This window comes from Marinomonas sp. 15G6-16 (assembly GCF_055809555.1).
The window spans coordinates 1,671,348-1,729,018 of the sequence record NZ_CM147916.1; the positions used below are offsets into that span (position 1 = coordinate 1,671,348).

General features: G+C 42.6%; 54 protein-coding genes and 2 pseudogenes (2 of these 56 cut by a window edge). 39 read left to right on the forward strand and 17 right to left on the reverse strand.

The window, feature by feature from the left end; all coding sequences use genetic code 11:
* Positions 1-953, reverse strand: the 5' portion of a protein-coding gene (gene norR, locus AC0L46_RS08130) for a nitric oxide reductase transcriptional regulator NorR (protein ID WP_473502820.1). Its footprint begins 628 nt before the window's first position; the window shows 953 of its 1,581 coding nt (coding positions 1-953); its start codon is at positions 951-953; its stop codon lies off the left edge, out of view.
* Between the two features lie 233 nt (positions 954-1,186).
* Here norR and hmpA point away from each other — a divergent pair, with 233 nt between their 5' ends.
* Positions 1,187-2,377, forward strand: a complete 1,191-nt coding sequence (gene hmpA, locus AC0L46_RS08135; protein ID WP_473502822.1) for an NO-inducible flavohemoprotein — start codon at positions 1,187-1,189, stop codon at positions 2,375-2,377.
* Here hmpA and AC0L46_RS08140 read toward each other — a convergent pair.
* The 5 genes from AC0L46_RS08140 to AC0L46_RS08160 form a co-directional block, all read right to left on the reverse strand.
* Positions 2,374-3,534: a GNAT family N-acetyltransferase gene (locus AC0L46_RS08140; protein ID WP_473502824.1), complete on the reverse strand. Its 1,161-nt coding sequence runs from the start codon at positions 3,532-3,534 to the stop codon at positions 2,374-2,376. The genes hmpA and AC0L46_RS08140 overlap by 4 nt on opposite strands.
* Before the next feature lie 14 nt (positions 3,535-3,548).
* Positions 3,549-4,361 carry a shikimate dehydrogenase gene (aroE, locus tag AC0L46_RS08145; protein WP_473502826.1) on the reverse strand — a complete coding sequence of 271 codons (813 nt, stop codon included), beginning with the start codon at positions 4,359-4,361 and terminating at the stop codon, positions 3,549-3,551.
* A 51-nt stretch (positions 4,362-4,412) separates the two neighbouring features.
* Positions 4,413-5,342, reverse strand: a complete 930-nt coding sequence (gene hemF / locus AC0L46_RS08150; protein WP_473502828.1) for an oxygen-dependent coproporphyrinogen oxidase — start codon at positions 5,340-5,342, stop codon at positions 4,413-4,415.
* A gap of 31 nt (positions 5,343-5,373) precedes the next feature.
* Entirely contained in the window at positions 5,374-6,333 is a 960-nt protein-coding gene (lpxM, locus tag AC0L46_RS08155) for a lauroyl-Kdo(2)-lipid IV(A) myristoyltransferase (RefSeq protein WP_473502830.1), read from the reverse strand.
* Positions 6,334-6,456: 123 nt separating this feature from the next.
* Entirely contained in the window at positions 6,457-7,020 is a 564-nt protein-coding gene (locus AC0L46_RS08160) for a TetR/AcrR family transcriptional regulator (RefSeq protein WP_473502832.1), read from the reverse strand.
* Between the two features lie 136 nt (positions 7,021-7,156).
* Here AC0L46_RS08160 and lpdA point away from each other — a divergent pair, with 136 nt between their 5' ends.
* Entirely contained in the window at positions 7,157-8,563 is a 1,407-nt protein-coding gene (lpdA, locus tag AC0L46_RS08165; protein ID WP_473502834.1) for a dihydrolipoyl dehydrogenase, read from the forward strand.
* 178 nt (positions 8,564-8,741) lie between these two features.
* Here lpdA and AC0L46_RS08170 read toward each other — a convergent pair whose 3' ends face one another.
* Positions 8,742-8,939 carry a hypothetical protein gene (locus AC0L46_RS08170; protein ID WP_317005594.1) on the reverse strand — a complete coding sequence of 66 codons (198 nt, stop codon included), beginning with the start codon at positions 8,937-8,939 and terminating at the stop codon, positions 8,742-8,744.
* Positions 8,940-9,057: 118 nt separating this feature from the next.
* Here AC0L46_RS08170 and AC0L46_RS08175 point away from each other — a divergent pair, with 118 nt between their 5' ends.
* Positions 9,058-9,963, forward strand: a complete 906-nt coding sequence (locus AC0L46_RS08175; RefSeq protein WP_473502836.1) for a LysR substrate-binding domain-containing protein — start codon at positions 9,058-9,060, stop codon at positions 9,961-9,963.
* Between the two features lie 42 nt (positions 9,964-10,005).
* On the opposite strand, the gene fabF is transcribed toward AC0L46_RS08175, so the two are convergent.
* Entirely contained in the window at positions 10,006-11,277 is a 1,272-nt protein-coding gene (gene fabF / locus AC0L46_RS08180) for a beta-ketoacyl-ACP synthase II (RefSeq protein ID WP_473502838.1), read from the reverse strand.
* Between the two features lie 91 nt (positions 11,278-11,368).
* On the opposite strand from fabF, the gene AC0L46_RS08185 reads away from it, so the two are divergent.
* On the forward strand, positions 11,369-11,959 hold the full coding sequence (locus tag AC0L46_RS08185) for a TetR/AcrR family transcriptional regulator (RefSeq protein ID WP_414681551.1): 591 nt from the start codon (positions 11,369-11,371) through the stop codon (positions 11,957-11,959).
* Between the two features lie 133 nt (positions 11,960-12,092).
* On the opposite strand, the gene cysQ is transcribed toward AC0L46_RS08185, so the two are convergent.
* Entirely contained in the window at positions 12,093-12,938 is an 846-nt protein-coding gene (cysQ, locus tag AC0L46_RS08190) for a 3'(2'),5'-bisphosphate nucleotidase CysQ (protein WP_473502840.1), read from the reverse strand.
* A gap of 55 nt (positions 12,939-12,993) precedes the next feature.
* On the opposite strand from cysQ, the gene AC0L46_RS08195 reads away from it, so the two are divergent.
* The gene (locus AC0L46_RS08195; protein ID WP_414681553.1) at positions 12,994-13,413 is read left to right on the forward strand and encodes an RNA-binding S4 domain-containing protein; all 420 of its coding nucleotides are present in this window, start codon (positions 12,994-12,996) and stop codon (positions 13,411-13,413) included.
* Between the two features lie 63 nt (positions 13,414-13,476).
* On the opposite strand, the gene dprA is transcribed toward AC0L46_RS08195, so the two are convergent.
* Complete coding sequence (dprA, locus tag AC0L46_RS08200; protein WP_473502842.1) at positions 13,477-14,748, reverse strand: DNA-processing protein DprA; 1,272 nt, start codon at positions 14,746-14,748, stop codon at positions 13,477-13,479.
* Between the two features lie 223 nt (positions 14,749-14,971).
* Between dprA and def the strand changes: the two genes are divergently transcribed.
* The 18 genes and pseudogenes from def (at position 14,972) to drt4 (ending at position 33,134) form a co-directional block, all read left to right on the forward strand.
* Positions 14,972-15,490, forward strand: a complete 519-nt coding sequence (gene def, locus AC0L46_RS08205; RefSeq protein ID WP_473502844.1) for a peptide deformylase — start codon at positions 14,972-14,974, stop codon at positions 15,488-15,490.
* Between the two features lie 71 nt (positions 15,491-15,561).
* Entirely contained in the window at positions 15,562-16,557 is a 996-nt protein-coding gene (gene fmt, locus AC0L46_RS08210; RefSeq protein ID WP_473502846.1) for a methionyl-tRNA formyltransferase, read from the forward strand.
* Positions 16,557-17,906 carry a 16S rRNA (cytosine(967)-C(5))-methyltransferase RsmB gene (rsmB, locus tag AC0L46_RS08215; RefSeq protein ID WP_473502848.1) on the forward strand — a complete coding sequence of 450 codons (1,350 nt, stop codon included), beginning with the start codon at positions 16,557-16,559 and terminating at the stop codon, positions 17,904-17,906. The genes fmt and rsmB overlap by 1 nt, the downstream gene beginning before the upstream one ends.
* A 387-nt stretch (positions 17,907-18,293) precedes the next feature.
* Positions 18,294-19,667, forward strand: a complete 1,374-nt coding sequence (trkA, locus tag AC0L46_RS08220; protein ID WP_317005584.1) for a Trk system potassium transporter TrkA — start codon at positions 18,294-18,296, stop codon at positions 19,665-19,667.
* A gap of 112 nt (positions 19,668-19,779) precedes the next feature.
* Positions 19,780-21,227 (forward strand): annotated as a pseudogene (locus AC0L46_RS08225) (TrkH family potassium uptake protein).
* 39 nt (positions 21,228-21,266) lie between these two features.
* Complete coding sequence (gene ybaK / locus AC0L46_RS08230) at positions 21,267-21,737, forward strand: Cys-tRNA(Pro) deacylase (protein ID WP_414681559.1); 471 nt, start codon at positions 21,267-21,269, stop codon at positions 21,735-21,737.
* Between the two features lie 54 nt (positions 21,738-21,791).
* The gene (gene gmhB, locus AC0L46_RS08235) at positions 21,792-22,349 is read left to right on the forward strand and encodes a D-glycero-beta-D-manno-heptose 1,7-bisphosphate 7-phosphatase (protein ID WP_473502850.1); all 558 of its coding nucleotides are present in this window, start codon (positions 21,792-21,794) and stop codon (positions 22,347-22,349) included.
* A gap of 227 nt (positions 22,350-22,576) precedes the next feature.
* A complete protein-coding gene (locus tag AC0L46_RS08240) occupies positions 22,577-22,762 on the forward strand; it encodes a hypothetical protein (protein WP_473502852.1) in 186 nt (61 codons plus the stop codon).
* Positions 22,741-22,857: pseudogene (locus tag AC0L46_RS08245) on the forward strand (helix-turn-helix transcriptional regulator); the annotation flags it as partial. The gene AC0L46_RS08240 and the pseudogene AC0L46_RS08245, both read left to right, overlap by 22 nt.
* Before the next feature lie 9 nt (positions 22,858-22,866).
* Positions 22,867-23,478: a GyrI-like domain-containing protein gene (locus AC0L46_RS08250; protein ID WP_473507123.1), complete on the forward strand. Its 612-nt coding sequence runs from the start codon at positions 22,867-22,869 to the stop codon at positions 23,476-23,478.
* Between the two features lie 91 nt (positions 23,479-23,569).
* Entirely contained in the window at positions 23,570-25,675 is a 2,106-nt protein-coding gene (locus tag AC0L46_RS08255) for a TonB-dependent siderophore receptor (RefSeq protein WP_473502854.1), read from the forward strand.
* A 17-nt stretch (positions 25,676-25,692) separates the two neighbouring features.
* Positions 25,693-26,421 (forward strand): siderophore ferric iron reductase, encoded by a 729-nt coding sequence (locus tag AC0L46_RS08260; protein ID WP_473502856.1) that lies wholly within the window; start codon positions 25,693-25,695, stop codon positions 26,419-26,421.
* Positions 26,409-27,176 carry an ABC transporter ATP-binding protein gene (locus AC0L46_RS08265; RefSeq protein ID WP_473502858.1) on the forward strand — a complete coding sequence of 256 codons (768 nt, stop codon included), beginning with the start codon at positions 26,409-26,411 and terminating at the stop codon, positions 27,174-27,176. The genes AC0L46_RS08260 and AC0L46_RS08265 overlap by 13 nt, the downstream gene beginning before the upstream one ends.
* Positions 27,170-28,117 carry an iron-siderophore ABC transporter substrate-binding protein gene (locus AC0L46_RS08270; protein WP_473502860.1) on the forward strand — a complete coding sequence of 316 codons (948 nt, stop codon included), beginning with the start codon at positions 27,170-27,172 and terminating at the stop codon, positions 28,115-28,117. Before AC0L46_RS08265 ends, AC0L46_RS08270 begins: the two co-directional genes overlap by 7 nt.
* Before the next feature lie 8 nt (positions 28,118-28,125).
* Positions 28,126-30,099, forward strand: coding sequence for a Fe(3+)-hydroxamate ABC transporter permease FhuB (fhuB, locus tag AC0L46_RS08275; RefSeq protein ID WP_473502862.1), 1,974 nt, complete (start codon positions 28,126-28,128; stop codon positions 30,097-30,099).
* A gap of 120 nt (positions 30,100-30,219) precedes the next feature.
* A complete protein-coding gene (locus AC0L46_RS08280; RefSeq protein WP_473502864.1) occupies positions 30,220-30,801 on the forward strand; it encodes a histidine phosphatase family protein in 582 nt (193 codons plus the stop codon).
* Between the two features lie 331 nt (positions 30,802-31,132).
* Positions 31,133-31,372: a hypothetical protein gene (locus AC0L46_RS08285; RefSeq protein WP_473502866.1), complete on the forward strand. Its 240-nt coding sequence runs from the start codon at positions 31,133-31,135 to the stop codon at positions 31,370-31,372.
* Positions 31,373-31,436: 64 nt separating this feature from the next.
* The gene (drt4, locus tag AC0L46_RS08290) at positions 31,437-33,134 is read left to right on the forward strand and encodes an antiviral reverse transcriptase Drt4 (RefSeq protein WP_473502868.1); all 1,698 of its coding nucleotides are present in this window, start codon (positions 31,437-31,439) and stop codon (positions 33,132-33,134) included.
* Between the two features lie 129 nt (positions 33,135-33,263).
* On the opposite strand, the gene gyrB is transcribed toward drt4, so the two are convergent.
* From gyrB to dnaA, 4 genes are all read right to left on the reverse strand, one after another.
* Complete coding sequence (gene gyrB / locus AC0L46_RS08295) at positions 33,264-35,687, reverse strand: DNA topoisomerase (ATP-hydrolyzing) subunit B (protein WP_473502870.1); 2,424 nt, start codon at positions 35,685-35,687, stop codon at positions 33,264-33,266.
* The gene (recF, locus tag AC0L46_RS08300) at positions 35,688-36,794 is read right to left on the reverse strand and encodes a DNA replication/repair protein RecF (protein WP_473502872.1); all 1,107 of its coding nucleotides are present in this window, start codon (positions 36,792-36,794) and stop codon (positions 35,688-35,690) included.
* 87 nt (positions 36,795-36,881) lie between these two features.
* Complete coding sequence (gene dnaN, locus AC0L46_RS08305) at positions 36,882-37,979, reverse strand: DNA polymerase III subunit beta (protein ID WP_347983668.1); 1,098 nt, start codon at positions 37,977-37,979, stop codon at positions 36,882-36,884.
* 32 nt (positions 37,980-38,011) lie between these two features.
* Positions 38,012-39,568, reverse strand: a complete 1,557-nt coding sequence (gene dnaA / locus AC0L46_RS08310) for a chromosomal replication initiator protein DnaA (protein ID WP_414681578.1) — start codon at positions 39,566-39,568, stop codon at positions 38,012-38,014.
* Between the two features lie 510 nt (positions 39,569-40,078).
* Here dnaA and rpmH point away from each other — a divergent pair.
* The 4 genes from rpmH (at position 40,079) to mnmE (ending at position 43,881) form a co-directional block, all read left to right on the forward strand.
* Positions 40,079-40,213: a 50S ribosomal protein L34 gene (gene rpmH / locus AC0L46_RS08315; RefSeq protein ID WP_084035504.1), complete on the forward strand. Its 135-nt coding sequence runs from the start codon at positions 40,079-40,081 to the stop codon at positions 40,211-40,213.
* An 8-nt stretch (positions 40,214-40,221) separates the two neighbouring features.
* On the forward strand, positions 40,222-40,623 hold the full coding sequence (gene rnpA / locus AC0L46_RS08320) for a ribonuclease P protein component (RefSeq protein WP_317005567.1): 402 nt from the start codon (positions 40,222-40,224) through the stop codon (positions 40,621-40,623).
* Between the two features lie 94 nt (positions 40,624-40,717).
* Positions 40,718-42,367 (forward strand): membrane protein insertase YidC, encoded by a 1,650-nt coding sequence (yidC, locus tag AC0L46_RS08325; RefSeq protein ID WP_473502874.1) that lies wholly within the window; start codon positions 40,718-40,720, stop codon positions 42,365-42,367.
* A gap of 134 nt (positions 42,368-42,501) precedes the next feature.
* Positions 42,502-43,881, forward strand: a complete 1,380-nt coding sequence (mnmE, locus tag AC0L46_RS08330) for a tRNA uridine-5-carboxymethylaminomethyl(34) synthesis GTPase MnmE (RefSeq protein WP_473502876.1) — start codon at positions 42,502-42,504, stop codon at positions 43,879-43,881.
* 25 nt (positions 43,882-43,906) lie between these two features.
* Here the strand turns inward: mnmE and AC0L46_RS08335 are convergent, their stop codons facing one another.
* The 3 genes from AC0L46_RS08335 to acuR form a co-directional block, all read right to left on the reverse strand.
* On the reverse strand, positions 43,907-45,064 hold the full coding sequence (locus AC0L46_RS08335) for a glycerate kinase (RefSeq protein WP_473502878.1): 1,158 nt from the start codon (positions 45,062-45,064) through the stop codon (positions 43,907-43,909).
* 43 nt (positions 45,065-45,107) lie between these two features.
* Positions 45,108-46,094, reverse strand: coding sequence for an acrylyl-CoA reductase (NADPH) (gene acuI, locus AC0L46_RS08340; protein WP_473502880.1), 987 nt, complete (start codon positions 46,092-46,094; stop codon positions 45,108-45,110).
* 77 nt (positions 46,095-46,171) lie between these two features.
* On the reverse strand, positions 46,172-46,840 hold the full coding sequence (gene acuR / locus AC0L46_RS08345) for an acrylate utilization transcriptional regulator AcuR (RefSeq protein ID WP_473502882.1): 669 nt from the start codon (positions 46,838-46,840) through the stop codon (positions 46,172-46,174).
* 789 nt (positions 46,841-47,629) lie between these two features.
* Here acuR and mnmG point away from each other — a divergent pair.
* The 12 genes from mnmG to atpD all read left to right on the forward strand — a co-directional run.
* Complete coding sequence (gene mnmG, locus AC0L46_RS08350; RefSeq protein ID WP_473502884.1) at positions 47,630-49,519, forward strand: tRNA uridine-5-carboxymethylaminomethyl(34) synthesis enzyme MnmG; 1,890 nt, start codon at positions 47,630-47,632, stop codon at positions 49,517-49,519.
* Between the two features lie 39 nt (positions 49,520-49,558).
* Positions 49,559-50,185, forward strand: a complete 627-nt coding sequence (gene rsmG / locus AC0L46_RS08355; RefSeq protein ID WP_414681585.1) for a 16S rRNA (guanine(527)-N(7))-methyltransferase RsmG — start codon at positions 49,559-49,561, stop codon at positions 50,183-50,185.
* Between the two features lie 3 nt (positions 50,186-50,188).
* Positions 50,189-50,956 carry a ParA family protein gene (locus AC0L46_RS08360; protein ID WP_473502886.1) on the forward strand — a complete coding sequence of 256 codons (768 nt, stop codon included), beginning with the start codon at positions 50,189-50,191 and terminating at the stop codon, positions 50,954-50,956.
* A gap of 119 nt (positions 50,957-51,075) precedes the next feature.
* Complete coding sequence (locus AC0L46_RS08365; protein ID WP_473502888.1) at positions 51,076-51,882, forward strand: ParB/RepB/Spo0J family partition protein; 807 nt, start codon at positions 51,076-51,078, stop codon at positions 51,880-51,882.
* Positions 51,883-52,045: 163 nt separating this feature from the next.
* Entirely contained in the window at positions 52,046-52,447 is a 402-nt protein-coding gene (locus AC0L46_RS08370) for an ATP synthase subunit I (RefSeq protein WP_473502890.1), read from the forward strand.
* A gap of 54 nt (positions 52,448-52,501) precedes the next feature.
* Entirely contained in the window at positions 52,502-53,329 is an 828-nt protein-coding gene (gene atpB / locus AC0L46_RS08375) for a F0F1 ATP synthase subunit A (RefSeq protein WP_414681589.1), read from the forward strand.
* Between the two features lie 63 nt (positions 53,330-53,392).
* Positions 53,393-53,650 carry a F0F1 ATP synthase subunit C gene (atpE, locus tag AC0L46_RS08380; protein ID WP_036157682.1) on the forward strand — a complete coding sequence of 86 codons (258 nt, stop codon included), beginning with the start codon at positions 53,393-53,395 and terminating at the stop codon, positions 53,648-53,650.
* Positions 53,651-53,703: 53 nt separating this feature from the next.
* The gene (locus AC0L46_RS08385; RefSeq protein WP_317005559.1) at positions 53,704-54,174 is read left to right on the forward strand and encodes a F0F1 ATP synthase subunit B; all 471 of its coding nucleotides are present in this window, start codon (positions 53,704-53,706) and stop codon (positions 54,172-54,174) included.
* 11 nt (positions 54,175-54,185) lie between these two features.
* On the forward strand, positions 54,186-54,722 hold the full coding sequence (locus AC0L46_RS08390; RefSeq protein ID WP_473502892.1) for a F0F1 ATP synthase subunit delta: 537 nt from the start codon (positions 54,186-54,188) through the stop codon (positions 54,720-54,722).
* A gap of 38 nt (positions 54,723-54,760) precedes the next feature.
* Positions 54,761-56,305, forward strand: coding sequence for a F0F1 ATP synthase subunit alpha (atpA, locus tag AC0L46_RS08395; protein ID WP_414681591.1), 1,545 nt, complete (start codon positions 54,761-54,763; stop codon positions 56,303-56,305).
* 87 nt (positions 56,306-56,392) lie between these two features.
* Entirely contained in the window at positions 56,393-57,253 is an 861-nt protein-coding gene (atpG, locus tag AC0L46_RS08400; RefSeq protein WP_414681592.1) for a F0F1 ATP synthase subunit gamma, read from the forward strand.
* A gap of 29 nt (positions 57,254-57,282) precedes the next feature.
* Positions 57,283-57,671: the 5' end (the start) of a F0F1 ATP synthase subunit beta gene (atpD, locus tag AC0L46_RS08405; RefSeq protein WP_414681593.1), read on the forward strand. The gene runs 988 nt beyond the window's last position; the window shows 389 of its 1,377 coding nt (coding positions 1-389); the start codon lies at positions 57,283-57,285; the stop codon falls past the right edge of the window.

The following is a 57,671-nucleotide window of genomic DNA, read 5'->3' on the forward strand; positions in this document are numbered from 1 at the left end:
ACCGCTTGGATCTCTTGGTTTTGAATGGCTCTTAGTAAGGTGCCTTGTACCTCTAATGGTAATTCACCAATTTCATCAAGGAACAAAGTCCCTCCATCCGCAAGCAAGAACTTACCTTGGCGATCACGATCAGCACCGGTAAACGCCCCTTTCACATGCCCAAACAATTCACTCTCGATCAAATGATGAGGAATGGCCGCACAATTCACATACACCATAGGAGAGGCAGAACGTAACGAGGTTTGATGAAGCATACGCGCTACAAGCTCCTTACCAACGCCTGTTTCCCCTTCAATCAAGATCGCAAAGTCAGAAGGTGCCACCAGCTTAATGGCTTGCTCTAGCGCTTTCATCAGATCACTCTGGCCGATCATCTCACCGCCATCTTTCACTTGGGCCTGTTCATTGATGGCTTGCAGTTCCTGTTGAGCTTGCCATGTTTTGTCTTCCAATTGCTCCATCAACATAGCTGTATTCAAGGTCATAGCAGACATGGCGCCAATGATCTCTAACGCTCTTGCATTAATGTCATCAAATACACCTGGAGTAATGCTGTCTAAGGTTACCGCGCCAATCAGCTTGCCTTCTAAATACAAGGGCACGCCCATGCAGGAATGCACTCTTAGATGGTCATCATGGCCAATAACCATGCCATCGTATGGGTCTGGTAATGTGGAATCCGCAGGGAAACGGACAGGGTAATTGCTCTCGCAAATCACTTTCAGTCTAGGGTGCTCTTCAATACTAAAGCGTCTTCCCATCAGATCATCAGATAAGCCCCGCTGAGCAATCGGTGTCAGCACGTCATTATGATTCACCAGTAATACAACTGCATCGCAATCAATGATGGAGCGTATTGCATACACCAATTCTTCAAAACGACTGGGATGAGTAACAGAGCCCGCAAGATCAAGTGCAAAGCTAAGTAGGGCGTTACTTGAAACCTTATTCATAGAAGAGATCCATCACGTTTATTTATTCTAGAGTCATAATGACACAAAAATACCATATCGACTTCATCTAGATAGGTCTTATTGACTCTAAGAATAAAATTAAAATCATAAATATATGTTTTTATTGGTTATTTTTATTTGGCACAAACTTAGCAATAACAAGGGTAGCAAACTCATTAACAGTTTTTTATTAACGGCTTATTCATTAAGGGCTTATTTATTAAGGGGAAAGCATGCTATCTCAACAACATATAGACACGGTAAAAGCGACCATTCCATTATTGGCATCCGCAGGCACAGCGATTACAGAACATTTCTACAATCGTTTGTTTACTCATCATCCTGAATTACAAGATGTGTTCAACATGACACACCAAAACACAGGACGCCAGCCAGCCGCTTTGTTTAATGCCATTGCAGCCTACGCAACGCATATTGATAACTTAGAAGTACTCACCAGTGCGGCTATGCGCATTGCTCACAAGCACACCAGCTTTAACATCAATCCAGCTCAATACGATGTGGTCGGTCACCATTTGATCGAAACACTTCGAGAACTCGCACCAGACGCTTTTACACCAGAAGTAGAAGAAGCTTGGGGAGCGGCTTATAAGCAACTGGCTGATATTTTCATTAAGGTAGAAAGCAATCTTTACGAAGAACGAGCTGCACAAGCAGGTGGCTGGAAAGACTTCCGTCGCTTCAAAGTCATTTCTAAAACACCAGAGTCAGAGTTGGTCACTAGCTTTGTTTTTGCCCCTGTCGATGGCGGCAATGTCATTGACTATCTTCCAGGCCAATATCTAGGTGTTAAAGTTCACCCTAAAGGCAATGAATACGATGAAATCCGCCAATATTCTTTGTCTACCGCACCAAATGGTAAAACCTATCGCATCAGTGTGAAACGTGATGGCGAGGGTGACCTTGCCGGTGTTATGTCCCACTATCTACACGACCACCTTAACGTAGATGATGAAGTGGAATTAATGCCACCAGCGGGCGACTTCACCTTCCAAGACAAACAAAAACCAGTGACTCTTATTTCTGGTGGTGTTGGCTTAACGCCAATGCAGTCGATGTTGGACACCTTAAACCAGCAGGGTTACTCACAGCCGATTAGCTATTTGCATGCTTGTGCCGGTTCACACCAACATTCCTTTAAAGACCATGTGAATAGCCTGAAAGGGGCTTTACCCTTGAATGTACATACTTGGTATGAAAAGGTAGATGAAGCTGAAGAAGGCATTTATGAAGGCAAAATGGCATTAGAGTCAATCAAAGACAGCCTACCTATTACGGATGGTGACTTCTACTTATGTGGGCCGGTAAATTTTATGATGTTTGCAAAACAACAACTGGTCACTCTAGGTGTGTCGTCTGACCGCATTCATTATGAATTATTTGGCCCGCACCAGGACATTTAATCGTCTTTTTTAAACGGCAAAAGTGCGTGGGTGTCTTGATGATATTCGCGCACGGCTTGCGCTTCTTCCTGACAGAAGTTACCAATCGCTTCGCGAAAGCCTTCATGTTCGATGTGATGGATACTGTGACTAAACACGGGCTCAAACCCTCGGGCGATTTTATGTTCCCCTTGAGTACCAGGATCAAAATGCTGTAAGCCTTTTTCTAAGCAAAATTCGATTCCTTGGTAATAGCAGGCTTCAAAGTGCAGGCTGTCAATTTCTTCCATACATCCCCAATAACGACCATAAAGTGAATGATCGTCGAAGAAACACCACGACGCCGCAATCGGTTCGCCATCTTTATAAGCTTGTACTAAAAGAATTTGCTCGCCCATGGTTTCTGCTAATAAACCAAAAAACTCTCTTGTTAAATAACCTTGCTGACCACGTTTTGCGTAAGTGGATTGATAACATAAATAGAAAAAATCGATCTCTTCTGCGCTTAATTCATTGCCGAGTTTTCGAGTTAAAGTCACGCCTTGTTTAGCCACTTTCTCTCGCTCTTTTCTGGCGACTTTACGCTTGCGGCTGGAAAAGTAGGAAAGGTAATCATCCATGCTTTTATAGCCACGATTGAACCAATGAAACTGACAAGAAATACGATGCAATAAGTCTTTGTTCTGAAGAAAAAGCTCACCATGCTCGGCTTTGGTAAATAACAAATGCCAACTGGAAAAGTGCCGCTCTTGGTTTGCTTGTGCCATGAGTTCCGCTAACGCTGGATACAAATGAGCAAAGCCTGCGTCGTCGCCTTTTGGATCAAGGTGAGAGAAGATTCGCGGCCCAGTAACAGGAGAAAAAGGAATGGCCCAGATGCGTTTTGGATAATATTCCATACCATGTCGGTGATAAGCATCGGCCCAAGACCAATCAAACACAAATTCCCCTTGGGAATGGGTTTTCAAATAGGTTGGGGCGATCGCCAATGGTTCGTCATCATCGTCCATGACGAACAGATATTCAGGATACCAGCCTGTGCCATCGCCAACGCTGTTACTTTGCTCTAATGCTTTATGGAAAGCGTATTGCGCAAAAGGGTATTGAGTGTCACCAATCGCGGCTTGCCACTTGGCTTCGCCTATTTGATCCACCGAATTAAACCATTGCGCCTTCATTTCGCCGTCCTCGTTTAATTAGCCGCTTCCATTTCTTGGCGCATCGAAGTGACTAAACTCGCCATATCTGGTCGAACTTGTCGCCAGATATAAAAAGACTCTGCGGCCTGACCAATTAACATGCCTAAGCCATCGACACCGCTTGCACCATGATCGATCGCCCATTGTAAAAACACCGTTGTGCCTTTGCCGTAAGTCATGTCGTAACACCAAGAGTGAGTATTAACTAACTCATCTTTAAGTGGAGGCAAACTGCTACTACGACTGGCAGAAGTGCCATTAATGATAATATCGAATGTGCCTTCTAGTGCCTCAAAAGACGAAGCAAGACACACAAACTTTTCGGCCAAAGCTTGCGCTTTCTCTACCGTACGATTGGCAATGGTCACAGATTCTGGTTGCTCGGCGAGTACGTTATCAAGAATGCCTTGCACCGCGCCACCCGCGCCAATAATCAGAACGCGTTTGCCTTTGATCGCTTTGCCATGACACTCAACAATGTCCCGAACCATGCCAACGCCATCGGTAGTATCACCAAATAATTCGCCGTTCTTGCCCATCATCAAGGTATTCACAGCACCGGCTTTTTGCGCACGCTGACTCAATACATCACACATGGCGTAAGCACGATCCTTAAAAGGAGAGGTGACGTTTAAGCCGTGTCCGCCTTGTTTGAAAAAGTCTTTAACCTGATTCTCAAATTCAACATCGTCGCCTAAAATACGCGTATAGCTGATATTTTGTTGCGTTTGGTCGGCAAAATGCATGTGAATGTCAGGCGATTTACTGTGAGCAATAGGGTTTCCAAATACAGCGTACTTATCCAAGACGTTTTCTCTCTTCTTAATTCGTTATTCTTTGCACCAAAAACAAGACAGTTAAACCGTTAACCAATCTTTTGATGTGAGGTAGTAATCTGTCAATTTTGCTTCTTCACTGTTTGGCTCTATTTGGTATTCATAGGTCCAACGAACTTCGGGTGGTAATGACATCAAAATCGATTCTGTGCGGCCTAAGCCACTTTGTAAGCCAAAGTGTGTGCCTCGATCGAAAACCAAATTGAATTCCACATAACGTCCACGACGATGCAATTGAAAATCACGTTGCTTTTCAGTGAAAGGCGAATCTTTTCGACGCTCCAAGATTGGCATATAAGCTTTGGTAAACGCATCACCTACCGATTGCATCATGCCAAAACAATGCTCGAATGACCCTTCATTGAAGTCATCATAAAATAAACCACCGATTCCACGCGGCTCACCTCGATGTTTCAGGTAGAAGTATTCATCGCACCATTTCTTAAAACGGCTGTAATAGTCGTCTCCAAAAGGTGCTACTGCGTCACGAGCTGTTTCATGCCAATGGATACAGTCTTCTTCAAAGCCATAATAAGGCGTCAGATCAAAACCACCCCCAAACCACCAAACAGGTTCCATACCGTCTTTATAAACAACAAACAAACGCACGTTAGCATGGGACGTTGGGGCAATCGGATTATTCGGGTGAATCACCAAAGAAACGCCCATGGCTTCAAAGCGGCCACCGGCTAATTCTGGACGATCTACCGTAGCAGAAGGAGGAAGGTTATCGCCCATTACGTGTGAAAAGTTCACGCCACCTTTTTCTATCACCTCACCGCCTGCGATAACACGAGTTCGGCCACCGCCACCATTAGGTCTATCCCAAGCGTCTTCTGCAAAACGAGTCGTTGGCTCCAAGGTTTCCAATGATGCGCAAATATGATCTTGCAGTGACAATAAATACGCTTTAACAGCTTGAATATCTGGCATTGTGGAAGTATTAGACATAATTAGAAAGCCTTATAAATAGCTGGTGGAATTAACTTACTTTACCTTGATACGCTTTACTACCATCAGGTCGACGACTACGCAGCAAACTTAAGATCCACATATATTGTTCCGTATTTGGTTCAATCATCGCTTCCAATGCTTTGTTCATGATGATCGCATCTTCTCTATCATTGCCAGTAGGGAAGTTTTCTAATGCAGGAAATATATGTAATTCATACTTTCCTGATTTCGCGTTGTACGCTTGGAACATAGGAACGATATGCGCTTTTGACAGTTTTGCTAATTTCCCTAACCCTTTAATGGTCGCTTTTTCAGTGCCGAAAAAAGGGACGAACTCTGAATGCTTCAGGCCCAAATCTTCATCTGGTAGGTAATAACCAACACAGCCTTTTCTCACAGATTGTAAGAACGGCTTCACACCAACGCTTCTTGGATACACAACGCCATTACCATACTGATTGCGCTGAACATGCATTATCCAATCCATTACAGGATTCTTGCTTGGGTTCATTATGGTTGTCAGGGTATAACCTAAAGAAGCAATCAGTGAGCCTGTGTAATCAATCGCCCAACAGTGCGGAACAAGGGTAATGACATTTTCACCTTTATCGAGAAGAGGGAAGAGATGCTCTCCACCAATAATTTCATTACGACTCTTTTTGTATTTTTCGCTGCGGACAAACAACTCTCCATAAGCCAAGCAGAATTGAGCAGCGGTTTCCAAACTGTGTCGTAACATGGTTTCCCGCTCTTCAAACGACTTTTCAGGAAAACAATATTGAAGGTTAATACGTGCACGTTTTAGTGCACCTGTTTTTTTCTTCATCATTAAAGGAACAAGTTTTTTCGCCAAATTATCTCGTATACGAAAAGGAACATAAGCCAGAGCGAGCACTAGAAGGATTAACAACCAAGACCCCCAAAAGCGTGGAGCCAAAAAAGACCACTTGAAAGTAGGGTTGTGTAAGTTTTTATCTGTTGAGGTCATAGATGTTATTTCGTTTATTTAATAGGTGAATCTAATATCAAGAGTGCTAACTTTACCTTAATGAAGCAACTTCAATGAAGTAATAATGCGAGTTAGTGCTTCTGATTTTGAATATTCAGGAAGTTAATTATAAGCGTTTCGCCAATGAGACAAAGCACGATCAAAAAAGGCAAGATCATTGGCACCTTGAACTAAAATAGAGGCACCATGTAAACAGGCGAGAAGCTGACTTGCTTTCGTTAAGGCTTCTTCCTCATCAGTTTCTTCTATACGCATAAAGACTTGCGTCAGCCAATCAAGTTTTAACTTATAAAAAATAGCCAGCTCCTGACATACAGCCTCAGGCAAAGACGATTTGTCAGACGTCAGCATGGTACATAAACTCATGTTCATTTGATCTACCACTTTGGCTTTGAAACCGTCAATAAATCCATGTATCAGGTCTTTAGTACTAAACTCTGCATCACAAGGGTCCGGTAACATTTGGGAAAATTCGTGTGTATATCGGGCCATAACAGCCGCCACCAAGTCTCCTTTGGTGGGAAAATGATAGTGAACACTTGCACTCTTTATGCCTACTGATTCAGCTATGTCTCGAAAACTAAAAGCGCCATAACCTCCTTGAGAAATAAACTCTTCGGTTACGTCCATTATTTTAGATTTAGTATCTACCTTTGTGTCTTTCATAACGTCGTCAGCTCTCTACCTATATGACTATCTATCTAGTGATAGATATTTTATTGACTTCGCTTTTATCTACAAGCTATATTTCGCCTATCAAGTGATAGATAGACTCTAAAACACGTCATCGGAGAATTTGAAAATGACATACGATCTTTTGGTATTGGGTAGTGGGCCAGGTGGTTATGCGGCCGCTTTTCGAGCAGCAGATTTAGGCTTAAAAGTCGCTATGGTAGAACGCCACCCAACCATTGGTGGTGTTTGCTTAAACGTTGGTTGCATACCCTCTAAAGCGCTGTTGCATGTGGCAGGCAAAATACTCATGGCAGACGAAGCCGCCCACGGCGTTCAATATGCCAAGCCAACCATTGACCTAGACGCTATTCGTCATCACCGTCAATCTACCGTCGACACCTTAACCAGCAACCTTGCTCTCATGGCAAAAGGCCGAAAAGTAGATGTGTTACAAGGTGAAGGGCATTTTGAGTCAACGACTTCTCTAACCGTCACGAAAGACAATGACGTTCAAACACTCTCGTTTAAACAAGCCATTATCGCTGTTGGCTCTCGTGCCATTAAATTACCTTTCGTTCCTTACGATGACCCACGCATTCTCGATGCTACCAGTGCATTGCAACTTGAGCGTATTCCTGAGCATTTATTGATCCTTGGTGGCGGCATCATTGGCTTAGAAATGGCGACTGTGTATCAAGCGCTAGGGGCAAAAATCACCGTAGCAGAATTGGGCGACCAGATTATGACGGGCGCCGATAAAGACCTTGTCCGCGTTTTCGAACAAGCCAATAAAGATCGCATGACGTTTCTGACACAAACCCAAGTCACAGACATTCAAGCCACACCAGAAGCGTTAAACATCACACTGAAAGACAAAGACGGTGAGCGAAACCTTGTTGTTGATTCAGTATTAGTGGCGGTTGGCCGCTCTCCAAATGGCCGCAATGCAGGCATTCCAGAAATAGGCGTTGAGATAGATGAAAGAGGCTTTGTACTGACAGACGACCAATGCAAAACCTCTGTCTCGAATATCTTTGCTATTGGTGACGTTACTCATGGTCCAATGCTTGCTCATAAAGCGGCTCACGAAGGTCACATAGCCGCCGAAGTGGTTGCTGGGCATAATGTCGCTTTTCAACCTATGGCCATTCCTTCCATCGCTTACACCTTCCCAGAAGTTGCTTGGGTTGGATTAACAGAAACCGAAGCGAAGAAACAAAAACTGCCTGTTAAAACCGCCGTTTTTCCATGGAGCGCCAGCGGACGAGCCATTGCTTCTGGCGTGACACAAGGCAAAACCAAACTCATTTATGACGAGGCAACAGAGCGAGTCTTAGGAGCAGGTATTGTGGGTTCCCACGCTGGCGAATTATTAGGGGAATTGACCCTAGCCATTGAATTCGGCTCCACACTCGAAGACATCGCCCTAACCATCCACGCTCACCCAAGCTTACATGAAAGCGTTGGCCTTGCCGCAGAGCTGGGTGCAGGAACCATTACCGATTTGCCAAACAAAAAAGCCGTGAAGCGATAACCTCACGGCTTTTGAGTTTAATATTGGTCACAAGACTCTTGCTCATAAATTAAGATTATCTAATAACGTATTTTGCATTAAAGAAAATACCACTGTGCGCTCACAGTGGTATTGCGCAAGAATATACCTTGCCAACGGGAGACCTTCTGTAATTTGTCAGATAACCCTTATTAAACTCTTAGGTATTCTTCTCTTCTTGCGATTGCGTATTGTAAGGAGGCAGCCCCATATCTCGGCGTAAGTACTCAGGAAGCTGACGAGAGCGCATCATTTGTTGGCCGTGTTTCTTTTTCGCTTTATGTTCTAAATAGCGTTTTTCTAAAGACTGATAGCCGCTAATAACCTTGTCATTCACCCAAACTAATAAAGTCCACATAACCACCTCCGCTTCATAAGAACTTTATTTTGTCGTCCAAAAGAGGTAAAAACGAATGATGTTTTCTAACAGGTAAAATTAGAAAACCTTATGGATTGTCATTTGTTAGGAATGCATTATGAGTACTCGCGTCACCCACTTAAAAGCCACTCATTATTTCTCTGTCGCATGCAAAACGTTGAGCTATACCAAAGCAGCAGAACAACTGCATGTTTCACAAGCCGCAGTCAGCCAGCAAATTCGCCTGTTAGAAGAGTATCTAGGTGTAGCGCTTTTTTATCGTTCTGGTAGAGAAATGCGACTAACAAGCCAAGGACAAGCACTGTCCGAGCATTTATCGCTGGCGTTTGATCACATAGAAAGAGGGTTAGAAAGCGTCAAACTTGAGCCAATTGGAGGAACGCTCCAAGTCTCCGGACTGCAAAGCTTTGTGTCACTCTGGCTCATGCCGAAACTGTGGCGTTTTTCCGATCTACATCAAGAGGTAAGCATTAAGCTTTTTTCTTCGGATGAAAGAGAAGACATCCACTCTGGTTCAGTCGATGTAACCATAGACAATAAAATAAACCATCAAGACAATACGGTACAAAGCTTACTTTTATCTTCTGAAGTTATTCCTGTTTGTTCACCAGAATTGGCCGCCAGAAGGCAACTTAAATCTCCTTCGGATTTATTTCAATGTTGGTTAATACAAGTGGACACTTCTATTTATCGTTGGAACACTTGGTTCGAAGAGCAAAAAATCCCCACCTTAGATAACGACATTTTATGCGCTGAGGTAAGCTCCTGGTATATGGGAATCAATGCCGTAAAAGCAGGGCACGGTGTTTTCTTGTGCCCTAGATTTATGGTGCAAGAGGAACTGGACCAAGGCACTCTCTTACAAGTCTTTCCAAATGGATTAAAGAACCACATAGAGTTTTACGTAAACTACGCCAAGAACTCTTCTAGAAAAGAAAGAATTGAAGCCTTTGTAAATTGGCTAATGGATGAAGCAAAACACAACGGACAGAAAAGGGCTTAGACTTAGCCCTTTCCAAATCACGCACAGAAATTCATCTTAGCGTTAAACGTAGCGCTTCAAAATAATAGCGGCATTTACGCCACCAAAGCCGAAACCATTACATAGAACATAATCCACTTGTTTATTTCGGGCCGTTTTTGGAATCAAATCCAAATCCACCATAGTTTCTTCTGGTTGCTCTAGATTAAGCGTAGGCGGTAGAACACCACTGATTAATGACTGAGCACTGAAAATAGTTTCTACACCACCAGCCGCACCAAGAAGGTGTCCTGTTGCCGATTTGGTCGAAGAGATTGGTACATTGGAAATATTGTCACCAAACAGACTACGAAGCGCATTAATTTCGCCTCGATCACCAACCGGAGTGGACGTTGCGTGAGCATTCACATAACCAATTTTATCGGCCGATACCTCCGCCATGGTAAGCGCTGCAGACATAGCACGGGCCGCACCTTCTCCACTTTCTGGACCAGATGTTAAATGATACGCATCGCCGCTGGTGCCATAACCCACGATTTCGACTAACGGTGTCGTACCCCGAGCTAAGGCATGTTCAAGAGTTTCCAATACCACTAAACCCGCACCTTCCCCCATCACAAAACCTTCTCTGTCTTTATCAAAAGGTCTGGAGGCTTTTTCAGGCTCGGCATTATTTGTCGACAATGCCTTTAAAGCTCCAAAGCCAGCGAGCGAAAGAGGATCAATACAGGCTTCTGTTCCGCCCGCTAAGGCGACTTTTGCTTCTCCTGTACGCAACATTCTCATCGCGTCACCAATGGCTTGCACACCAGCTGCACAAGCCGTAACAGGTGTACCAATTGGTCCTTGGAATCCGTATTTGATGGAGACATTCCCGGCAGCAAGATTGGCAAGAAACGCAGGAACCGTAAAAGGGGATAAACGTCGTGCGCCTTGCTCCGTTAAAACAGACTGTGCATGAGTAATGGTTGGCAAGCCGCCAATGCCCGTAGCAATAATGGTCGCTGTTGTTTCTTTATCTGCTTTATTGTCAGGGAACCAATTCGCTTGAGTTAATGCTTCATCCGCTGCCGCCAGGGCAAAAAGCGTAAATAAGTCGACTCGTTTTCTTTCTTTAGGAGACAAATGGTCCGCTTCATTCAAACCATTTTCTTGCTCTGTACGACTCGGCACCTGTCCGGCAATGAGCGTATTTAATCCATCCGATAAATCCGTAGGCAGTTTACTAATACCTGACTCACCGTGAATCAAACGTTGCCAAACCGATTCGACGCCCAAACCTAGGGGAGACACTAATCCCATTCCTGTAATAACAATACGTTGTTTCGATAACATAAGAACACTCCAAACTAGAATTCGACATAACGAAAACCCCCATGCTAGAGTGAGTCTTTATATGATCAAGATAATATTTAGGAGACTAAATATGCCGTACACACCAGAGCACAAAGAACAAACTCGTCAACGCATTTTACAAGCGGCTGCAAAGCTGTTTTGCTCCCATGGTTTTGATCGTGTCACACTCACACAAATCATGAAAAAAGCAAACATGACTCATGGCGCTTTTTATGCTCACTTTTCAGGTAAGAGCAGTTTGTATGAAGCCGCTATGGCTTTTGCTAGCTCTCATGCTTTTTGGGCAAGAGATCATAAAAATACAGAAGAAAAAGAAACCCACTTAAAAGCTTTAGTATCGCGCTATTTAAGTTGGGGCCGGACGGATAAAGAACATCCTTCACCTTTAGAATTTTTAGTAACAGATGCCGCCCATAAAGATGAGAAAGTTCGCCAGGCATATCAGGTTTGTTTTGATAACCTAGTTGAACGACTTGCAGGGATTTTAAAAAAGCAAGGAAGTCAGGAAGCAGAAGAATTGGCTGAAGAAACTGTCGTCTCTCTTGTGGGAACCGTCGCCATTGCACGCTCTTTCACTCAGTCATTGCAAAAAGACTTTTTAAATAGAGCTCAAGCACGAATATTTCATCGCCTTAACAATAGCCTTAAGGTGACAGGTTAATCCGTCTTTTTTGACTAGCGAAAAAGACTATTTGATTGTTTTGTTTATAAATTCCTACCGACTTATTTCACGTGAAACATTTTACAGGCTTTGTGGTTTTTGAAGTGGTTACAGATAATAGGGTCAAGGCTTTTTAATCTTCCTTATACCAATCAATGATGCTCGGTGCTATTTCAGGCCCAGAAACAAAGAAGTGGCCATTAAGAAGTGTCTCGCGTTGATTATAGCGGAAAGGTTTTCCTGTAGGCGTCACTAGCATACCACCAGCTGCTTCTATGATGGCTTGTTGAGCTGCCGTGTCCCATTCACTTGTCGGGCCTCGGCGCAGATGTAAATCCGCAATACCTTCGGCAATACGGCAGCCTTTTATCGAGCTTCCTTTTGGCAGCTCTCTCACTTGCTCGTAAGTTAGTTTTAAGGTTTCTTTCAGGTCTTTCGGTAGAGCTGGGCCATGACTGCGACTGGTCATGGCAATGATTGGTTCTCGAGGCTCACGAACATTAATACTTTCGTATTCGTTTCCTTGCCACTTTATCGCTCCTGTTGGTAAATCTTTCCATGATCGAGTAACACCAAAGTAGCCTTCTGTTGTTGTTGGTAAATACACCATTCCAACAATAGGTTCGCCGTTTTCAACAAGCGCGATGTTGATACTAAACTCGCCGTTTCGCTTAATAAACTCTTTCGTTCCGTCTAGAGGATCAACAACCCACAATATCGACCATTTAGATCGCTCTTCGAAAGTCACCGCGGCACCCGTACTTTCTTCGGATAAAACAGGGATATCAGGTGTGAGTGTTTTCAACCCAGCTAATATGACATTATGGGCAGCTAGGTCAGCCGCTGTCACAGGACTATCATCCGATTTTTGCTCTACACCTAAATCTGCACGTTGATAAATATCCATGATCACATCAGCGGCATCGTGTATTATTTTTTGAAGAGCTTGAAAAATAGGGTGTGAACTAACGTCCTTCATGACAGCCTCTATGACAACAAATACGGTCAACATATTTTATGAGTAAAACAGACTTATGAGTAAAGCAGAAAAGCAGTCTACACCACAAGCTGTTCGTTTAGATAAGTGGCTTTGGGCCGCACGATTTTACAAAACACGCTCTCTTTGCAAGGATGCGATTGATGGAGGCAAGGTGACTTACAACGGCAGCAAAGGTAAAGCAAGTCGCAATGTTGAAGTTGGCGCCTTGATAGGTATTCGAGTAGGCTGGGATGAAAAGGTCGTTGAGATTAAAGCGATCAGTGGACAGCGACGTGGCGCACCTGAAGCACAACTACTTTATGAAGAAACCAAAGAGTCTATTGAGAAGCGAGAACGTCGCGCTTTGGAAAATAAATCTTACGGTGGTCGTATCATGGCAGACCATAAGCCAAACAAAAAAGAACGTCGTGATATCAAGCAGCTCAAGAAAGATATTTTCAGCGACAGAGATTAAGCTCTCTCTTCATTCCCTTGCACGATGTAAAAGACCTCTCAATCGTGCAAAGGGATTATCAATCTAACATCGGCTATACAAACCTTCACGGTTATCAATACAGCCTAACAGTTCAAGCTCCATCAACACCTGCATCATGACTCCAGCATTTAGACTTGTTTGCCGTATGAGCATATCAAAATCCATAGCCTCAGCTTCCTTTTCCAATAGCGCAGCCACAAGCCTTGCTTCATCGGACACCTTATCCGATAAAGGTTTTAAAGAGGGGATAACCAAAGCGGGCGTATGCTCTTTTTTAGTCTCAAGTATTTCGCTAGCTTTGTTACTTTCCCTTCTGCTGGTAGAGGAAGTCACAAGGCGAATAGGGGAGCATTCATCTAAGATATCTTCTACAGAGCGCACTAATGTCGCTCCCTGTCGTAATAATTGATGACAACCTTCTGATTGCGGATCAGACAAACGACCGGGTAAAGCAAACACTTCACGATTTTGCTGTACTGCGTAGCTGGCACTGATCAAGGAACCACTTTTTATTGAAGCTTCCGCAACAAGAACCCCCATGCTCAAACCACTGATAATTCGATTACGAGGCGGAAATAGGTGAGGCCTAGGAGAAGTTGTTAGTGGGTATTCACTTATTATTGCACCGTCTTGTTTTAACACTTGCTCAAAGAGAGGCTGATTACGATTCGGATATCTATGTAACAACCCTGTCCCTGCAACCACAATAGTAGGTGTTTTTTGACTCTCTACTGCACCTTGGTGAGCCGCAGTATCGATTCCCATAGCGCCTCCACTTACGACGCAAACCCCATAATCGGATAACTTTTTTGCAAACTGGAAAGTCACATCACGACCATAGCGAGTACATTTTCGAGCACCAACAATGCCAATTTTAGGATGTGTTAGAGCCTCTCTATTTCCTTCAAGATAAAAAAATGCAGGAGCAACATTAATCTCTTTTAACTCTTCAGGGTAATCATTGTCTTCTTGCAGAATCAAATGGTGATTCTCTGCCTCGAGCCAAGCGAGCGTATCGTCGCGTTTTTGCTTTTGCTCATTTGAGAGAATTCCACTTGAAAGATAATCCATCGCTTGCCGAGCCGTAATTTCGGGCCACTTTAAAGCCCTTAATAATTCATAAGATAAAACTCTTCCAGATTCTTGATCGTCTTCAAATAACAGTTGAGTCATGAGCTCTTGATCTGAAGAGTGCTTTTGAAGTTGATTCAGGTAAGTATAAAGACGAGATAAACGTGCGGGGCCAATACCTTCTAAGAAGCTGAAGCACAGCCAATCGGTTTTTGTTAAACCCGTTAAACGAGAATTTTCCATAAGACGGCTTCCTTGCGATCCACTAAAATACATAGGCATTCCTTGCCTAAAATAATCTCACTAAGTGCAAATTAACTTTGACTATAACCCCATTCAATCATATTGACCAAAAAACCGCCATGAGAAGACTGATCAATGGAAAGAGTTGCGTTACAATAGCCCCATTAAAAGAGCAGGAGAGATCGTCTTCGCTCACGAACAAAGATATTGTTGGAAAAAGATCATGGCCGTTTTACCCGTACTAGAATACCCAGACAAACGTTTGCGCAAAGTCGCGCAATCCATTACTGAATTTACTGATGAGCTACAAACTCAAATCGATGACATGCTTGATACCATGTATGACGAAAATGGACTCGGTTTGGCTGCAACTCAAGTCGACTACCACTATCGTTTGGTTGTGATGGATTTCTCAGAAGAGCGTAATGAGCCGATTGTCTTCATCAATCCAGAATTTGAAATTCTTGATGAAGCCGCAAATGAATTCCAAGAAGGCTGTTTATCTGTACCTGGTTTTTATGAACATATCTATCGTGCCGCCAAAGTAAAGGTGAAAGCATTGGATCGTCATGGCAAACCATTTGAATTGGAAGTGGATGAACTGATGGCGGTGTGTGTTCAGCATGAAGTCGATCACCTTGATGGAAAACTTATGGTGGATTACTTATCACCTCTGAAGAGAAATCGCATTAAGAGCAAACTTGAAAAAGCTCAAAAGCAGGCTCTTAAAAGTAGAGGCTAAACAGACTTTCACTCCTCTTATCTGTTTTAAAAATCAGGCCTTGGCCTGATTTTTTTATTAAGGAACAATCTATGTCACAAACAAAACTTCGAATTGTTTTTGCTGGAACACCTGAATTCGCAGCAGCAAGCTTACAAGCATTGCTTGATCATCAAGAGGCTAATCACTATGAATTAGTCGGCGTTTATACTCAGCCAGATCGTCCTGCAGGTCGTGGTAAGAAGCTAGTACAAAGCCCTGTAAAACAGTTGGCTGTTGAACACAATATTGAGGTTTTCCAACCTATTAACTTTAAACTGGATGAAGATAAACAAGTTCTAGCAAACCTAAACGCGGACATCATGATCGTAGCAGCTTACGGCATCATTTTACCTAAAGCGGTTTTAGACACACCTAAACTAGGTTGCATCAATGTGCATGCTTCTATCTTGCCTCGTTGGCGTGGAGCGGCTCCTATCCATCGCGCCTTGATCGCAGATGACAAACAAACAGGCATCACCATAATGCAAATGGATGTGGGATTAGACACAGGTGACATGTTACTCAAAGCCTATTGCGACATTCTCCCAACAGACACTTACGCTTCACTTCATGATCGTCTTGCGCCTTTGGGTGGAGAGGCTCTGATTTCCGCCTTAAAAAAGCTCAAAGAGGACGAGCTCGTTCCAGAACAGCAGGATGAAAGCCAAACCTGTTACGCATCGAAGCTAACAAAGCAAGAAGGGGATATTGTTTGGTCTGAGTCTGCTGACTTGATCGAGCGCCAAATTCGCGGTCTATCGCCTTGGCCTTCTGCTTATACAACAAGCAGTGAAGGTGTGATGAAAATACACAGCGCTAAAATGGCAGAAAGTAATAATCAAAATGCTAAAAAACCAGGTGAGATTCTAGAGTCTAATAAACAGGGAATTACGGTTGTAACCGGTAAAGGAAGTTTATTGATTACTGAAATACAGTTTGCAGGCGGGAAGCGAATGAAGGTTCAAGATGCACTAAATGGTAAACATAAATCGGCTTTGGAAATCGGCCAATGCTTAGGCATGAACAAAGGTGAGCAAACATTATAATGAAAGCATCTGATACAACATCAATTCAGCACAGCGCTCGACAAGTTGCCATAGAGATCATTGCTAATATTCTTCTTCAGCAAGGTTCTTTAAGTACGCAACTCGCTCGCCATCAAACTAGCGTGGCGAGTGAACATATCCCTTTATTGAAAGAACTCTGTTTTGGTGTTTGTCGTCAGTACCCAAAGCTGAACAGCATTGCATTAAGTTTGCTTTCACATCCTTTTGAAGAAAAGGATACAGATTTATACGCGACCTTTCTTTTGGGCCTATACCAACTTAGCTATATGAATACTCCTGATCACGCAGCAGTGAATGAATCAGTAGAAGCTTGTCGGATACTTAAGAAAGACTGGGCGACAAAACTAATGAATGCTGTTTTACGTCGTTACCAAAGGGAAGGGGATGAAATAACAGCAAACTTGGAATCTATGCCATCTGTTGAATATAACCATCCAAAATGGTTAGTAAAACGTTTTAATAAGCATTGGCCAGACTATCTTGAGCAAATAATAGAAGCGAGCAATACGCATCCACCTATGTGTATTCGAGTAAATGAAAGTTCAGTTTCACGTGAAACATACCAAGCACAGTTACTAGAGTTAGGCATAAAATCAGATACAGGCCTCTTTTCTCCATCTGCTTTGTACCTAAGAAAGGCAGTGAAAGTGACTGAGCTACCAAACTTTGAAGAAGGTTTCTCTAGCGTACAAGATGAAGCGGCTCAACTATCTGCACATATTCTTTCTCCTACATCTGGAGAAAAAGTGCTTGATGCTTGTGCGGCACCTGGAGGAAAAACAGGGCACCTTTTAGAAAAAGCAACGGGCATTGAATTAACCGCTGTTGAACTAGAGCCTTGGCGAATGGAGAAAATAGAATCCAACCTTGAGCGTTTGGGCTATTCTGCTCATTTGATTTGTGCAGACGCTGGCGATCTAGATGCTTGGTGGGACGGAGAACAATTCGACAAAATTCTATTGGATGTTCCTTGTTCTGCTACAGGGGTGATTCGTAGAAATCCAGATATTAAAATTAATCGCAAGCCTGCAGACATCACTGAACTTGTTGAAATACAAAAAGAGATAGTAAGCCAAGTCTGGAAAACACTTAAACCAAATGGTTTTATGCTTTATGCAACTTGTTCACTGATGCCAGAAGAAAATGAACAGCAAGTACATCAGTTTCTGGAAGAACATCACGATGCTAAAGAGGTTTCGCTCAAGACGCTTAATCTAGGTTTTGAATTAGAGTGGGGGGTTCCTGTTAGTCACGGTCGCCAACTATTCCCAAGTCTAGAAGGCCATGATGGTTTCTATTATTGCTTACTGCAAAAAATAGATAAGTAAGACCTCTCGGTAGGTACAGACAAATCATTGATAAATCGTTTCTTTTAAAACATAACCCGGCTAACTGTTTCACATGGAACACAGTTGGCCGGGTATTTTTTATCTGCTTATAACAGCTAAAAAAGCTTCAAGCCAAACACTTTCCATACCGACCAAAAACGCTTAACAAGAATAAATGTTAAGAATCGAAGGCCATAGAGAATAAGCCAAAATAATTACGAGTATTTTCCAAGATCAAGTTAAATATTTCTGCTTAAGTGGTTAAACTTAACCTACCTTAATGAAAAGCCTTGTGGTGTGATTCCATTGATCGCAAGAGCCTAGATAAACAACAAACTAGAACACCAAACGCAGAGTCTCAAAACACATCCGGCTCTAAGGCAGAATATGAAAATCATTATTATAGGCGCGGGGCAGGTTGGTGCCACGCTTGCAGAAAACCTAGCAAGTGAAGATAACGACATTACAGTTGTTGATAAAGATTTAGATCGCCTTAGAGAGCTACAAGACAGGCTAGACATTCAAACAGTACAAGGCAATGGATCACACCCAGACGTGCTTGATCAAGCTGGTTGTAATGATGCCGACATGCTCATTGCCGTTAGTAACCAAGATGAAACCAATATGGTGGCATGTCAGGTAGCTCACACTCTATTTAAAACACCAACAAAGATTGGCCGTATCCGCTCCAGCGCTTATTCAAAATACCCTGAGTTATTCTGCGACCAAGCAATGCCAATGGATGTTCGTATCAGTCCAGAAAAAGAAGTAACCAAACATTTAAGCAGATTGATTCGTTACCCTGGCGCATTGCAAGTAATGGAGTTTGCAGAGGGTAAAGTTCAGCTCGTGGTTGTAAAAGCAGAAAAAGGCGGTCCTCTGATTGACCAGCAAATCAGCTTTTTAAAAGAGCACATGCCATCGATTCAAACACGAATCGCCGCAATCTATCGAGACGGAAAATCTATTTCTCCTGACGGCAATACCTACATTCGCGCAAATGATGAGGTTTTCTTTCTTACGGCTCAGCGCGATGTTCTTGATGTTATGAGTGAATTACGTCCGCTTGATATTCCTTATCGTCGAATCATTATCGCAGGCGGTGGTAACATCGGTGAGCGTTTAGCTCAGAGCCTAGAAAAAGAATATCGCGTTAAGATCATTGAACGAGATGCCGAGCGTTGTCGCTATCTATCAGAAACATTAGACAACACAATCGTGCTGAATGGAGACGCTTCTAAGCAAGAACTGTTGCTTGAGGAGAACATTGAATCAACAGATGTGTTCTGTGCTCTAACCAACAACGACGAAGCCAATATCATGTCTTCCATGTTAGCAAAAGTACTCGGTGTTCGTACTGTTATGACCATTATCAACAATCCGGCGTACGTGGATATTGTTCAAGAAGGCATGATAGATATCGCTATTTCACCTCAGCAAACGACGATCAGCTCTCTTTTAAGTTACATTCGCCGTGGTGACGTTGTGAACGTTCACTCTATGCGCAAAGGTGCTGCGGAAGCATTAGAGGCCGTTGCTCATGGAGACTATCGTTCTTCTAAAGTAGTAGGGCGAAGCATCGCGAATCTTAACCTTCCTGAAGGTGCAACCATTGGTGCTATCGTTCGTGAAGACGACCTTATTATTGCCACCAGCGAATTGGTTATTCAAGCAGAAGATCACGTTATTCTTTTCGTCACCAATAAAAAGCAAATCCCTGCTGTGGAACAACTTTTCCAAGTAGGGTTAACTTTCTTTTAAGTGATATTTAAGTACATTCTTTTTCTGTCGGAAGAAGAGTAGGAAGCCAAAGTTTGTTGGAATTTTAACAGACGCCTAATCAGTCAATGTTATTAGGCTCTAGGAAACAAGTATGCATTTTAGTGTCATCACCCGTGTCATTGGTTTATTGGTTATGGTTTTCAGTATTTCGCTGATTCCTCCCATTATTGTTTCTCTGATTTATAACGACGGCGTGCTAGATGCTTTTTTGTATGCACTGGCAGTCAACTTATTAGGTGGTTTTTTACTTTGGTTCCCTGTTCGAAAGGCGAGGGGGAATTAAAGATTCGAGATGGTTTTTTGGTCACTGTTCTTTTCTGGACAGTACTTGGCCTTTTCGGCTCAGTGCCGTTTTTCCTCTCTGAAAACCCAGACCTTTCTTTTACTGACTCCTTGTTTGAATCCATGTCTGGCTTCACAACAACGGGGGCGACCATTTTGACAGGGATCGATGACTTACCGAAATCTATCCTGTTTTATCGCCAGTGGATTACTTGGTTAGGCGGTATGGGTATCATCGTTCTGGCCGTGGCTATCATGCCAATGTTAGGCATCGGTGGTATGCAGCTTTACCGAGCAGAAACACCTGGCCCAGTAAAAGACACTAAGCTCACGCCACGTATTGCCGAAACCGCAAAAGCCCTTTGGTACATTTACGCAACTCTCACTAGTGTGTGTGCTTTAGGTTATTGGATTGCTGGAATGAGCTTGTTTGATGCTATTTGCCACAGTTTTTCAACGGTGGCAATTGGTGGTTTCTCCACCCACGATGCCAGTATCGGTTACTTCGACAGCGTCGCTATTGAGCTTATTTGTACTTTCTTCATGATTGTTTCCGCGTTTAATTTCGCACTGCATTTCTTCGCTTGGAGACATAAGAGCGTTTGGCATTATTTCAAAGACCCTGAAGCACGATTCTTCTTATTCCTTCTATCAAGCACAGTCTTGCTGTCTACTTTAGTATTGGCAATGACAGCCACTTTTGATTGGGGAACCTCTTTACGCTATGCGGTATTTGAAAGTGTTTCCATTGCAACAACCTCTGGATTCAGCACATCCGACTTCTCAAGCTGGCCACACTTTTTACCTTTCTTATTAATCGTTACCTCCTTTGTTGGCGGTTGTGCCAGCTCAACTGGTGGCGGTATGAAGGTTATTCGTATTCTGTTGATTCTTAAACAGGGCATGCGTGAAATTCAACGATTGATCCACCCTAACGCAGTCATTCCAGTTAAGGTTGGAGGTAAGGCCATTCAAGAACGAGTCGTTTCTGCTGTATGGGGCTTTTTCTCTGCTTACTTGCTGGTCTATATCATTTTGATGATAGGCTTGATGGCAACAGGATTAGACCAAGTAACAGCTTGGTCAGCGGTGGCAGCCACGCTAAATAACCTTGGCCCTGGTTTGGGGGACGTTGCGGCAAGTTTTGAAAGCATTGGCGACCCTGCAAAGTGGATGTTGTGTTTCTCTATGCTGTTAGGTCGTCTAGAAGTATTCACTTTGTTGGTATTATTTACCCCAATGTTTTGGCAAAAGTAAACACAACAAAGATAGTCTCTAAGGAGTGAAAGAGAGCACATGACGCCAGCAATAAACCAACTGAAGAAGCAAAAAGTACCATTCAGTATTCATGAATATGAGCACGATGCTAACTGCTCAAATTTTGGAGAAGAGGCCGCTCAGAAACTTGGCCTTGATCCGGCGTCTGTGTTTAAAACCTTATTAGTTACTGACGACAAACAATTCTTTGTCGCCATTGTTCCCGTTACAGGCACCTTGAATTTGAAACGCGCCGCTAGTGCCTTCAAGGTAAAAAAGTTACGTATGGCCGATGTGAAAGAAGCAGAACGTTTAACGGGGTATTTGGTTGGTGGAATCAGTCCAATAGGACAAAAGAAAAGCCTTATTACTTGCATAGACCAAAGTGCGCAAAACATTTCAACAATCTATGTGAGTGGAGGACAACGAGGATTGGATATAGGCTTGTCACCTCAAGATCTCAGTAAAACTTGCCGTAATGCAATATTCGCTGACATTGGCCAAGCTTAATCTCTCAACAAGCTACTCTCTATTTCATTCATATTTATAGCAAGGCAATTTCTCATGGCACATACTAAGCCCATTATTCTGCTAGACCGAGATGGTGTGATTAACCAAGATTCAGATCAATATGTAAAATCCGTTGAAGAATGGCTACCTATTCCTGGGAGTATTAAATCCATCGCGGCGTTATCAAAAGCTGGCTTTCAAATCTTTGTTGTCACAAATCAGTCAGGTATCGCTCGTGGTTATTATGACGAAGCAACACTTCAAGCCATGCACGATAAGATGATCAGTTTGGTGGAAAAAGAGGGCGGCAAAATCTCAGGGATAGAATATTGTCCTCATGGCCCAGATGACAATTGTACTTGTCGCAAACCCAAAAGCGGCATGATAGAAGCAATCGAAGCGCAGCTTGGCTTATCTTTTCAAGAGCACCCAGCGATTATGGTTGGAGACTCTCTAAGAGACCTTCAGGCAGGCGAAGCTCGTGGTTGTTCGCCTGTGTTGGTGTTAACCGGAAAAGGCCGTGAAACTCAATATAAGAAAATAGATTTCCCATTCACGGTTTATACAGACTTAGCCGCCTTCAGTATTGCAACCTTGTTTAAGTATACATAATTCAATAGCAACAAAATAAAGTTAGTAAGTACACACTTTCGCTGTGTTTACTTACTAACCAATAACTTACCCAGTACCTTTTACAAATTTATTAATAAAAAAACCTTCCTCACAATGAAAACACATTGCTCATTATTTTGGTTAAAAAGTGATCTTAGTAGTCAAATATCAGAATCAATCATGCTACAATCAAATGATAATCATTGTTAAATGAAAAGTTACCTTTTATGCCAAACTCCACTACATTAACTCGCATTGAAAAAGTGCTCGACTACATTCATGAGCACCTTGATGAACCGATCAATGTCATCAATTTAGCTGAAAAAGCTGCTGGTCTCGTTGGCAGTTTCAGCGAGTTTTTGGAAGTGCAACAGGGCTTACGGTTGCTCAGTATGTTAGAGAGTTGCGTTTGAGTAACGCGGCTGAGCTACTGCTTAATACACAAAGTAAGCATATTGATATTGCGATTCTGTGCGGCTTCGAATCCGAAATTAGCTTCAGCCGAGCATTCAAACAAATGTTCCAATGCTCGCCTCGTGAATATCGCCAACGTGGAAAAAGAGTCGGGCTACGAACACCGCTTAAATACTGCACCCCAAAACGCAGCTGGGTAGCGCCAACGCCTTTCACCCAGATTCGTATTGAAACTCGTCCTGCATTCACACTAATGGGGCACTGTGATTGGATTTTCGGACCTTTTTCAGAGGCCCCAAACTTCATAGAACAAGTGCCAACTGTTTGGAAAGGGTTCGCAGAAAAACATCCTTCTCATATTGACCAACTGATTCAAAGACCAATGGGCGTGATCGATACAAGAGAAAGGGCCGACCGTCCAGATGAGCTTTTATATTGGGCAGGTTATCCAACGGATGAAGCGCTACAAGACAACACGCTTTTCATTCCTGAACAGGAATATGCCGTAATCCCAGTTCATGGTGAAGTTAGTGCTTTAGAATCCGCAGTAGAGTGGTTCTTCTTTCACTGGTTACCAGAATCAAATTACCGCAATGTTCCAGGCTTTGAACTGGAAGTCTATTCACCGAACTACAAACCAGACTGCAAAAACAGTTATATGGAATATTGGCTGCCGATCGAACCTCGTATTGCGTCAAAATCACGTAAGCATTAAGTGACTATGCACCAAAAGGTTAAGTTTTACTCCACACACAGCAATAAAATGACAATCATTCTCACCAATGTTTCTCATTATTGGAGCAAAAATGAAACCTTCTTTACCATTTAGACCGACTTTGTTGGCTGTAGCGATTGCTGCATCTACTTCCTTGGCTTACTCAGAAGAAACAAGTACAGATACTGAAAGCCTTGATACGCTAGATACACTTGAAGTAAAAGGCCAAACGTACCGCAACACAGCCACCAAAACTCAGCTTGATCCAGAAGAAACACCACAAGCGATTTCGATTATTGATAGTGAAGAGCTAAATGAACGTGGAGTAGAAAGCGTAGTTGAAGCTATTCGCTATACACCAGGTGTCAATACAGAACTTCGTGGAGGGGCGATTACCAGACTAGATCTTTTTAATATTCGCGGCTTCGATAATACCTACACTTACTATGATGGCTTACCACTTCTTTCTAATGGCAACAACTTGCAAATACAGGTTGATCCATCAGCCATAAGCCAACTAGAAGTATTTAAAGGGCCTGCTTCTACTCTATACGGTAGCACTCCTCCTGGAGGGGTGGTGAATATGATTAGCAAATCGCCCCAAGAAGAAAGTCAAAATGTGATTGAGCTCGCTACAGGAAGTGATAACAAAAAAGAAGCTTCTTTTGATTCTACAGGTACAATTTCTGACACAGTCAATTACAGAGTGATCGGCTTAATTAAACAAAAAGACGGGCAAGCTGAAACGACTGAGGAGGAGCGTATTATGATTGCCCCTTCCTTGGATATCCAAATTACTGATAACACACTTTTAAACCTTAACTTATATTACCAAAATGACCCAAGTATGGGGACGTATGGTGTTCTACCTGGTATGGGTACAACAGATTATGGTCAATTTAGCTCTGACACTTATTTTGGAGATATTAACTATGACTCTTATGAGCGAGAAGTATTATTTTTTGGCTATAAGCTCGACCATGAAATTAATAATAACTGGAGCTTCTTACAAAACACTCGCTTCTCATTCGCACAGTCAAATCTAGAGTCAATCTATGCATACTCAGTTGTAGGGACAACAGCATATAGGGATGCTTACGCAACGGACGAAGAAGCTTTTGGAATATCAGTAGACAACCAATTATCTACAGTTTTTGATATTGGGGAAACTGAACATAACCTACTGATGGGGATTGACTTCTTCAGCCTAAGATCAAACTTTATTTATGATCAAGCTACAACTATACCCACAATTGACATACTTGACCCAGATTATGACCAAGTAGTCGTTAGTGATTTAGGAATATATCGTGATACAGATGTAGATATTGCTAACAAGCAATTAGGCTTCTACCTGCAGGATCAAGTTCGCCTAGATCAACTAGTCCTACTAGCGGGCCTAAGATATGACCAATACGAAAGTCAACAAACAGGTACTAGTGTTACATATGGAATGTATGAATTAGAACAGGACGCATTAACTGGTCGAGTTGGCGCTTTATACGAACTAGATAACGGCATATCTCCTTATATTAGCTACTCTGAAGGTTTTGAGCCTCAATCGGGCACAGATACTTCTGGAAACGCTTATGTACCTACAACTTCTGCACAGTGGGAAACCGGCATAAAGTATGCGGGCCATAATTTCAGTACGAATTTAGCTATTTATGAAATCACCAAAAAAAATGTACTCACAACTGATCCTGATGATGAGCAAAACAAAATCCAAGTTGGTGAGCTGCGTTCACGAGGTATCGAGCTAGAGATACAGAAGTCATTGTCTGAAGAAATCAGTTTGTCTGCTTCAGCGAATATACAAGATGTAGAAGTAACAAAAGACAATTCTGGTTTAGAAGGAACTACTCCTATTCGAATTCCAGAAAAGCAGTTTAGCGCTTGGCTGTCATATGAACCTAAAGACGGTAGTTTAATAGGTAGTTCATTTGGATTAGGTGTACGTTACATTGGTGAAATGCAAATCGATGCAGCAAACTCAGGAACTCTAGATCCATACAAACTAGTTGATTTATCAATAGGCTATGACTTGGCTCAGCTATCATCCAGCTGGAAAGGAGCAAGTGTTCAATTCTCAATGTCTAATGTCCTAGATGAAACTTATTTCAGCTGCTACACCTCAGGATATTGTTGGGCTGGCGCAGATCGTTCTTTCGAGTTGAAGGGGCGTTATGAGTTCTAAATGGTTAACTTCATAATATGAAAGGACATTTATTAGATGACCTTTTCATCGAGAGTAAAGGCTACATAGCTGCTTTAGAAGGTAAGCGGTTAGAGGAAATCTCAGAGGAAGAAGATTTGTTATTAACATCCTCTTCCGCTGAACTATTCCTAAAGAATTTATCTCTCACACTACAAGAGGCGCATCCGGAAACGGGTGCGCCTTATTGGCGTGTAAGATCTTGGGGATTATCCTGTTGGCAGCCAATCTATTTGGCGCTGATTTGTGTTTATCATTTAAAGAAGACACCAAAAACCCTCGACCAGTTACACCAATATCAACAACACAATTACATCGCAGGATACGCGTTACCAGAAGGTGATTGGTTCCATGCTGAGCATCATGAACTGGTCGCTTATACGGCCAGCAAATTAGCCATTCTTTTTAATGCCTATGAAACAGCACATTTGGCTCTTCATGGAGGCCGGCAAACTCTGTATCGAGCATTATTGGCCGATCAAATTATGGATACCGTAGTACTGGCGGATCCTTCCGCTTCGATAGAGGCCATGCGCCATGAATACGCACTTTGGGCCAAGCATTTAGATTTACCTTTAGCGCCACTAAACAGATTACAGCAAGACGCTGAGAAGGTGAGTTTCATACGACGAACCTGCTGTTTGCATTTTCGCCGTGACGATGGCGAAATTTGTGCTAACTGTCCTCGACAACATAAAAAGTCTCAGGAAACCCTATGTTTGAATTAACCAAGATTTTGATAGAAAGAAACCAAAGACGAATTTTGGACATTCCTCAATTAATGCTTCCCAGCGACAAGGTTACCATCATCCTAGGGCATAATGGCTCAGGCAAAACCACCCTGATGCAATGTTTAGCCCGTCAAATGACAGCCGACAACGGACAGATTCATTTCAACAACCAAGCCTTGACGAATTTTTCACAGAGAACCTTGGCTCAGCAGATTGCTTTTTTACCTCAGCATTTACCCAGCTCGTCCGGCCTCACCGTAGAAGAACTTGTTCAATTAGGACGCTTCCCTTGGCGCGGAACATGGGGAAAACATCAGCAAGAAGATACCGAAATAGTACGCAACGCCATTCAACAAGTGGGTATCGAAAGCTATAGCAAACAATTTATAGAAGACTTATCTGGAGGAGAGCGTCAACGAGCTTGGATTGCTATGTTACTTGCTCAGCAGTCGCCAGTGTTGTTATTAGACGAACCGACTTCCGCATTGGACGTGGCTCATCAATATGAATTAATGAATTTGCTACAAACTCTAAACCGTGAAACAGGCCAAGGGATGATCCTCATTCTTCATGATATCAATCTTGCAGCTCGTTACGCCGATCACATATTAGCCATGAAACAAGGCAAGGTTCTTTTCCAAGGTGCACCAGATGCATTAATGGAAGCCAAACAATTGGAAGCCTTATACGGCGTACCAATGTCTCTCATTCCACACCCTCAACATGACTCTAAGGTGGCCATTGTATGTTAGTACTTACTTCTAAATTACCTCATATAAAGAAAGGGATTATTGCAATTCTATGTTGTGCTAGCAGCGCGTTATACGCTGATATTCGCATTGAAGACAGCCTTGGCGAGAAAGTCTTTTCCGAAGCACCAACACGAGTCGCCAGCTTAAACTGGGAGCTAACAGAAAACGTCATTGAACTGGGTGTTGAGCCTATTGCTGTGGCGGATATGAAAGGCTATGAAGAATGGGTAACACGACCAGCTTTACCAGCTTCCAGCCAAGACATAGGTGATAGAGCAGAGCCTAATTTAGAAAAACTCGCCCAACTCAAGCCAGATGTGATTCTAATCGGTGCGGCATTAGAAGGAATAAAATCAAGACTAGAAAAAATCGCTCCGGTTGTCTTTTTCAATACCTATCAGAAAGACCACAACAATGCAGAAGCCGCCGATCAAGTTTTCCTAACCATCGCCACCTTATTGGATAAACAAGACATTGCCACCGAAAAGCTAGCAAACCGAACAAAAGTACTGAATCAGCTTAAAGCCAAACTGAAAGCAAAATACCCAGAAGGCATGCCAAAAGTCGCCAGTATGCGATTTGCTAACACCACATCTGCTTACGTCTATGGCAAAAACGCCATGCCTGAATACGCACTTAATGCGCTCGGCATCGACAATGCTTTGTCACTTAAAAACACCCAATGGGGCGTGACTCAAAAGAAAATTAAATTCTTACGTTCCGTTGATGACAATGTGTTGCTCTACTTCCAACCTTTCTATGAAGAAGAGAAACTGAATGCGTCCCCATTATGGAAAGCCATGCCATTTGTTCAGCAAGGCAAAGTGGCACCTATCGCCTCCACTTGGACATACGGTGGCGCTATGTCACTACAATACTTAGCCGAAGCTATGACAGACGCACTGCTGTCACTTCCTAATGAACACAACACTGGTAAATAATGAACACCATGAGTAATAGATTACAATACGGGGCGATGATCGCCCTGTGTTTGTTTGCTTTTAGCTTTTTGCAAATTGACTCAAACCTCAGCCTAATGACCCAATGGCAAATACTCCAAGGTCATGTAGAACAAGATTTCGACCAAATTGATTGGGCATTTTCACGCTTACCGCGATTAGCAATGGCATTGCTAGTAGGCGCTTGTATTGGCTTGATCGGCAGTGTTATTCAGCAACTCACTCGTAATCCTCTGCTATCTCCCACCACTCTCGGAACATCCAGTGGTGCTTGGTTAGGTTTGATTGTTTTATCTATTGCTTGGCCAGAAGGCCAAACTCATTATCAAGCCTTAGCGGCGATGTCAGGTTCCTTACTTGCATTGGGATTAGTGCTACTTATCAGCGGAATCCGACAGCTCACAGGTTTATCCATTGTTCTCTCTGGAATGGCGGTGAACCTTCTATTTGGCGCTATAACCACTGCGCTCATTCTCTTAAATGAAGAATACGCCCAGAACTTATTTATTTGGGGAGCAGGGGATCTTAGCCAAAATGGCTGGGACAAATTTCATTGGTTATGGCCACACTGCTTGGTTGGTATTGCCATATTACTCTATGCAGGAAAACCGCTGACCTTATTACGCCTAGGGCAAAGCGGCGCGAAAGGACGAGGCCTAAATGTCACTGCTCTTTTTCTAATATTAATGTTGTGTGGACTTTGGATGTTATCCGCCGCCATTACCATGGTGGGCGTTATTGGTTTCTTAGGTTTGGTGTCACCCAATCTGGCGCGATTAATTGGTGCTCGAACCGCCACCTCAGAGCTTTACTGGTCAAGCTTACTGGGTGCATTAATTCTTATCATGGCGGACAATTTGGCCTTGTTTATTGGTACATTCAGTTTCGATATCGTACCAACGGGACTCGCCACCGCATTGCTCGGGGCCCCAATGCTAATCTGGCTAATATTGCGCCAGAAAAACCAAGAAACGAATACCAGCTTTCAGACCATTCGTGGGCAATCACACCTGAGTCAAAAAGGCCTATGTTTTGTCTTTGCCTTACTCATTATGATTATTCTGCTTGGCATCTTTTCTCACTTTGAACTCGATCACTTTGTTTTGCACCTTCCCAATGAATTTAGCTGGGAACTAAAGTGGCCACGTTTATTATCCGCCTTATCTGCAGGAGCCGCTATGGCGGTATCTGGTGTGATTATGCAAAGGCTGATTCACAACCCATTGGCGAGCCCAGACTTACTTGGTCTATCCGCTGGGGCCGTATTAGCCATGGTGGGATTCAGTGCTTACTTTGGCATTCGTATGGGGCAACTTGGCCCGCTGGTTGCCTTTGTTGGCAGTATGACAGTGCTGTTTATTCTACTTCTATTAGGTCGTCGTTTCCGCTTCGCAGCCGCGCCAATGATACTTACTGGTGTGGCCTTGTCTGCCTTAATAGAAACACTGGTTCAATTTAGTCTAATGAAAGGTACAGATGAAGTTTACGACATTTTACGTTGGCTCGCAGGTTCCACTTATCGAGTGACATCCGATCAAGCTGTACTCTTATGTGTGGTCAGTAGCGTATTGATATTGCTCAGTCTTAGTTTGCACAAAGTACTCACCCTTATGTCTATGGGGAAAGTAACGGCCGCCGCTCGTGGCGTTGCGGTACGACCAAACTTTGTATTATTACTCATGCTGGCCGCCGCTTTATGTGCATCTGTTACCGCCTTACTTGGCCCTATTGTGTTTATCAGCATTGTGGCTCCACACTTAGCGAGCCTGTTAGGTGCTCGAACTGTGTTATCACAGCTGTCTGTTTCTGCTTTGCTTGGTGCCAGCTTACTGCAATTCTCTGATTGGCTAGGACAAAACCTTATCCACCCTAATCAATTGGCAGCAGGAACCATGGTGGCGATTATCGGTGGGGCGTATTTTATTCTTATCCTACTTAGGAATCGTAGAAGTCTTAGTCGCTAGCTTTTCGATAGCGGCTCCCAGCTTAATTACTGATATAAAGACTGTAACCTTAATACAACCTCCGCTCAGTAAGATATATTATGAACAAGCAACACAGTGTCGATCTAATAGGGAACCCACATGTCATCCGTAACCAATCTATTCTTAGTTAGACACGGCCAAACCGAGTGGAATAAAGAACACCGGCTACAAGGCCATAAAAACTCGCCTCTGACACAAAAGGGCAAAGAACAAGCTCTAGACACCAAACAAGCTTTGCAAGGTTATGAAATACATAAAGCCTATGTCAGCCCTTTGCAGCGGGCTCAAGACACTCTCGCACTCATCATTGATCAACGAGATATAGATGTCGTTATTTCAAACAACTTAAAAGAAATTAACCTTGGGCCTTGGGAAGGAAAAACAAAACCGGAAACCTTATTATCTGATCCTCAGCAATACCATTACTTTTGGCAAGAACAAGACAAGTTCAATTTAGCTGGCGCAGAAACCTATCAACAACTACAGGATCGAGTCGTCTCCGAATTACAGGCGATTTTTTCAAAAGAGAAGGGGAAGAACATATTGATAGTGTCCCATTGGATCGCCATCAAAGCCGCTGTCGCCTATTATAAATCCACACCACTCAGCGACTTATCCTCCTTACCTGATCCTAAAAATGGTGAATACACCATTTTTTCTGAGCCAAATACACAAAACTGATTACGAACTAAATTCCCATGTTATTATGCGATTAGGTGTAATCTACATACAAATAAGTGAGTAAAACTTTCATGACCAATGTAAAACTAGGACAAAAGGTAATCGAAGAAATTGAGGTCTTTATACAAAGCTGAAAGAGCTTAATGCTTTCTACTCTTACAGAAGATAAATTACCTTCTGCTTCCTATGCCCCTTTTGTCACTTATGATCAGCACCTTTATATTTTCATTAGTGGATTAGCCTTGCATACTCAAAACCTAATAGATGATCCTCCTCTGTGCTATTTATAGAAGATGAGGACAACTGCGCTAACGTTTTTGCCAGATTGCGATTGAGTTACCAAATAACATCAAATGTTATTTCAAGAGATGAAGCGCTATGGCAGCCTGTAATCCAGGCTATGACAGAGAAGTTGGGAGACCAAGTCACACAGCTCAGTCAGTTAGGTGATTTTGTTTTATTTCAGCTCACGCCAACATCAGGGCGTTTTGTTAAAGGCTTTGGTAAAGCCTACGAGCTAGAAGGGGACAACTTACAAATAAATTCTATTACTCATATCAGAGGAAACTAATTCAGACTCAATTCATCATGGTCAAATTAGCTTTATGTTTAACAGTACTGAAAGGATTCATTTTATGACCACGATCTCACGTAATGAAAAGCTAGACCTTTATCAAGCGCTTACTAGGTTCAATTACTTTCCTAATCAAAAAGGCTCCATTGTCGACAATAAAGGTGATGGAGAACTGCCTCCTTGTATCAGTACACGCCAATTCACTCCAGATATCTGCGAGTTAATAGCAAACGACGATGGTTTCAAAAATAAGCCTCCTAAAACAGGGGAGGAAGAAAACAGATTTGAAGGATCAAATGGTCGTCAGATGGGTTATGACGTTGTTGAATATAAAGCCACTCGTTTCAATAATATGCCTCGCACTTTGTCTTTAATTCACCCCAAAGCCTATTCTCTTCTTGCTAAATGTATTCATGATAACTGGGATGATATTAAGCATATCCAACACAGTAGCTACAGCCACGTCATTCCCCAGCAGTCTCATGATGGACGTATCATGGTAATGAACTATGGTGAGCAACCTCTTGAACAAACGAACAGACACATTCACTCTAGTTTCGGTATGAAATTTAAAGTATCAACAGATATAGCAAATTGTTTTAACAGCATTTATACCCATGCTATCCCATGGGCACTTGTGGGTTTTGACAAAGCAAAAGCAGACATAAAGTCAGGGTGGCATAACGACTTAGATAAATACCAAAGAAAATGTAAAAGAAATGAAACTCAAGGAATTCCTATAGGGCCAGCCTCATCAAGTATTGTAGCCGAACTTATTCTTCAAGAAGTAGATAAAGCTCTATGCAAAAGAAATTTCAAATTCGAGCGTTACGTTGATGATTACACATGCTTTTGCCCAAGTTATGAAGCAGCACAAGAATTCATATTACAGCTAGGAAAAGAATTAGCCGTTTATAAATTAACTCTAAACCTTCACAAAACAGCAATTACCAAGCTACCTTGCTCTAGCCAAGATGATTGGATATTAAAATTATTAGCAGCATTACCAAGCAAACATGCAAAGCCAGAAGGAACAGAAGAGAAACTTAATGCCGCTGAGACCATCACTTTTATAAATTACGCTATCAAGCTAAACGAATTATCACCAGATGGAAGTGTTTTAAAATATGCATTACGTTTAGTTGTGAATGATCTGGATTATAGTGCAGCTTTTTCGGTATTAGATTTAGTCATCAATCTAGCATGGCACTACCCAACACTCATACCATTTATATCGACACTATTAGACAAACTAAATAAGTATGAACATTTCAATTTCGATAACCAATTTAATCAACTAAATCTAATTATTATCGAAAACGCTAAACAACTAAGATCTGATGGCATGTCTTGGCCTTTGCATATCCTAAAGCACCATAGTCAGCAGCCATCAGAAGAAGCTATTCAAGCTGTCCTAGACAGTAAAGACTGCGTATCGATCACCATTTTATATTCTTTCTTGAAGCAGAAAGAAAAGGTCATCCAGTTTACTCAGGAAATAGTGGAGGAAAGTGACGACTACAGAAAAGACAACTATTGGCTACTCTTATACCAATTGTTTCTTAACAATGATCTTCCAGAGGGCTATTGCAATGACAAAGCTTTCTCTATTCTAAAAGAGTATGCTGTGAACTTTATTCCTGACGACACAGTCACAAAAGCAGAAACAGAATGTGAAGAAAAGCTTAACTCTTTTATTTTCAGTCACATAGATATAGAAGCTTTTATGGATTCTTTAAATAATCAGAAATCATCATAAAGCGGCAGATCACGGTCGTTCCTCCCTCATCATGCCCTACATACAAGTGATGTTTTTTATAATCTGAGGGCACAAAAAAGCGGTTAGAGTTTTTACTCTAACCGCTTTTTTGATTCAACCTTAAGGCGATTAAACGTCTAGGTTGGCGACGCTTAAGGCGTTGTCTTGGATGAAGTTACGGCGAGGCTCTACTTCATCACCCATTAGAGTGGTGAACATTTGGTCAGCGGCAACGGCATCGTCGATGGTAACGCGTAGCATGCGACGAGCATCTGGGTCCATTGTGGTTTCCCAAAGTTGCTCTGGGTTCATCTCTCCCAATCCTTTGTATCGCTGGATGGTCATGCCACGAGAGGCTTCTTTCATCAACCAGGCTTTCATGTCACTGATCGTGTTGACTGGCTCGCGACGCTCGCCACGTTGAATGTAAGACTCATCACCAAACAATTCTTCAACCGTTTCTGCCATGGTCACAATGCGTTTGTATTCCGGAGAGTTGAAGAAAGTGCCTTCAAAGCGGTAACGGTTTGATACGCCGTGAGACATGATATCGACAACAGGTAAGAAGATATTACGCTCTTCGTCTTTCTCAACAGAGAAGTCAAAACGGAAACCTGTACGTGCATCTTGTGGCATTTGGCTACGAATCGCTTCAACCCATTCAGCAACAAAGTCTTCTTTCACCAAATCTTCTTGAGTCAGTGGTTTGCAGTACAGAAGTTTGCTCATAACATCTTTTGGATACACACGAGCCAAACGTTCTAGGTCTGCTTCAATTTTGATGTAATCACGAACCAGTTTCGCTAATGGTTCGCCTTGAATACCTGGAGCATCTTCGTTTACGTGCATGTGAGCGCCATCCAAAGCCACTTCGATCAAGTGTTGATCCAAAGCCGCTTCGTCTTTGATGTATTGCTCTTGCTTACCACGTTTGATTTTGAACAAAGGCGGTTGAGCAATGAAGATATGACCACGTTCGATGATCTCTGGCATTTGACGGAAGAAGAAAGTCAAAAGCAGGGTACGAATGTGTGATCCATCCACGTCGGCATCGGTCATGATAACGATGCTGTGGTAACGCAATTTATCAGCGTTGAATTCGTCACGGCCGATACCGCAACCTAATGCGGTGATCAGAGTGCCTACTTCCGCTGAAGAAAGCATCTTGTCAAAGCGCGCTTTTTCGACGTTTAGGATTTTTCCTTTAAGCGGCAGAATCGCTTGTGTACGACGGTCGCGACCTTGCTTCGCAGAACCACCAGCGGAATCACCCTCCACTAGGTAGATTTCAGAAAGCGCTGGGTCTTTTTCCTGACAGTCAGCCAATTTACCTGGCAAGCCTGCGATGTCTAATGCACCTTTACGACGTGTCATATCACGGGCACGACGCGCTGCTTCACGAGCACGAGCAGCATCGATCATTTTGTTTACGATGATTTTCGCTTCGTTTGGTTTTTCAAGCAGGTATTCAGCAAAGCGTTTTGCCATTTCTTGCTCAACGGCTGTTTTCACTTCAGAAGAAACCAGCTTGTCTTTGGTTTGAGAAGAGAATTTAGGGTCTGGCACTTTCACAGACACAATGGCGGTTAGACCTTCGCGGCTGTCATCGCCTGTTGTTGCGACTTTTTGTTTCTTCGCCAAGCCTTCACTTTCAATGAAGTTGTTTAGAGTACGGGTTAAAGCACCACGGAAACCGGCTAAGTGTGTTCCACCATCACGCTGAGGGATGTTGTTGGTGTAACAGTAAATGTTTTCTTGGAAGCCTTCGTTCCACTGCAATGCCACTTCTACTGCGATGCCGTCTTCTAGGTCATCACGCTGGCAAATGAAGTGGAAAATGTCATTAATCGGCGTTTTGTTGGTGTTCAAATGCTCAACAAAAGAACGCAAACCACCTTCATAGTTAAAGAATTCTTCTTTACCGCTGCGCTCATCTTTCAAGTGAATCGCCACACCAGAGTTTAGGAATGACAACTCACGAAGACGTTTCGCCAAAATATCGTAGATGAAAAGAATGTTGCTGAAGGTTTCAGCAGAAGGTTTGAAATGAACCGTTGTACCTGCGCCGTCAGTATCACCGACGATCGCCAATGGTGCTTGTGGCACACCATGCACATAATCTTGTTCGTAGATTTTGCCATTCTTACGAATGGTTAGAGTCAAACTTTCAGATAGGGCGTTTACAACCGAAACACCCACACCGTGCAAACCGCCAGATACTTTATAAGAGTTATCGTCAAATTTACCGCCGGCATGCAATACCGTCATGATAACTTCGGCAGCAGAAACGCCTTCTTCTTCGTGCATATCAACTGGGATACCACGACCGTTATCTGATACAGAAATCGATTCGTCAGGGTGGATGAGGACAGTAATAGTGTCACAGTGACCTGCTAACGCTTCGTCAATGGAATTATCGACAACTTCGAATACCATGTGGTGCAAACCAGTACCATCGTCTGTATCACCAATGTACATTCCTGGACGTTTACGTACGGCATCTAGCCCTTTGAGCACCTTGATACTGGACGAATCGTAATTATTTTCACTCATTTAACTCTCCTGCAAACCATTGCTCAATAAAGACAGCTCGCCATTATTCATTGAAAATTGGCGAACGTCTGTTGTGTTGGCCCAAGTAAAATCGGTTGTATCAGGCTCAACACTGGTAATAAAAATTTGACTCTCTAACGACTCCAACAACTGACAGAGTTTCTGTCTGTGGTTAGCGTCTAACTCAGCGGGTAAATCATCTACCAAAAACACCAAAGGACGCCCCATGTCGATCAGCAGTTGCCCTTGGGCAATTTTGAGTGCTGAAACCACAAGTTTGAGCTGTCCACGAGACAGCGTATCTAACGCATCACCCGTTGCTGTTTTTACTCTTAAATCTGCTCTTTGCGGGCCAGTATGAGTGTAACCAAGTTCAATATCTCGGCTACGCCCAGCCTCAACCGCCATTTGTAAGCTTTTCTGCGAATCCCAGCCTTGAAAAAACTGTAAATCCACCGAAAGCTCCGTTGTTAACAAAGATAATACCTGAACAAAATGCGGTATTAGCTTTTCAACATAGGCTTTTCGAGACTCGTTCACTTGCTCGCCAAGACGAATTAATTCTTGATCGAATGCCGCTAATAAACTGTCAGACATTTTACCACGTCTGAGCAAGGTATTCCGCTGTTTTAATGCTTTTTGCCACCCTCGCCACGCCTGAATGAAGTCTTTATCAAAATGGAAGGCTCCCCAGTCGATAAATTGGCGTCGGATGCTGGGTGAACCCTCTAATAATTGGAAAGTATCAGGGTTAATTAGCTGTACTGGAAGACGTTCAGCAAGCTCAACAACAGATTGCGCCCGTTGACCTTGGATACGCACATCAATTTGACCATCACGGTGACGCTGCAAACCGACGGGAATGGGACTGCCATGTTCTTGATGTAATTGAGCAAACACCAAACAATGCTCTGTTTCATGCTGAATGTAGGTTTTATGTTTGTGGCTACGAAAAGAGCGACCGAAAGATAACAGGTGAATGGCTTCTAATATGGACGTTTTTCCACTGCCATTTTTGCCAACGATCACATTCACTTGGGGTGAAGGTTCAAAACGCACACTTGAAAGGTTGCGAACATGAGAAATGTCCAGACGCACCAGTGGCATAACGCTTAAACCTTAATCAGGGTAGGGAAGACCCGTTTGGCTTTTAACGCGATAAAACGCCAAACGGGGGTTTTCTCATTCATCTCATTAGAGACGCATTGGCATCACAACGTATTGTGCTGCATGGCTTTGAGCTTCTTCGATCAAAGCACTGCTGTTTGCATCGTTTAATGACAAGCGTACTTCTTGCGTATCAACAACGCCAAGAACATCAAGCAAGTAACCGACGTTAAAGCCTACTTCGATGTTATCGCCTTGGTATTGAACCAATACGGATTCTTCTGCTTCTTCTTGCTCTGGGTTGTTCGCAAAGACTTGCAACATGCCATTAGAAAGAATCAGACGAACGCCACGGTATTTCTCATTCGACAAGATAGAAGCACGTAAGAATACTTGGCGAAGCTCTAAACGATCCGCAATGACGATTTTCTCGTTATTACGTGGAATCACTCGATGATAATCAGGGAATTTACCGTCCACCAGCTTGGAAGTGAAAATGTAATCCGCTACTTTTGCACGAATGTGGTTTGTACCTATTGATAACTCAACAACGTCATCTGTATCGCTTAGTAAGCGATTCAATTCTAAAACGCCTTTACGAGGCATGATAACTTGCGTCAAATCACCAGATACTTGAGCATCTTCAACCGCTGTTGCTAAACGGTGCCCGTCAGTTGCAACAACGCGTAATTGGCCGTCTGCCACTTCTAGCAACATACCATTTAGGTAATAACGAACGTCTTGGTTCGCCATGGCAAAACCCGTACGGTCGATTAAACGGCGTACGCTGTTTTGTGCAATCGCAACCGTTAGGTCACCTTGCATGTCTTGGATATTTGGGAATTCATCAGCAGGCAATGTGGATAAGCTAAAGCGTGAACGACCAGAACGAATGACGGCTTTTTGGTCATCCAATGTGAACTCAATCACAGCGCTGTCTGGTAGGCTTTTGCAAATATCCATTAGCTTACGAGCAGGAACCGTAATACGACCTTCTTCACACTCATCTAGTGGCACATGGCCAATCAACTCTACTTCTAAATCTGAGCCAGTTAAAGTCAGTACTTGGTCTTTAACTTCTACCAAAACATTGGCCAAGACTGGCATTGTTTGTTTGCGCTCTACCACGCCTGCTACGAGTTGTAGTGGCTTGAGAAGTGTCTCGCGGACGACTGAAAATTTCATTATTTTCCTCGTAAACTCAAAGTCTTAGACCATCAAGTGGTCAGAATTCGCATTAATTGTTTGTAATCTTCACGGATATCGGAATCGGTATCTTGCAGTTCTTTAATTTTACGAATCGCATGCAAGGCTGTCGTATGGTCACGACCACCAAATGCATCACCAATTTCTGGCAAACTGTGATTCGTAAGCTCTTTCGCTAATGACATGGCCACTTGGCGAGGGCGAGCAACTGAACGACTTCGACGTTTAGACAGCAAGTCACTGATCTTAATTTTGTAATATTCCGCCACAATTCGTTGGATATTATCAATGTTCACCAACTTATCTTGCAAGGCCAAAAGATCTTTTAATGATTCGCGGACGAAATCTGGCGTAATGGCTCTTCCCGTAAAATGAGAGTTGGCAATAACGCGTTTCAAAGCACCTTCTAATTCTCGCACATTGGAGCGTATTTTCTGCGCGATAAAGAAAGCAGAATCATAGGATAACTTAATACCACTTTCATCCGCTTTGCGCATTAAGATTGCGACTCGTGTTTCCAGTTCTGGCGGTTCAATGGCAACCGTTAATCCCCAGCCGAAGCGGGATTTCAAACGGTCTTCTAAACCTTGAATCTCTTTCGGGTAGCGGTCACAAGTCAGAATCATTTGCTGACCACCTTCTAGCAAAGCATTGAAGGTGTGGAAAAATTCTTCTTGTGTTCGGTCTTTACCAGCAAAAAACTGAATATCATCAATCAATAAAGCATCAACTGAGCGATAGTAACGTTTAAAGTCATTAATGGCGTTTAATTGCAACGCTTTAACCATGTCTGCCACAAAACGCTCTGAGTGCAGATAAACCACTTTCGCATTCGGATTATGGCGCATTAGCTCTGTACCAACGGCTTGCATTAAGTGAGTTTTACCCAGACCAACGCCACCGTAAATAAAGAGTGGGTTATAAGCACCGCCTGGATTTTCTGCTACTTGCAATGCGGCAGCATGAGCTAGTTGGTTCGATTTACCTTCGACGAAGTTATCAAAGGTAAATGAGTTATTCAGGTTGGCTCCGTGATTAATACCACCTTCTACTTGTACCTTACGCTTCGGCGCTGACAAAGGCAGTTGTCCTTGTTCGTAAGGTTCAAGATCACCACTGAGTCCTTTGCCTGTTGGTGAAAGAGTAAGCGGGGCTTCAAACTCAAGGTCCGCGTGAGGCGTACCTTCTTCATCATCCATTAAACCAAAACCAGGACGATAGCCAGACTCTCTCGCCACTTCATTATTTAAAGGGCTAGGGCTGGGCTCATTCGAAACAGGTGGAGGAGGCGGTGACATAGAGCCCGCTTGTGCAAAACTTTGCGCTTTGACTTCAAGCTTTAATGTAGGGGCAAGACCATCGCCAGCAAATTCGGACAATAGCTCTTTAATGCGCGTTTGATATTTATTGCTCACCCAATCCAACACAAATCGGTTCGGTGCACTTAGGCACAACTCTCCGTTAGGCATCATTTCAGCCTGTAATGGACGAATCCAGGTGTTGAACTGAGATGTGGAAAACTCCCCCTGCAAACGCTGCAGACAAAGATCCCAATGCTCCAAAGACACTGTAGACGTACTCCTTGAGTTGAATGGCAGATAAGAAGCGGATTTTACATCGGACAATTTAAGTTATCCACACATAAATAGAATAAAAGCAAAACACTTCTTCCACGAGAAAATGTTCATAACACCTAAAGTTATACACAGCAGTAGATAAAAAATATATTTTGTGCATAAAACACTAGGTTATACACACTTAAAATTTTGTTATTTTTAACTTACTCACAAAAAATATTAAAAATAACCCTCTGATTTTTATACACATTAATTCAAAAAAAACGGAACCTGTGGATATATTTTTGATTTTTAAAATTTTTTATCCACTAAAGGGGTAAAAGTCTGTGCATAAGCATGTAATGGATTGTGTGTCTATTTATTTAACAAAATAACGAGGTTAAGCATTGAATTTACTGGGGAAAGGCTCTAAAATCCGCGCCCTGATTTAACAATCAAATGTAGAGGCTTGGCGACCGCTAACCCTCAAAACTGAAACACTGCTTCAGTGAGAGAAGAACGATGAAAAGAACTTTCCAACCTAGCGTTTTAAAACGCAAACGTAACCACGGATTCCGTGCTCGTATGGCTACTAAAAGCGGACGTCAAATCGTCGCTCGTCGTCGTGCTCGCGGCCGTAAGGTATTAAGCGCATAAACACGCTGATGACCGATGATTATTGTTTTCCCCGGCATGTCAGACTTCTGAATGCCGGGGATTATCAATCAGTCTTTAACAACACCTCCGCAAAAGTCTTTGCAGGCGAATTCCTTTTATTGGCACGAAAAAGAGATGATAACCAAACTCGGTTAGGTCTTATTGTGTCTAAAAAAACGGATAAACGTGCTGTAGGCAGGAATCGTATCAAACGTTTGGTGCGTGATTCCTTTCGTCACCACAAAACCCCTCTTGCAGGTCTCGATATTGTTTTCTTGGCGCGCCAAGGAATCAAAGAGCTGGATAACCCTAATTTGCACAGTCGACTCGATAAAGCATGGAGCCAACTGGCAAAAAAAGCGCTAAAACCATCTCAAAATAAAAAACGCGAGCACTCTAAGCAAAAATAGGCTGAAAAAACTGCCAAAGGCTGTTTTAATAACGCGTGATTTTAATCAGGGTTCTCTGAACCTATTGTCCAACCAAACAAATTAGTTGAATACCATGGATTTCAGACGTTACTTTTTATGGGGTGCGCTTTTTATCAGTGGCTACCTGCTGTTTTTACAGTGGAGCCAAGATTATGGTCCTCAGTCGACTCAAAGCGTAGCTCAAAGCACTCAAACCGAAACAAACTCTCAAGTTAGCGATGATTTGCCTTTAGCATCTCAAAGCACAACCGACGCCAATGCCGAAATTCCTCAGAATGTAACCACTGTTGCACCAGGAAAACTCATTGAAGTAACAACCGATACACTTCGTGTTGCTATTAACCCTGTTGGTGGTGACCTTGTTAAAGCAGCATTGCTGAATTACAAAAAAGAATTAGGCCAGCCTGACTCTTTCGTCATCTTAGAAGACAACACTGAACGTACTTATATTACGCAAAGTGGTTTGATCGGTAAAAACGGTCCAGACGCTTCAACAGAAGGTCGTCCGGTTTATCAATCAGAACAAACATCCTATAGCTTGATGGATGGTGAAGATTCCCTTGATGTGAACCTGTATTACACAGATGCAAAAGGCGTGAAATACACTAAAACCTTCCGTTTCACGAAAGGTAAATACAGTATTCGTCAGCTAATTACCGTTGATAATGCTTCTTCCGATGTTTGGATTGGTAACTTATTTGCGCAAATTAAGCGTGACAATTCAGAAGATCCAAGCCAAGCAAGTGGTATGGGCTTACAGCCTTACCTTGGTGGCGCGATTTCTGATGAAGAGAATAAGTACAACAAGATCTCTTTTTCCGATATGGAAGAAGATCCTGTTAAGAAATCAACCACTCAAGGTTGGGTAGCTATCTTACAACATTACTTTGTTTCTGCTTGGATTCCTGAGCAAGGCCAAAAAGTAACACTGCAAGCTCGTACAAATAATGGTTTCAACATTATTGGCTTTACAGGCTCAGCGGTTGAAGTTGCACCAGACAAACAAGGTACTTTGGCATCTACGTTTTACGTTGGTCCAAAACTACAAGATCAACTTGAAGAAACAGCTGCAAACCTAGACTTAACCGTAGATTATGGTTGGTTATGGTGGTTGGCTAAGCCTTTATTCTGGTTACTAACAGCAATTCAATCTGTTGTGATCAACTGGGGTGTGGCTATCATCTTGATCGTAGTGTGTGTGAAAGCCATCTTCTTCAAGCTTTCTGCGGCAAGTTACCGTTCTATGGCCAAAATGCGTAAATTCGGGCCTGAAATTGCCAAGCTGAAAGAACAGTATGGCGATGACCGTCAGAAGATGTCGCAAGAAATGATGTCTTTGTATAAGAAAGAAAAAATTAACCCCTTGGGCGGCTGTTTACCTATTTTGGTACAAATGCCAGTTTTCCTTTCTCTATACTGGGTATTAATGGAGTCGGTTGAGTTACGTCATGCACCATTCTTCTTATGGATTAATGACTTGTCAGCAATGGACCCATTCTTTGTACTGCCTATTTTGATGGGTGTGAGTATGTTGGGACAACAAATGCTGAACCCAACGCCTCCAGATCCAATGCAAGCTAGAATCATGAAGATCATGCCGATCGCATTTACTTTCTTCTTCTTATGGTTCCCATCTGGTTTGGTTCTGTACTGGGTATGTAACAACACCTTGTCGATTGTACAGCAGTACATCATTACCAAACGCATTGAAAAAGAAGCCTAGCACACCAAAGTGTGACGTTAAGTTTCGATAAGAAAAGGCTTCCCTTGGGAGGCCTTTTTTACGTTTAGATTGCCATCACTTCCTTGCTAACGGACAATGGCTAATATTCCTGTTTTACCGCACAGAGTTTAATTATGACTGATTTCCAATACGCCACAGACCAAGACACTATTGCCGCGCAAGCCACTGCTCCTGGCCGAGGTGGCGTAGGGATAATTCGTTTATCAGGCCCGAAAAGCCTAGCAATCGCGAAGCAAATTGTTGGCTTTGAGCCTACACCTCGCTACGCCCATTATGTGCCGTTTAAAGACGCAAATAGCGAGCAGCTTGATATGGGATTGGCTTTGTATTTCCCAGGGCCAAACTCCTTTACTGGTGAAGACGTTTTTGAACTTCAAGGTCATGGCGGACCCGTTATTATGGACATGCTGTTAAGCCATTGTGTGGCGCTTGGTGCCCGTTTGGCGCGTCCAGGTGAATTCTCTGAACGAGCTTTCATGAACGACAAAATGGACTTAACCCAAGCTGAAGCCATTGCAGACTTAATCGACAGTACTTCAGAGCAAGCCGCAAAATGTGCCTTACGCTCTTTACAAGGTGCCTTTTCTAAGCGTGTCGAAGAATTGGTTGAAGCCTTGATCCATCTACGAATTTACGTAGAAGCGGCAATTGATTTTCCTGAAGAGGAAATCGACTTTATTGGCGATGGTAAAGTTGCCAGCGAACTTTCAGGTATTCAAGCCAAGTTGCAAACCGTCCTGAAAGAAGCCAATCAAGGCGCTTTGATTCGTGAAGGTATGAACGTCGTTATCGCTGGTCGCCCAAATGCCGGTAAATCCAGCTTATTGAATGCTTTGTCAGGTAAAGAATCCGCCATTGTCACTAACATTGAAGGCACAACTCGCGATGTTTTACGGGAGCATATTCACCTTGATGGCATGCCTTTGCACATCATAGACACTGCAGGTTTACGAGATAGTCCAGACGAAGTAGAGCGCATTGGTATTCAGCGCGCGTGGGACGAAATCAATAAAGCCGATCGTATTTTAATGATGGTTGACAGCCAATCGATTGATTCGAAAGACCCAAGTGAAATCTGGCCTGAGTTTATGGAAAAACTGGGTGATACCAGTAATTTAACACTGGTACGTAATAAAGTGGATTTGACCAAAGAAAGCACTGGTATAGAAACCGTTCAAGGCGTCTCTGTGGTCTCTCTGTCAGCAAAAACAGGTGAGGGTGTTTCTGACCTGACGGAACATTTAAAAGCCGTTATGGGCTTCGACAGCACCACAGAAGGTGGTTTTATTGCTCGTCGTCGACACATAGAAGCACTTAACAAAGCGAAGCGATTCCTTGATGCTGGCGATGAGCAATTACATGGCTACGGAGCAGGGGAATTACTGGCTGAAGACCTAAAAGAAGCACAACAAGCATTAAGCGAAATCACCGGTGCATTCACCAGTGACGACTTGCTTGGCCGCATCTTTAGCTCATTCTGTATCGGGAAGTAATTTAGAAAACCTCAGTTAATGAGCATTAACTGAGGTTTTGTCCAAGTTTTAGCATGGATGCAATATTTCGTGATGAGTTAATCAAGTTCACTTCAGCTTGAGCCAACACATTATCTAGACTGTCTAGAGCGGGAATAGTCGGAAATATTGCCTTCATTCCATGACTCAAAATAGCATCAGCGTCTTTACCTAAACTACCTGCAATCCCAATAGTCGCGACGTTTTTCAGGTTGGCTTGTTTTAAAACACCCATTGGGGTTTTACCAAAAACTGTTTGACCATCGATTCGTCCTTCACCTGTAATTACTAAATCTGCGCCTTCTAATGTATCCGCGAATCCAACGGTTTCCATGACGATTTCGATGCCAGGTTTTAAAGTGGCATTTAAGAAGGTTTTTACACCTAATCCCATGCCGCCTGCTGCACCAGAACCAGGCTCTAAACGATGATCTTCAAAGCCGGATTCCGCGATAACATCAGCAAAATATCCCAAAGTATTATCTAACAAAGCAACAATTTCTGGCGTAGCACCTTTTTGAGGGCCAAAAATAGCCGACGCACCACGCTCGCCACATAAAGGGTTATCTACATCACAAGCAACATCTATCTGACATTGGGAAAGTAAAGGATGAATTTGGGACGTATCAATGGTCTTGAGTTGGGCAAGCGCTTCACCACCAAAAGCAAGTTCTTGCCCTTTATCATCTTTAAATTGGACGCCGAGTGCTTGTGCTAATCCTGCACCAGCATCATTCGTTGCACTACCACCGAGCCCGAGAACGATATGTTTAATCCCTCGATCTAGCGCGTCTTTGATCAGTTCACCTGTGCCAAAGCTGGTGGTGTAAAGAGGATTTCTTTGCTCTCTTGGCACCAAATGCAAACCAGAAGCCGAAGCCATTTCAATCACGGCTGTGGTTGGCAATTCTCCTTCTTTGGCCCCTAAAATACCGTATTGCGCCATGACTTTATTACCCAATGGCCCAGTCACTTCAAGGTCAACAAAATGACCTTGAGTAGCATCAACCATAGATTGAACGGTTCCTTCACCACCGTCAGCCATGGGGACTTTAATGTATTCTCCATCCGGGAAAATATAGCGAAAGCCGATTTCAATAGCCTTAGCAACTTCTAAAGCGGTTAGGCTTTCTTTAAAAGAGTCTGGCGCAATAATAATTTTCATATTCGTCCTTTTCTCGGCAATTAAAGAGAAGAGGCCAAGCGGTTTATTGATTTTTAACCTTTACTAAAACTCGGCCACGTACTTTACCATCAAGCAATTTATAGGCCGTTTCTACGACATCGTCCAATTCGATCTCTGTACTGATGGCATCATAATCTTGTGCTGTCAGTAATTCGCTTAATCTTTGCCATGCTTCGATACGGTCAGCCTTTGGGCGCATAACACTGTCGATACCAATTAAACGCACGCCTCGAAGAATAAAAGGCGCAACAGAAGCAGGGAAGTCCATTCCTTGTGCCAGTCCGCAAGAGGTAACAACGCCACCATATTTGGTACTCGCACAAGCATTAGCAAGAGTATGACTACCAACACAATCAATAACCCCAGCCCAACGCTCTTTTTGCAGCGGTTTACCCGGTTCAGATAACGTCGCTCGGTCGATGATTTCATTGGCTCCTAAAGACGTCAAATAATCCGTTTGTTCCATTCGCCCAGTAGAAGCGACAACGCAATAACCTAGCCTATGTAATAAGCGAATCGCAAAACTTCCCACTCCGCCATTAGCTCCCGTGACTAATATTTCACCTGAATCAGGTGTAACACCTTGTTTTTCTAGCGCTAAAACAGAAAGCATAGCGGTATAACCTGCTGTACCTATTGTCATGGCTTGCTTTGGATCTATATCTTTAGGTAAAGGAATCAACCAATCACTTTTGAGTTTGGCTTTTTCAGCCAATCCACCCCAATGAGCTTCACCGACACCAAATCCATTTAACAAAACCCAATCACCTTGCTCAAAGGCAGTAGAATCACAGTGGTTAACCTGACCAACCAAATCAATACCAGGAACCATAGGAAAAGAGCGTACAACTGGCGCTTTACCTGTGATTGCCAAACCATCTTTATAATTTAATGTGCTGTAATGTACATCGACTAATACATCGCCTTTGGGTAGTTGATCTTCATTTATATCAACAACTTGAGCTGATTGCTGTTTGTCTTTTTGAGTTATCAATAAGCCTTTAAACATAAAAAACTCCAATTTTAGACCGATCGTCTATTTAATTAACAAAAAAAGCTAAGTGAGAACTTAGCTTCTAAAAAGTGTTACTTGCCTTGCTGTATTGTATGTATGAAAAAATCTAAGAAAGCGGATAACGGCTGAGTACTTTTCACCAATCGAGCACGATGAACGGCACCTTCCCAACCAATCCAGAAAATTTGTGACATATCTTCTGTAGTCTGCTCACTCGTCACTTCTTTTTGCTTTTGACCTTCTGCCAAGCAGTCTGCAACGCGATTTTGCCAACTTAAATAGGTTTCTTGTAAGCGCTGACGAAAAATGTCCGACAATAAAATGGACTCTTGCTCTAAATTTCCGACTAAGCACCCTCGCTTAAAATCATGGCGAATAATCCCATTTTCAGCGTCTTGAGCAAAATTTCGTAGCCGCTCCAAAGGCATAAAAGCATCATCCAGTAAAAATTTATCTAACTTGTTTTCAAAATAACGGCTGTATCGTTCAAGCACAGCAATACCGAAAGCTTCTTTACTGGAAAAGTAGTGGTAAAAAGAACCTTTTGGAACACCAACTGATTTTAGAATGGGATCAATCCCACTGTTCATAAAACCTGTTTCAGTCAAAATTTGCATACCAGCTCGCAGTAAAGACTCGCGAGTATCAAATGTATCGCTTGATTGCTTTTTTGGACGACCACGGCGGGGTTTACTTGGCAAACCACTCATGGTCTGTGTCTCGTCAACTAAATTGGACAATGAAATAACCTATCGGGAAAAAGTTAGATCTAAAGAATTTAGACCAGTCGTCTAATAAAATCAAATTTGGATCTCGCTTTATTGAAAAATGCTGACTACACCATGTGTGCCCAATCTATTTTTTAGCATTCGCCCATTACGCTCAAAGTTACTCACAATAAAAGAAGACAGTGGAAAGAATCTCTCTTTTTACACACATGGCGAAAAAGCCATATAAATCAGCGCTTCTTAACATTATCCACTTTCATAAAATTACTTACTTTGTTCCAAGAGCAAACTTTTTTATTTTTTTCTTGTGGATTATTTTTTTGAAGAAACCCCAGTTAAACCTCACAAAATAGACATAAAACATATAAAAAACAGATAGTTAAAATTTTCAATTTGTTTTTCTCTATCTGTTGATAAGTACGGTAATAGGTTGATAAGAAGTTTTGCACAGTTTTTAACAACTTAGAAAGAAAATTCACACAGTGTATAAGTAGCACTTTTATGCACAGGAATAGGTTATCCACAGCACAGGAAGAGAAGGGTGTGATTAACAAGATGTTATTCACATAGAGTGATGATATATAAGAGAAAATAAGAGTTATATACAGATTTTGTCTTGCTATATAAACATAACAGACATAAAAGATCTTATATACTTACTTATATATATTAATATTGATGACCGGAGTTTAGAGATTCGATCGCTTTCTTTTTAAAAATTTGCCTATATACTAAGCGGCCTAATCAAGCGTTGATCGTTTTTTATTCATTTCCTGTTTATATAGTAATACCGAGGTTCCTGTGGATTTCCCAAGTCGTTTTGATGTAATTGTGGTTGGTGGCGGACATGCTGGTACAGAAGCGGCTTTAGCTGCTGCTCGCATGGGTGTCAAAACATTATTACTTTCCCACAACATTGAAACGTTAGGACAAATGTCCTGTAACCCTGCAATTGGTGGTATAGGGAAATCACATCTTGTAAAAGAAATAGATGCATTAGATGGCGCTATGGCTTTAGCAACAGATCAGGCTGGTATTCAATTTAGAACCTTAAACTCCCGAAAAGGCCCTGCCGTTCGAGCAACTCGTGCTCAAGCAGACCGTATTTTATATAAAGCCGCGATTCGTCATAAATTAGAGAACCAAGAAAATTTATGGCTTTTCCAACAATCTGCAGAAGATCTGATTGTTGAAGACGGCGCTGCTCGTGGTGTTATTACTCAAACTGGAATACGCTTTAACAGTAAAACAGTTGTATTAACAGCTGGCACATTTTTGGGCGGCATTATTCACATAGGTTTAGAAAATCATTCTGGTGGCCGAGCTGGTGATCCTCCATCTATTGGTTTAGCAGAAAAACTACGCGCTTTACCATTTCGAGTTGATCGTTTAAAAACAGGTACACCACCTCGAATTGATGCTCGTTCTGTTGATTTTTCTCAAATGCAGGCACAACCAGGTGATGATATAACGCCAGTAATGTCTTACATGGGCAACCGTGCAATGCACCCGCGCCAAATCGAATGTTTTATCACTCATACCAATGAACGTACTCATGACATTATTCGTTCTGGTATGGATCGATCTCCTATGTATACAGGTGTGATTGAAGGTGTTGGCCCTCGTTACTGTCCTTCAATTGAAGATAAAATTGTTCGCTTTGCCGACAAAAACTCACATCAAATCTTCATTGAACCGGAAGGGTTAACCACACACGAACTTTACCCAAATGGTATCTCGACATCTTTGCCGTTTGACGTTCAAATTGAACTTGTTCGCTCAATGAAAGGGATGGAAAATGCTCATATTATTCGTCCTGGATATGCTATTGAGTACGATTATTTCAACCCTCAAGATCTCAAATATTCTTTAGAAACCAAACACATGCCTGGTTTGTTCTTTGCGGGACAAATTAACGGCACAACAGGTTATGAAGAAGCAGGCGCTCAAGGCTTATTAGCTGGAATGAATGCTGCATTACTGGCTCAAGATAAAGACGCTTGGACACCTAGACGTGATGAAGCGTATCTTGGTGTGCTGGTGGATGATCTAATTACGATGGGAACGAAAGAACCTTACCGCATGTTTACCAGTCGTGCAGAATATCGTTTGATTCTTCGAGAAGACAATGCCGACATGCGTTTAACTGAAAAAGGACGCGAACTTGGCTTGGTTTCTGATGAACGTTGGGCGGCGTTTTGCAAAAAACGTGAAGCAATAGAAGTTGAAACTCAGCGTCTTAAATCCAGCTGGATTGTGCCTAAATCACCAGAAGCAGAAATTATCAATCCAAAGCTTGAAACGCCGATTACTCACGAATACAGCTTGTTGGATTTGCTTAAGCGTCCAAACATTGTTTATTCCGATGTGGCTAATTTGAAAAATGCACCTGAAGAAGCCGTTGATGAGCAAGTTTCTGAACAAGTTCAAATTGCCGTGAAATACGCAGGTTATATCGCCCGCCAAGCAGAAGATATTGAGCGGTTACGTCGACAAGAAAACACGCCTTTGCCTGCTGATTTGGATTACAGCAGCATGGAAGGCTTATCGAATGAAGTGAAGCAGAAGCTGAACCAAATTCGACCTGAAACGCTAGCAGCGGCATCTCGTATTCAGGGTGTCACCCCAGCTGCGGTTTCTTTACTTTTGATTCATTTGAAAAAACGTGCCATTGCACAAAAAACTGCCTAGAATCATCGTCCGTTAATAATTTATAGAAATGGATCGACAGTGACACATTTTGACACCATCAAAAAAGGCGCCCTAGAAATGGGCGCTTCTTTATCTGATGAAACAATTCAGACACTTGTTCATTATTTAGCCATGCTTGAAAAGTGGAATAAGGCTTACAACCTGACCGCGATTCGTGATGTCGAGCAAATGATCACATTGCATCTACTGGATAGTTTGGCGACTTTACCCTACATAACAGGTGAAAAAATCATCGATGTTGGCACTGGACCTGGTTTACCCGGTATGGTCCTTGCAATATGTTATCCCGACAAACAATTTACCTTGTTAGACAGTAACGGAAAAAAGACGCGTTTCTTAACTCAAGTGAAAATGGAGTTGGGCATCAATAACGTCACAGTAGCGAATGAAAGAGTTGAAAAACATGCTCATCAAGGTGAGTATGATCACGTCATTTCGCGAGCCTTTGCTTCGTTACAAGATATGATTAACTGGACTTTGCCCCTGCCTAAAGAAACTGGTAATTTTTTAGCCATGAAAGGGGTTTATCCTAGTGATGAAATCGCGGCATTACCAAAAGAGGTTGATGTTATTTTGACAGAACCTCTCAATGTGCCAAATATTCAAGCGGAGCGTCATATGGTAGTGATGACACGTAAAGGATAAAGAATGGCTAAGATCATCGCAGTTACCAATCAAAAAGGTGGTGTGGGAAAAACCACTACCTGTGTTAATTTGGCGGCTTCTCTTGCCGCAATGAAGCGTCGAGTTTTGCTTATTGATCTCGATCCTCAAGGTAACGCTACGACCGGAAGTGGGCTAACAAAAGAAGAATTAGAGGCAAGTGTATTTGATGTCTTAGTTGGTACGCACGGCGTAAAAGAAGTGATGAAAAAAAGTACTCCAGGTGAATATTGGGTACTGCCTGCAAATGGTGATTTAACTGGCGCAGAAGTGGCTTTATTAGATCTACCGAGTAAGGAAACCCGCTTGAGAGCAGGGCTTTATGAAGTTGATAATGACTTTGACTATATTCTGCTCGATTGCCCACCATCTTTGAATATGTTGACGGTTAATGCCTTAGCGGCGTCTCAAGGGGTATTAATCCCTGTTCAGTGTGAATATTACGCCTTGGAAGGTTTAACGGCGCTATTACAAACCATTGAACGCATTACTCAAGCATTAAATCCATCATTAGAGGTCGAAGGTATTTTACGAACCATGTATGATCCTCGCCCTAGTCTGACTCACGATGTTTCTAGTCAGCTTCATAAATATTTTGGCGACAAAGTATATGACACAGTCATACCAAGAAACATTCGCTTAGCTGAGTCCCCAAGTTACGGTTTACCTGTTTTGCATTACGAAAAACAATCTCGTGGTGCAATTGCTTACTTAGCATTAGCCGGTGAATTTATCAGAAAGTGTGTAGTTTGATGATTGCCTTAAAGGCATATTTTCATATCAATTAAGGTTAATGAAATGACGATGAAAAAAGAGGTCTAGGCCGCGGTTTAGATGCCTTATTAGCACCACAAGCCACTGCAACAAAAGAAGTGGAGAATGGTTCTGACGATCAAATTAAAGGCTTAACCTATTTGCCTGTTGATTGGTTGTCAAAAGGTAAGTTTCAACCTCGTCGTGATATGAATTCTGCACAATTAGAAGATTTAGCATCTTCTATTCGAACTCAAGGCATTATGCAGCCTATTGTGGTGCGTCCAAATGGTCATAATCAGTATGAAATTATTGCTGGTGAACGACGTTGGCGCGCGGCAAAATTAGCCGATTTAACACAAGTCCCCGTTATTATTCGTCATGTTGAAGACGCAGACGCTGTGGTATTGGCACTCATCGAAAACATCCAAAGGGAAGATCTAAACCCTGTTGAAGAAGCATTAGCACTACAAAGATTGATTGAAGACTTTAATTTAACTCAACAAGAAGTTGCTGATACAGTGGGTAAATCCCGCTCTACAGTAGCGAATTTGTTGCGTTTATTAGGTTTAACCCCAGAAGTTCGCCGTTTGTTAGAACATGGTGATATTGAGATGGGGCACGCCAGAGCACTTTTGCCTTTGGAGCATGACAAACAAATCCAAGCCGCTTCTCAAGTGGTGACGAAATCCTTATCTGTTCGTGAAACGGAAAGGCTTGTTAAGAACTTTCAAGTCACTGATAAAGTTGAGAATAATAAACCTTCTCTGCCTGATTTAAGTGCAGAGGCTGAAAAGATCAGTCAGAAGATCAATGCTGCGGTAAAGATCCAACCTTCAGCCAAAGGAAAAGGTAAGCTGGTGATTGAGTATCGAAACCCAGAACATCTAGAACTCTTGATTAGCGAGCTTTTAGAAGGAAAATAAATCATTTTCACAAGTTATTTTTTGTATCTTTAAGAGATTACTAGAAAGTCATTTTGCCACTCACTTTAAGTTGAACACGACAGCTATTACCCATATAATGCCTCGAATTTTATAAATTATCACATTGATTGCACTTTTACGGTGCGAGATAGAGAGTCAGATAATGGAAGCAAATAAGCCGCTCAGTGCAAACGCAATTTTAAGCGCAAGAAAGCGAGCTATATTCCGCTTTGTGTTATTGCAATTTTTACTCACTATTTTTATATCTTTGGGAATTTTTTACATAACGGACGGTCTGAAAGGCTACTCTTTTTTACTCGGGAGTTTATGTAGCGTTTTACCCAGCCTTTATATGGCATGGCGTGTTTTTGGGTATAAAGGCGTTCGTTCAGCAAAAAGTGTCGTTAGATCATTCTATCGAGGGGAAGCCGGTAAGTTGGTAATGACAGCGGTTTTATTGTCGCTGGTTTTTCTCTTGATAAAGCCTTTGTCTGTTGGAGCTTTTTTCGCAGGCTTTGGTTTTGCAGTTTTGAGTCATTGGCTCAGTCCCATCTTGCTAAAATAATTGTTAGCAATGAGGGAATACAGGTTTAATCATTAAGAGAGCGTGGATGTAAATATGGCAAGTGAAAATCCAAATGCTTCCGAATACATAAAACATCACCTTCAGAATTTGACCTTTGGTCAGCATCCTGACGGTAGCTGGGGTATTGCGGAAACATCTCAAGAAGCAGCTGAAATGGGCTTTTGGGCAATTCATTTAGACACTATGGGTTTTTCTATTGGTCTAGGTATATTGTTTCTTTGGCTATTCCGTATGGCGGCTAAAAAGGCTTCAACTGAAACACCATCAGGCTTACAAAACTTTGTAGAGCTTATGGTTGAATTCGTTGATAACTCAGTTAAAGAGAGTTTTCATGGCAAAAGTAAAGTCATAGCGCCATTGGCGCTGACGATTTTTGTCTGGATCTTTTTGATGAACTTGATGGACTTAATCCCTGTAGACTTCGTGCCTCGTATCGCGCATGACGTATTCGGCTTGGATTATTTCAAAATAGTTCCGACAACAGACATTAATGCTACATTAGGCATGTCTTTGTCTGTGTTTTTCTTGATTATTTTCTACAGCATCAGCATGAAAGGTTTCGGTGGATTTGTTAAAGAGTTAACGCTACAGCCTTTTAATACACCTATTATGATCCCATTCAACTTTGTGTTGGAAATGGTAGGTTTGCTTGCTAAACCGGTTTCATTAGCATTGCGTCTATTTGGTAACCTTTATGCAGGTGAATTGATCTTTATACTAATTGCTGTTTTACCTTGGTTCGCACAATGGGTTTTGTCGGTACCATGGGCAATATTCCATATCTTAGTTATTACACTGCAAGCATTTATCTTTATGATGCTGACCATTGTTTATCTAAGTATGGCGCACGAAGAACACTAATGATTTTGTAATACCCTTGTTTTTTTAAACCTTGTAAATTAAAACTTAAAGTTAGGAGTTAAAATGGAACTAGTAGTAAGTATGACGGCTATCGCAGTAGCAATGCTAATTGGCTTTGCTGCATTAGGTACAGCCATTGGTTTTGCCATCTTAGGTGGTAAATTTCTAGAAGCAAGTGCTCGCCAACCAGAGCTTGCACCTATGCTGCAAACTAAAATGTTTATCGTAGCGGGTCTTTTGGACGCTGTTTCTATGATCGGTGTAGGTATCGCTTTGTTCTTTACATTCGCGAATCCTTTTATTGCTCAGGTTGCAGGCTAAGATTTCTATTGAAATTGAAAGCTTTTTAAACGACTTAGAGCGAGGATATTAGCGTGAATTTGAATCTCACACTTATAGGCCAAGCTATTTCGTTTGCGATCTTTGTCTGGTTCTGCATGAAATTCGTGTGGCCACCAGTGATTGCTGCGCTCGAAGAGCGTAGCAAAAAAATCGCAGACGGTTTAGAAGCAGCAAATCGTGCTTCACGTGATCTTGAATTGGCACAAGAACAAGCCAATCAATTACTACGTGAAAGCAAAGATAATGCGGCCGATATAATTGAACAAGCCAATAAACGTGCGAACCAAATGATTGAAGAGGCGAAAGAACAAGTGATTGCTGATGGCAAACGCTTGCGTCAAGCAGCTCAAGCAGAAATTGAACAAGATGTATTGCGTGCTAAAGAAGCATTGCGTGCTCAAGTTTCCGTTCTTGCATTTGCTGGCGCCGAGAAAATCTTGGGAACCACCATTGACGAGAAAGCACATAGCGAGATCGTTGAACAGCTCGCCAAAGAGCTTTAAGCGAGGGTCTAATGGCTGAATTAAAAACAGTCGCGCGACCGTATGCGAAAGCGGTTTTCGAAGTTGCTCGAGAGAAAGGTCAAATAGCAGAATGGGCTGAGATGTTAAGCACATTAGCCGCTGTTACTTTAGAACCTAAACTTAAGAAAGCGCTTGAGAACCCAGCTTTTAGTGCGGAAGAGAAGGCAAACGCTCTGGCTGATGTCTGTGCAGAAACAACAACAGAACAAGGGAAAGCTTTTTTGCTGACCCTTGCTGAAAATAAGCGTTTATCACTTATTCCAGCAATCTCTGATTTGTTTTTACAGTTTAAACTGAACTTTGAAAAAGCCGTAAATGTAAACTTTACGTCTGCATTCGAACTATCAGCTGAGCAAGCACAAGCATTAGCCGATTCATTGAGTAAAAAGTTGGACCGCAAGGTTAACTTGACCAATGAAACTGACGCGAGCCTGATTGGTGGCGTGGTTATACGTACAGGTGACTTAATCATCGACGGTTCGGTACGCGGTAAATTAGCGAAACTGTCCGAGGCGATAAACTCCTAGCGTTTCGTTAAATCGAAACCAGGGTTGAGGAATTTAGCATGCAGCAACTGAATCCATCTGAGATCAGCGAGATTATTAAGAAGCGCATCGACAACCTCGATGTTACTTCTGATGCCCAGAATGAGGGCACAATTGTCAGCGTGGCAGACGGTATCGTTCTGATCCATGGCTTGGCAGATGTTATGTACGGGGAAATGATTGAATTCCCTGGTGGTGTTTACGGTATGGCCCTTAACCTAGAGCGTGACTCTGTTGGTGCGGTTGTATTAGGTAACTACCAAGACCTTGTAGAAGGTCAAAAAGTAAAATGTACAGGTCGTATTTTGGAAGTTCCAATCGGTCCTGAATTGCTTGGTCGTGTTGTTGACGCATTGGGTAACCCAGTTGACGGTAAAGGCGACATCAACGCAAAACTAACTGATAAAGTTGAGAAAGTGGCTCCAGGCGTTATCGAACGTCAGTCAGTTGATCAGCCTATTCAAACTGGTTATAAAGCAATCGACTCCATGGTTCCAATCGGTCGTGGTCAGCGTGAGTTGATCATCGGTGACCGTCAGATTGGTAAAACAGCGTTGGCGATAGACACTATCATTGCTCAAAAAAGCAGTGGTATTAAGTGTGTATACGTAGCGATTGGCCAGAAGCAATCTACAATTGCAAACGTAGTACGTAAGCTTGAAGAAGCTGGCGCGATGGAATACACCACAGTGGTTGTGGCGGGTGCATCTGATCCAGCATCAATGCTTTACCTAGCGCCATACACTGGTTGTACTATGGGTGAATATTTCCGTGACCGCGGTGAAGACGCTTTGATCATTTATGATGATTTGACAAAACAAGCTTGGGCTTACCGTCAGATCTCTTTGCTTCTTCGTCGTCCACCAGGTCGTGAAGCTTACCCAGGTGACGTTTTCTACCTTCACTCTCGTCTTCTAGAGCGTGCGTCTCGTGTAAACGTTGACTATGTAGAAAAATTCACTAACGGTGAAGTGAAAGGTAAGACTGGTTCTTTGACTGCTCTACCTATAATCGAAACTCAAGGTGGCGATGTATCTGCATTCGTACCAACTAACGTTATCTCCATCACAGATGGTCAGATATTCCTAGAAACGAGCGCATTTAACTCTGGTATTCGTCCAGCGATGAATGCGGGTATTTCCGTTTCTCGTGTTGGTGGTGCAGCACAAACTAAGATTGTCAAAAAACTTGGCGGTGGTATTCGTCTTGCATTGGCTCAGTATCGTGAATTGGCGGCTTTCGCTCAGTTCGCATCTGACCTAGACGAAGCGACTCGTAAACAGCTAGAGCACGGTAAACAGGTTACTGAACTGATGAAACAGAAGCAGTTCTCTCCTATGTCTGTAGCTGATATGGGCGTAGTTCTTTACGCTGCTAATGATGGCTTCCTTGAAGATGTTGAAACAAGCAAAATTGGCAGTTTTGAAACGTCTTTGTTGAGCTATATGAACAGTGAACACACTGATCTAATGGCTGACATTAACAAAACTGGTAATTTTAACGGCGAGATTGAAGCGACATTTAAAGCGGCAATCGAGAAGTTCAAAGCGACGCAAACTTGGTAATGAGTTTGATGACAGACTAGGGTTACCTAGTTTGTCATTATTTTCTTGCAGTTTGTGAAATAACATTCTCACAAGGGCAGTTCTATTATGGCAGTCGGAAAAGAGATACGTACTCAGATTTCGAGCATTAACAATACGCGTAAAATTACTCGTGCTATGGAAAAAGTAGCCGCAAGTAAGACGCGTAAAGCTCAGGATCGTATGGCCGCTTCTCGTCCGTATGCGGAACGAATTCGCCAAGTAGTTGGCCATTTGGCCAACGCGAATCCTGAGTATAAACACCGTTACCTTACCGAGCGTGAGGCGAAGCGTGTTGGTTATATCGTGATCTCTTCTGATCGTGGTTTATGTGGTGGTTTGAACGTTAACGTGTTCAAAAAAGCCATCAAAGAAATGAAGCAGTTTGCTGATGATGGTGTTGAAATCGACATCTGTACTATCGGTTCTAAAGCGGTTTCTTTCTTCAAAAACTACGGCGGAAATGTAACATCAGCTTTTACTGGTTTAGGTGATGCACCTCAAGCAGACGACTTAGTCGGTAGTGTAAAGGTGATGCTAGATGCGTTTGATGAAGGTCGTATCGATCGTCTTTTTGTGGTTTCAAATGAGTTCGTGAACACCATGACTCAGAAACCAGCGATTGAGCAACTTTTGCCATTAAAAGCAGAAGAGAATGCAAAATTAAAGCACCACTGGGATTACATTTATGAGCCTGAACCTGTCGAAATTTTAGACGAGTTATTGGTTCGTTATATTGAATCTCAAGTATATCAAGCAGTTGTTGAGAACATTGCGTGTGAACAAGCAGCTCGTATGCTTGCTATGAAGAACGCAACGGACAACGCTGGTGATATCATTGATGAATTGCAGTTGGTGTACAACAAGGCTCGTCAAGCAGCGATTACTCAGGAAATTTCTGAGATAGTAAGCGGCGCGGCAGCGGTTTAAGGTATTTAGGTTTTTAAGAGGATCCGAACATGAGTAGCGGACACATCGTACAAATTATCGGTGCTGTTATCGACGTGGAATTCCCACGTGATAATGTGCCAAAAGTATATGATGCCCTGACCATCGAGGGTAAAGAGTTGGTGTTGGAAGTTCAACAGCAACTAGGTGACGGTATCGTTCGTACCATCGCCATGGGTTCTACTGATGGTATGAAGCGTGGTTTGGCTGTAGAAAACACAAACAACCCAGTTTCTGTACCAGTTGGTACTAAAACTCTAGGACGTATTATGGACGTTCTAGGTAACCCAATTGATGAAAAAGGCCCAATCGGCGCTGAAGAAAGCTGGTCTATTCACCGTTCAGCACCTTCTTACTCTGAGCAGTCTTCTAGCAACGAATTGCTAGAAACAGGCATCAA

What these genes read in the sequence shown, in the direction of transcription:
- recF (WP_473502872.1), bottom strand. Translation starts at nt 36,794, where the DNA reads ATGCCACTGGTGCGTCTGGACATTTCTCATGTTCGCAACCTTTCAAGT.
- def (WP_473502844.1), top strand. Translation starts at nt 14,972, where the DNA reads ATGGCCGTTTTACCCGTACTAGAATACCCAGACAAACGTTTGCGCAAA.
- AC0L46_RS08160 (WP_473502832.1), bottom strand. Translation starts at nt 7,020, where the DNA reads ATGAAAGACACAAAGGTAGATACTAAATCTAAAATAATGGACGTAACC.
- AC0L46_RS08170 (WP_317005594.1), bottom strand. Translation starts at nt 8,939, where the DNA reads ATGTGGACTTTATTAGTTTGGGTGAATGACAAGGTTATTAGCGGCTAT.
- AC0L46_RS08140 (WP_473502824.1), bottom strand. Translation starts at nt 3,534, where the DNA reads ATGAAGGCGCAATGGTTTAATTCGGTGGATCAAATAGGCGAAGCCAAG.
- yidC (WP_473502874.1), top strand. Translation starts at nt 40,718, where the DNA reads ATGGATTTCAGACGTTACTTTTTATGGGGTGCGCTTTTTATCAGTGGC.
- lpdA (WP_473502834.1), top strand. Translation starts at nt 7,157, where the DNA reads ATGACATACGATCTTTTGGTATTGGGTAGTGGGCCAGGTGGTTATGCG.
- AC0L46_RS08370 (WP_473502890.1), top strand. Translation starts at nt 52,046, where the DNA reads ATGGAAGCAAATAAGCCGCTCAGTGCAAACGCAATTTTAAGCGCAAGA.
- trkA (WP_317005584.1), top strand. Translation starts at nt 18,294, where the DNA reads ATGAAAATCATTATTATAGGCGCGGGGCAGGTTGGTGCCACGCTTGCA.
- AC0L46_RS08360 (WP_473502886.1), top strand. Translation starts at nt 50,189, where the DNA reads ATGGCTAAGATCATCGCAGTTACCAATCAAAAAGGTGGTGTGGGAAAA.
- AC0L46_RS08270 (WP_473502860.1), top strand. Translation starts at nt 27,170, where the DNA reads ATGTTAGTACTTACTTCTAAATTACCTCATATAAAGAAAGGGATTATT.
- rsmB (WP_473502848.1), top strand. Translation starts at nt 16,557, where the DNA reads ATGAAAGCATCTGATACAACATCAATTCAGCACAGCGCTCGACAAGTT.
- AC0L46_RS08255 (WP_473502854.1), top strand. Translation starts at nt 23,570, where the DNA reads ATGAAACCTTCTTTACCATTTAGACCGACTTTGTTGGCTGTAGCGATT.
- hemF (WP_473502828.1), bottom strand. Translation starts at nt 5,342, where the DNA reads ATGTCTAATACTTCCACAATGCCAGATATTCAAGCTGTTAAAGCGTAT.
- AC0L46_RS08390 (WP_473502892.1), top strand. Translation starts at nt 54,186, where the DNA reads ATGGCTGAATTAAAAACAGTCGCGCGACCGTATGCGAAAGCGGTTTTC.
- atpB (WP_414681589.1), top strand. Translation starts at nt 52,502, where the DNA reads ATGGCAAGTGAAAATCCAAATGCTTCCGAATACATAAAACATCACCTT.
- rpmH (WP_084035504.1), top strand. Translation starts at nt 40,079, where the DNA reads ATGAAAAGAACTTTCCAACCTAGCGTTTTAAAACGCAAACGTAACCAC.
- fmt (WP_473502846.1), top strand. Translation starts at nt 15,562, where the DNA reads ATGTCACAAACAAAACTTCGAATTGTTTTTGCTGGAACACCTGAATTC.
- fabF (WP_473502838.1), bottom strand. Translation starts at nt 11,277, where the DNA reads ATGTTATCGAAACAACGTATTGTTATTACAGGAATGGGATTAGTGTCT.
- AC0L46_RS08280 (WP_473502864.1), top strand. Translation starts at nt 30,220, where the DNA reads ATGTCATCCGTAACCAATCTATTCTTAGTTAGACACGGCCAAACCGAG.
- fhuB (WP_473502862.1), top strand. Translation starts at nt 28,126, where the DNA reads ATGAGTAATAGATTACAATACGGGGCGATGATCGCCCTGTGTTTGTTT.
- AC0L46_RS08185 (WP_414681551.1), top strand. Translation starts at nt 11,369, where the DNA reads ATGCCGTACACACCAGAGCACAAAGAACAAACTCGTCAACGCATTTTA.
- cysQ (WP_473502840.1), bottom strand. Translation starts at nt 12,938, where the DNA reads ATGAAGGACGTTAGTTCACACCCTATTTTTCAAGCTCTTCAAAAAATA.
- hmpA (WP_473502822.1), top strand. Translation starts at nt 1,187, where the DNA reads ATGCTATCTCAACAACATATAGACACGGTAAAAGCGACCATTCCATTA.
- AC0L46_RS08240 (WP_473502852.1), top strand. Translation starts at nt 22,577, where the DNA reads ATGCCAAACTCCACTACATTAACTCGCATTGAAAAAGTGCTCGACTAC.
- atpE (WP_036157682.1), top strand. Translation starts at nt 53,393, where the DNA reads ATGGAACTAGTAGTAAGTATGACGGCTATCGCAGTAGCAATGCTAATT.
- lpxM (WP_473502830.1), bottom strand. Translation starts at nt 6,333, where the DNA reads ATGACCTCAACAGATAAAAACTTACACAACCCTACTTTCAAGTGGTCT.
- atpG (WP_414681592.1), top strand. Translation starts at nt 56,393, where the DNA reads ATGGCAGTCGGAAAAGAGATACGTACTCAGATTTCGAGCATTAACAAT.
- AC0L46_RS08335 (WP_473502878.1), bottom strand. Translation starts at nt 45,064, where the DNA reads ATGAAAATTATTATTGCGCCAGACTCTTTTAAAGAAAGCCTAACCGCT.
- gyrB (WP_473502870.1), bottom strand. Translation starts at nt 35,687, where the DNA reads ATGAGTGAAAATAATTACGATTCGTCCAGTATCAAGGTGCTCAAAGGG.
- ybaK (WP_414681559.1), top strand. Translation starts at nt 21,267, where the DNA reads ATGACGCCAGCAATAAACCAACTGAAGAAGCAAAAAGTACCATTCAGT.
- AC0L46_RS08265 (WP_473502858.1), top strand. Translation starts at nt 26,409, where the DNA reads ATGTTTGAATTAACCAAGATTTTGATAGAAAGAAACCAAAGACGAATT.
- AC0L46_RS08175 (WP_473502836.1), top strand. Translation starts at nt 9,058, where the DNA reads ATGAGTACTCGCGTCACCCACTTAAAAGCCACTCATTATTTCTCTGTC.
- dprA (WP_473502842.1), bottom strand. Translation starts at nt 14,748, where the DNA reads ATGGAAAATTCTCGTTTAACGGGTTTAACAAAAACCGATTGGCTGTGC.
- AC0L46_RS08195 (WP_414681553.1), top strand. Translation starts at nt 12,994, where the DNA reads ATGAGTAAAGCAGAAAAGCAGTCTACACCACAAGCTGTTCGTTTAGAT.
- dnaN (WP_347983668.1), bottom strand. Translation starts at nt 37,979, where the DNA reads ATGAAATTTTCAGTCGTCCGCGAGACACTTCTCAAGCCACTACAACTC.
- AC0L46_RS08260 (WP_473502856.1), top strand. Translation starts at nt 25,693, where the DNA reads ATGAAAGGACATTTATTAGATGACCTTTTCATCGAGAGTAAAGGCTAC.
- rnpA (WP_317005567.1), top strand. Translation starts at nt 40,222, where the DNA reads ATGACCGATGATTATTGTTTTCCCCGGCATGTCAGACTTCTGAATGCC.
- atpA (WP_414681591.1), top strand. Translation starts at nt 54,761, where the DNA reads ATGCAGCAACTGAATCCATCTGAGATCAGCGAGATTATTAAGAAGCGC.
- gmhB (WP_473502850.1), top strand. Translation starts at nt 21,792, where the DNA reads ATGGCACATACTAAGCCCATTATTCTGCTAGACCGAGATGGTGTGATT.
- mnmE (WP_473502876.1), top strand. Translation starts at nt 42,502, where the DNA reads ATGACTGATTTCCAATACGCCACAGACCAAGACACTATTGCCGCGCAA.
- AC0L46_RS08250 (WP_473507123.1), top strand. Translation starts at nt 22,867, where the DNA reads ATGTTCCAATGCTCGCCTCGTGAATATCGCCAACGTGGAAAAAGAGTC.
- drt4 (WP_473502868.1), top strand. Translation starts at nt 31,437, where the DNA reads ATGACCACGATCTCACGTAATGAAAAGCTAGACCTTTATCAAGCGCTT.
- acuI (WP_473502880.1), bottom strand. Translation starts at nt 46,094, where the DNA reads ATGTTTAAAGGCTTATTGATAACTCAAAAAGACAAACAGCAATCAGCT.